The organism is Microcoleus sp. BROC3 (genome assembly GCF_036702515.1).
Classification (GTDB): Bacteria; Cyanobacteriota; Cyanobacteriia; order Cyanobacteriales; family Microcoleaceae; genus Microcoleus.
This window is the reverse complement of sequence record NZ_JAUBTQ010000041.1, coordinates 1-57,671: the sequence shown is the minus strand read 5'-3', so window position 1 is coordinate 57,671 and position 57,671 is coordinate 1. Positions and strand designations below refer to the sequence as shown.

General features: G+C 47.4%; 54 protein-coding genes and 4 pseudogenes (1 of these 58 running past the window's edge). 34 read left to right on the top strand and 24 right to left on the bottom strand.

The window, feature by feature from the left end; all coding sequences use genetic code 11:
- Positions 1-810: the 5' portion of an AEC family transporter gene (locus QUB30_RS23515; protein WP_333338235.1), read on the bottom strand. It extends 177 nt beyond the left edge of the window; only the first 810 of its 987 coding nucleotides appear in the window; it begins with the start codon at positions 808-810; its stop codon lies beyond the left edge, outside the window.
- Between the two features lie 212 nt (positions 811-1,022).
- Here QUB30_RS23515 and QUB30_RS23510 point away from each other — a divergent pair, with 212 nt between their 5' ends.
- A complete protein-coding gene (locus QUB30_RS23510; RefSeq protein WP_333338233.1) occupies positions 1,023-3,554 on the top strand; it encodes a VWA domain-containing protein in 2,532 nt (843 codons plus the stop codon).
- A gap of 185 nt (positions 3,555-3,739) precedes the next feature.
- On the opposite strand, the pseudogene QUB30_RS33950 reads toward QUB30_RS23510, so the two are convergent.
- Both QUB30_RS33950 and QUB30_RS23505 read right to left on the bottom strand, forming a co-directional pair.
- Positions 3,740-3,919: pseudogene (locus QUB30_RS33950) on the bottom strand (hypothetical protein); the annotation flags it as partial.
- 15 nt (positions 3,920-3,934) lie between these two features.
- Complete coding sequence (locus QUB30_RS23505) at positions 3,935-4,288, bottom strand: hypothetical protein (RefSeq protein WP_333338230.1); 354 nt, start codon at positions 4,286-4,288, stop codon at positions 3,935-3,937.
- On the opposite strand from QUB30_RS23505, the pseudogene QUB30_RS23500 reads away from it, so the two are divergent.
- From QUB30_RS23500 to QUB30_RS23490, 3 genes and pseudogenes are all read left to right on the top strand, one after another.
- Positions 4,274-5,101, top strand: a pseudogene (locus QUB30_RS23500) (IS5 family transposase). The gene QUB30_RS23505 and the pseudogene QUB30_RS23500 sit on opposite strands and share 15 nt — an antisense overlap.
- A gap of 351 nt (positions 5,102-5,452) precedes the next feature.
- Positions 5,453-6,739 carry an acyltransferase gene (locus QUB30_RS23495; RefSeq protein ID WP_333338226.1) on the top strand — a complete coding sequence of 429 codons (1,287 nt, stop codon included), beginning with the start codon at positions 5,453-5,455 and terminating at the stop codon, positions 6,737-6,739.
- 123 nt (positions 6,740-6,862) lie between these two features.
- Positions 6,863-7,709: pseudogene (locus QUB30_RS23490) on the top strand (IS5 family transposase).
- A gap of 131 nt (positions 7,710-7,840) precedes the next feature.
- Here the strand turns inward: QUB30_RS23490 and QUB30_RS23485 are convergent.
- The gene (locus QUB30_RS23485) at positions 7,841-8,824 is read right to left on the bottom strand and encodes an AraC family transcriptional regulator (RefSeq protein ID WP_333338224.1); all 984 of its coding nucleotides are present in this window, start codon (positions 8,822-8,824) and stop codon (positions 7,841-7,843) included.
- Positions 8,825-9,285: 461 nt separating this feature from the next.
- On the opposite strand from QUB30_RS23485, the gene QUB30_RS23480 reads away from it, so the two are divergent.
- From QUB30_RS23480 to sufU, 12 genes are all read left to right on the top strand, one after another.
- Positions 9,286-10,209, top strand: coding sequence for a macrolide 2'-phosphotransferase (locus QUB30_RS23480; protein ID WP_333338221.1), 924 nt, complete (start codon positions 9,286-9,288; stop codon positions 10,207-10,209).
- Positions 10,210-10,371: 162 nt separating this feature from the next.
- Positions 10,372-11,217, top strand: a complete 846-nt coding sequence (locus QUB30_RS23475; protein ID WP_333338218.1) for a 2Fe-2S iron-sulfur cluster-binding protein — start codon at positions 10,372-10,374, stop codon at positions 11,215-11,217.
- Positions 11,204-12,196 carry a xanthine dehydrogenase family protein subunit M gene (locus QUB30_RS23470; protein WP_333338215.1) on the top strand — a complete coding sequence of 331 codons (993 nt, stop codon included), beginning with the start codon at positions 11,204-11,206 and terminating at the stop codon, positions 12,194-12,196. The genes QUB30_RS23475 and QUB30_RS23470 overlap by 14 nt, the downstream gene beginning before the upstream one ends.
- An 18-nt stretch (positions 12,197-12,214) precedes the next feature.
- Positions 12,215-14,431 carry a xanthine dehydrogenase family protein molybdopterin-binding subunit gene (locus QUB30_RS23465; RefSeq protein WP_333338212.1) on the top strand — a complete coding sequence of 739 codons (2,217 nt, stop codon included), beginning with the start codon at positions 12,215-12,217 and terminating at the stop codon, positions 14,429-14,431.
- Between the two features lie 230 nt (positions 14,432-14,661).
- A complete protein-coding gene (locus tag QUB30_RS23460) occupies positions 14,662-15,138 on the top strand; it encodes a MarR family transcriptional regulator (protein WP_333338210.1) in 477 nt (158 codons plus the stop codon).
- Positions 15,139-15,160: 22 nt separating this feature from the next.
- Positions 15,161-15,889 carry a nitroreductase gene (locus QUB30_RS23455; RefSeq protein ID WP_190663286.1) on the top strand — a complete coding sequence of 243 codons (729 nt, stop codon included), beginning with the start codon at positions 15,161-15,163 and terminating at the stop codon, positions 15,887-15,889.
- Between the two features lie 167 nt (positions 15,890-16,056).
- The gene (locus QUB30_RS23450; protein ID WP_333338207.1) at positions 16,057-16,803 is read left to right on the top strand and encodes an NAD(P)-binding domain-containing protein; all 747 of its coding nucleotides are present in this window, start codon (positions 16,057-16,059) and stop codon (positions 16,801-16,803) included.
- Positions 16,804-16,958: 155 nt separating this feature from the next.
- A complete protein-coding gene (locus QUB30_RS23445) occupies positions 16,959-17,888 on the top strand; it encodes an NmrA family NAD(P)-binding protein (protein ID WP_333338203.1) in 930 nt (309 codons plus the stop codon).
- Between the two features lie 472 nt (positions 17,889-18,360).
- Complete coding sequence (locus QUB30_RS23440; protein WP_333338200.1) at positions 18,361-19,107, top strand: NAD(P)-binding domain-containing protein; 747 nt, start codon at positions 18,361-18,363, stop codon at positions 19,105-19,107.
- A gap of 203 nt (positions 19,108-19,310) precedes the next feature.
- The gene (locus QUB30_RS23435; RefSeq protein ID WP_333338197.1) at positions 19,311-20,453 is read left to right on the top strand and encodes an XdhC/CoxI family protein; all 1,143 of its coding nucleotides are present in this window, start codon (positions 19,311-19,313) and stop codon (positions 20,451-20,453) included.
- Positions 20,454-20,699: 246 nt separating this feature from the next.
- Complete coding sequence (locus tag QUB30_RS23430) at positions 20,700-21,305, top strand: nucleotidyltransferase family protein (protein ID WP_333338194.1); 606 nt, start codon at positions 20,700-20,702, stop codon at positions 21,303-21,305.
- Positions 21,306-21,312: 7 nt separating this feature from the next.
- On the top strand, positions 21,313-21,765 hold the full coding sequence (gene sufU, locus QUB30_RS23425; protein ID WP_333338191.1) for a Fe-S cluster assembly sulfur transfer protein SufU: 453 nt from the start codon (positions 21,313-21,315) through the stop codon (positions 21,763-21,765).
- Here sufU and QUB30_RS23420 read toward each other — a convergent pair.
- On the bottom strand, positions 21,746-22,102 hold the full coding sequence (locus QUB30_RS23420) for an AraC family transcriptional regulator (RefSeq protein ID WP_333338188.1): 357 nt from the start codon (positions 22,100-22,102) through the stop codon (positions 21,746-21,748). The genes sufU and QUB30_RS23420 overlap by 20 nt on opposite strands.
- 636 nt (positions 22,103-22,738) lie before the next feature.
- On the opposite strand from QUB30_RS23420, the gene QUB30_RS23415 reads away from it, so the two are divergent.
- From QUB30_RS23415 to QUB30_RS23380, 8 genes are all read left to right on the top strand, one after another.
- Positions 22,739-23,515 carry an SDR family oxidoreductase gene (locus QUB30_RS23415; RefSeq protein WP_333338185.1) on the top strand — a complete coding sequence of 259 codons (777 nt, stop codon included), beginning with the start codon at positions 22,739-22,741 and terminating at the stop codon, positions 23,513-23,515.
- A gap of 47 nt (positions 23,516-23,562) precedes the next feature.
- Positions 23,563-23,697: a hypothetical protein gene (locus tag QUB30_RS23410; protein ID WP_333338182.1), complete on the top strand. Its 135-nt coding sequence runs from the start codon at positions 23,563-23,565 to the stop codon at positions 23,695-23,697.
- Between the two features lie 12 nt (positions 23,698-23,709).
- Positions 23,710-24,771: an NAD(P)-dependent alcohol dehydrogenase gene (locus QUB30_RS23405; RefSeq protein WP_333338179.1), complete on the top strand. Its 1,062-nt coding sequence runs from the start codon at positions 23,710-23,712 to the stop codon at positions 24,769-24,771.
- Positions 24,772-24,798: 27 nt separating this feature from the next.
- The gene (locus QUB30_RS23400) at positions 24,799-25,806 is read left to right on the top strand and encodes an aldo/keto reductase (RefSeq protein ID WP_333338175.1); all 1,008 of its coding nucleotides are present in this window, start codon (positions 24,799-24,801) and stop codon (positions 25,804-25,806) included.
- A gap of 56 nt (positions 25,807-25,862) precedes the next feature.
- The gene (locus QUB30_RS23395) at positions 25,863-27,020 is read left to right on the top strand and encodes an aldo/keto reductase (protein ID WP_333338172.1); all 1,158 of its coding nucleotides are present in this window, start codon (positions 25,863-25,865) and stop codon (positions 27,018-27,020) included.
- 93 nt (positions 27,021-27,113) lie between these two features.
- Entirely contained in the window at positions 27,114-27,995 is an 882-nt protein-coding gene (locus tag QUB30_RS23390; protein ID WP_333338169.1) for an FAD:protein FMN transferase, read from the top strand.
- A 98-nt stretch (positions 27,996-28,093) separates the two neighbouring features.
- Positions 28,094-28,561 carry a hypothetical protein gene (locus QUB30_RS23385; RefSeq protein WP_333338166.1) on the top strand — a complete coding sequence of 156 codons (468 nt, stop codon included), beginning with the start codon at positions 28,094-28,096 and terminating at the stop codon, positions 28,559-28,561.
- A gap of 80 nt (positions 28,562-28,641) precedes the next feature.
- Positions 28,642-29,127 (top strand): aldo/keto reductase, encoded by a 486-nt coding sequence (locus QUB30_RS23380; RefSeq protein WP_333338164.1) that lies wholly within the window; start codon positions 28,642-28,644, stop codon positions 29,125-29,127.
- A 420-nt stretch (positions 29,128-29,547) separates the two neighbouring features.
- Here QUB30_RS23380 and QUB30_RS23375 read toward each other — a convergent pair whose 3' ends face one another.
- Positions 29,548-30,843: a ribonuclease D gene (locus tag QUB30_RS23375; protein ID WP_333338161.1), complete on the bottom strand. Its 1,296-nt coding sequence runs from the start codon at positions 30,841-30,843 to the stop codon at positions 29,548-29,550.
- A gap of 228 nt (positions 30,844-31,071) precedes the next feature.
- Positions 31,072-33,789, bottom strand: coding sequence for a DNA gyrase subunit A (gyrA, locus tag QUB30_RS23370; protein ID WP_333338157.1), 2,718 nt, complete (start codon positions 33,787-33,789; stop codon positions 31,072-31,074).
- Between the two features lie 396 nt (positions 33,790-34,185).
- On the opposite strand from gyrA, the gene QUB30_RS23365 reads away from it, so the two are divergent.
- The 3 genes from QUB30_RS23365 (at position 34,186) to QUB30_RS23355 (ending at position 37,272) form a co-directional block, all read left to right on the top strand.
- Entirely contained in the window at positions 34,186-35,109 is a 924-nt protein-coding gene (locus QUB30_RS23365) for a histone deacetylase (protein WP_333338154.1), read from the top strand.
- Positions 35,110-35,466: 357 nt separating this feature from the next.
- Complete coding sequence (locus QUB30_RS23360) at positions 35,467-35,655, top strand: hypothetical protein (RefSeq protein WP_015175516.1); 189 nt, start codon at positions 35,467-35,469, stop codon at positions 35,653-35,655.
- 594 nt (positions 35,656-36,249) lie between these two features.
- Entirely contained in the window at positions 36,250-37,272 is a 1,023-nt protein-coding gene (locus QUB30_RS23355; RefSeq protein WP_333338263.1) for an ABC transporter ATP-binding protein, read from the top strand.
- Between the two features lie 129 nt (positions 37,273-37,401).
- On the opposite strand, the gene QUB30_RS23350 is transcribed toward QUB30_RS23355, so the two are convergent.
- Positions 37,402-37,989, bottom strand: a complete 588-nt coding sequence (locus QUB30_RS23350) for a Uma2 family endonuclease (protein ID WP_333338151.1) — start codon at positions 37,987-37,989, stop codon at positions 37,402-37,404.
- 178 nt (positions 37,990-38,167) lie between these two features.
- Positions 38,168-39,574, bottom strand: coding sequence for an NB-ARC domain-containing protein (locus QUB30_RS23345; protein WP_333338148.1), 1,407 nt, complete (start codon positions 39,572-39,574; stop codon positions 38,168-38,170).
- Between the two features lie 419 nt (positions 39,575-39,993).
- Here QUB30_RS23345 and QUB30_RS23340 point away from each other — a divergent pair, with 419 nt between their 5' ends.
- Positions 39,994-40,494, top strand: coding sequence for a hypothetical protein (locus tag QUB30_RS23340; RefSeq protein ID WP_333338146.1), 501 nt, complete (start codon positions 39,994-39,996; stop codon positions 40,492-40,494).
- A gap of 33 nt (positions 40,495-40,527) precedes the next feature.
- A complete protein-coding gene (locus QUB30_RS23335; protein ID WP_333338143.1) occupies positions 40,528-41,055 on the top strand; it encodes a hypothetical protein in 528 nt (175 codons plus the stop codon).
- A gap of 15 nt (positions 41,056-41,070) precedes the next feature.
- Here the strand turns inward: QUB30_RS23335 and QUB30_RS23330 are convergent, their stop codons facing one another.
- The 5 genes from QUB30_RS23330 to QUB30_RS23310 all read right to left on the bottom strand — a co-directional run bounded on the left by QUB30_RS23330 (position 41,071) and on the right by QUB30_RS23310 (position 42,912).
- The gene (locus QUB30_RS23330; RefSeq protein WP_333338138.1) at positions 41,071-41,427 is read right to left on the bottom strand and encodes a hypothetical protein; all 357 of its coding nucleotides are present in this window, start codon (positions 41,425-41,427) and stop codon (positions 41,071-41,073) included.
- A gap of 53 nt (positions 41,428-41,480) precedes the next feature.
- Positions 41,481-41,816 carry a XisI protein gene (locus QUB30_RS23325; RefSeq protein WP_333338135.1) on the bottom strand — a complete coding sequence of 112 codons (336 nt, stop codon included), beginning with the start codon at positions 41,814-41,816 and terminating at the stop codon, positions 41,481-41,483.
- Positions 41,804-42,220, bottom strand: coding sequence for an element excision factor XisH family protein (locus tag QUB30_RS23320; protein WP_333338132.1), 417 nt, complete (start codon positions 42,218-42,220; stop codon positions 41,804-41,806). The genes QUB30_RS23325 and QUB30_RS23320 overlap by 13 nt, the downstream gene beginning before the upstream one ends.
- A 112-nt stretch (positions 42,221-42,332) precedes the next feature.
- Positions 42,333-42,590: a hypothetical protein gene (locus tag QUB30_RS23315; protein WP_333338128.1), complete on the bottom strand. Its 258-nt coding sequence runs from the start codon at positions 42,588-42,590 to the stop codon at positions 42,333-42,335.
- Positions 42,553-42,912, bottom strand: a complete 360-nt coding sequence (locus tag QUB30_RS23310; RefSeq protein ID WP_333338125.1) for a DUF6972 family protein — start codon at positions 42,910-42,912, stop codon at positions 42,553-42,555. The genes QUB30_RS23315 and QUB30_RS23310 overlap by 38 nt, the downstream gene beginning before the upstream one ends.
- A gap of 131 nt (positions 42,913-43,043) precedes the next feature.
- Here QUB30_RS23310 and QUB30_RS23305 point away from each other — a divergent pair, with 131 nt between their 5' ends.
- Positions 43,044-43,934, top strand: coding sequence for an ABC transporter permease (locus QUB30_RS23305; RefSeq protein WP_190740607.1), 891 nt, complete (start codon positions 43,044-43,046; stop codon positions 43,932-43,934).
- Positions 43,935-44,060: 126 nt separating this feature from the next.
- On the opposite strand, the pseudogene QUB30_RS23300 reads toward QUB30_RS23305, so the two are convergent.
- The 3 genes and pseudogenes from QUB30_RS23300 to petN all read right to left on the bottom strand — a co-directional run bounded on the left by QUB30_RS23300 (position 44,061) and on the right by petN (position 45,075).
- Positions 44,061-44,298, bottom strand: a pseudogene (locus QUB30_RS23300) (DUF167 domain-containing protein).
- Complete coding sequence (locus QUB30_RS23295; RefSeq protein WP_333338122.1) at positions 44,295-44,894, bottom strand: DJ-1/PfpI family protein; 600 nt, start codon at positions 44,892-44,894, stop codon at positions 44,295-44,297. The pseudogene QUB30_RS23300 and the gene QUB30_RS23295 overlap by 4 nt, the downstream one beginning before the upstream one ends.
- Before the next feature lie 91 nt (positions 44,895-44,985).
- Positions 44,986-45,075: a cytochrome b6-f complex subunit PetN gene (petN, locus tag QUB30_RS23290; protein ID WP_071883976.1), complete on the bottom strand. Its 90-nt coding sequence runs from the start codon at positions 45,073-45,075 to the stop codon at positions 44,986-44,988.
- Between the two features lie 82 nt (positions 45,076-45,157).
- On the opposite strand from petN, the gene QUB30_RS23285 reads away from it, so the two are divergent.
- Positions 45,158-45,637, top strand: coding sequence for a hypothetical protein (locus tag QUB30_RS23285; RefSeq protein ID WP_333129040.1), 480 nt, complete (start codon positions 45,158-45,160; stop codon positions 45,635-45,637).
- A 270-nt stretch (positions 45,638-45,907) separates the two neighbouring features.
- Here the strand turns inward: QUB30_RS23285 and QUB30_RS23280 are convergent, their stop codons facing one another.
- The 6 genes from QUB30_RS23280 to QUB30_RS23255 form a co-directional block, all read right to left on the bottom strand.
- Positions 45,908-46,582, bottom strand: a complete 675-nt coding sequence (locus QUB30_RS23280) for an SDR family oxidoreductase (RefSeq protein WP_333338118.1) — start codon at positions 46,580-46,582, stop codon at positions 45,908-45,910.
- A 171-nt stretch (positions 46,583-46,753) separates the two neighbouring features.
- Entirely contained in the window at positions 46,754-47,365 is a 612-nt protein-coding gene (locus QUB30_RS23275; protein ID WP_333338115.1) for a methyltransferase domain-containing protein, read from the bottom strand.
- Positions 47,366-47,586: 221 nt separating this feature from the next.
- On the bottom strand, positions 47,587-48,630 hold the full coding sequence (gene bioB, locus QUB30_RS23270) for a biotin synthase BioB (protein WP_333338112.1): 1,044 nt from the start codon (positions 48,628-48,630) through the stop codon (positions 47,587-47,589).
- Between the two features lie 17 nt (positions 48,631-48,647).
- On the bottom strand, positions 48,648-49,952 hold the full coding sequence (gene bioA, locus QUB30_RS23265) for an adenosylmethionine--8-amino-7-oxononanoate transaminase (RefSeq protein WP_333338109.1): 1,305 nt from the start codon (positions 49,950-49,952) through the stop codon (positions 48,648-48,650).
- Positions 49,953-50,190: 238 nt separating this feature from the next.
- A complete protein-coding gene (locus QUB30_RS23260) occupies positions 50,191-51,603 on the bottom strand; it encodes an adenylate/guanylate cyclase domain-containing protein (RefSeq protein ID WP_333338107.1) in 1,413 nt (470 codons plus the stop codon).
- A gap of 390 nt (positions 51,604-51,993) precedes the next feature.
- The gene (locus QUB30_RS23255; RefSeq protein ID WP_333338104.1) at positions 51,994-53,463 is read right to left on the bottom strand and encodes an adenylate/guanylate cyclase domain-containing protein; all 1,470 of its coding nucleotides are present in this window, start codon (positions 53,461-53,463) and stop codon (positions 51,994-51,996) included.
- A gap of 291 nt (positions 53,464-53,754) precedes the next feature.
- Here QUB30_RS23255 and QUB30_RS23250 point away from each other — a divergent pair, with 291 nt between their 5' ends.
- Entirely contained in the window at positions 53,755-54,504 is a 750-nt protein-coding gene (locus QUB30_RS23250; protein WP_333338101.1) for a class I SAM-dependent methyltransferase, read from the top strand.
- Between the two features lie 243 nt (positions 54,505-54,747).
- Positions 54,748-56,106 carry an FAD-binding oxidoreductase gene (locus QUB30_RS23245; protein ID WP_333338099.1) on the top strand — a complete coding sequence of 453 codons (1,359 nt, stop codon included), beginning with the start codon at positions 54,748-54,750 and terminating at the stop codon, positions 56,104-56,106.
- Between the two features lie 165 nt (positions 56,107-56,271).
- Here the strand turns inward: QUB30_RS23245 and QUB30_RS23240 are convergent, their stop codons facing one another.
- A complete protein-coding gene (locus QUB30_RS23240; protein WP_333338096.1) occupies positions 56,272-56,655 on the bottom strand; it encodes a hypothetical protein in 384 nt (127 codons plus the stop codon).
- Positions 56,656-57,190: 535 nt separating this feature from the next.
- On the opposite strand from QUB30_RS23240, the gene QUB30_RS23235 reads away from it, so the two are divergent.
- Positions 57,191-57,580: a hypothetical protein gene (locus tag QUB30_RS23235; RefSeq protein ID WP_333338094.1), complete on the top strand. Its 390-nt coding sequence runs from the start codon at positions 57,191-57,193 to the stop codon at positions 57,578-57,580.
- The last annotated feature ends 91 nt before the right edge of the window (positions 57,581-57,671 follow it).

Here is a 57,671-nt window from a genome sequence, read left to right as displayed (position 1 = left end):
GACCCCAAAAAACGTTAATCCCGCGCCAATTACCAAGGGAATAAACAGCATTTTAATCGCCAGACAAGCCAAAACTTGTTTGATGTTGTGCAAGGAATTCAACTTGCTCAACTGCATCCCGATCGTAATTAAAGCTAAAGTAATTACAGTCCAAGCGCCTGTTGTTAACAACTCTGCGATTTGTGCCGACAGCGGCAAGCTGCGCGAGACAAACCCTAGACCAAAAGCCCACAGTGCCGGATTCTGAAAAATTGCCCGCAGGGGACTTAACCAACTCTGACGCCGATCGCTTTTACCGCAGTGAGAAGCAATAGCAACTCCCAGTATATTGATTCCCATAGTAGTGCCTAGCAAGTCGTAAAACAACGCCCAGGCAAAGTGTTCCGCGCCTAATAAGGACAAGGTGACGGGAATGCCTAAAAAACCCGTATTACCCACCATCGTTGCCAATAAGAAGCTGCCTTGAGTGGGCAAACTCCAAGCGGTGGTGTGTTCCGGGCTATTTTGGGCGATCGGATTAAGAGTCTTGAAACGTTCCTCGCCGACACCGAAATTTATCAAAATCCAAGCGAGTCCTCCACCTGCTAGAATTGCCGCCCAAGCTATCAGCGGCGCCATCCAAATAGCGCCCGACAAATTGGCGCGGCGGATAAAAGCAACAATGCTCAATGGCGTGCCAAAGAAGAAAAGAAACTTGGCTAAATATGTAGAATAGCTTCTTGGTAGCAGGCGGCCGAGAATGAATCCGAACGCCACCCACCCGATCAGGTTTAGATAAAGTTTGAGCAGCGGATTTTCTAAATAAAGCATGATTGACTAAATATTTACTAAATACTTACGCATATCCACTACTTTTGCCAAAAAAGCCCACATTTACCCTACCGCCGCAGTTTTCCCTGGCACCGCAGCGCTAAATATTAATGCTTATTCCGCCTCGCAGATAATTTTCCATACAGGCCTTGACATCCACAGAAGCGCGTGTAATGATGAGGTTGAGGAATAAATCAACATAGGTTAAAACTATGGCACGGCAAGCAAAACAATCGTCTCAAGTCAAAAGTTCCAGCAGCCAAGCAGCCTCCAATACTCGCACCAAATTTACCCTCTACAATTTTGCCGGAAACGCAAAGGCATTCTATCTAGTCGATCGCATTAATTTAGAAAGAAAGCCCGGCGATATCCCAGAAAAATCCGTCGCTCACAGCATCATCATCATCGACCGTTCCGGCTCAATGTATTATGACTTAAAACCGCTGAAAGAAACCCTAATCAAGCTTTTGACCTTAGACGAGTACAACAATTACCAGCTAATTGTCAGCCTGATTTCCTATGCTGACAAGGGGGACGTAATTTGTCATTTCCAGCGAATTCCCATTCAAGAAGTGCTGAAGCTTGACTCTCCATACATCAAAGAAATTCAAAAAATCCACACGGCTGGCTGTACCTGCATATCGCAGTCGATGCAACTCGCTAAATCTCTGGTTAAAGCGGGAGAAATGACAGCGATCAATTTGCACACAGACGGCTATGCAAATGACCCCAGTGCCAATTCGGAAGCTGCAAAACTCGGGGAAATTTGCGAAGAACTCAAAGACATGGATGTGTTTGCCAACACGATATCCTATGCCTGTGCTGACTTCAAACTTCTCTCCAAAATCGCCAACACATTATCGGGAAATTGCATCCGCGCTGGCGAAGTCAAAACGGTTTACAATGCTCTTTACGACAGCACAAAACTGTTAGGCAGTTCCGTTGCGCCTGCGCTGGAAGAACCGTTAATTAAGGAATACGATTATCAAGTTTTTGTTTCCAAAAGCGGTAAGAAAATCAACGGTTCATCGAATACGCTGAAAATCTGCGGGCTGAAAGCAGAGGATCGGGGACTTTTTTACAAATATCAGAAAGTAGCCAAAGATGAGTATGACAAACTAGATGTTCCCGTTGCTCAAACTGATGAGTCGGTGTTTGCTTTTGCGAAAGCTAACCTCGCTGACGGCAATTTAAATACGGCTAAGTATGCGCTGGCGAGCACCTTCGATGCTACTTTGACCCAAAAACACGCTAAAGCTTTGACAAATGCCCAAATAGCCGAGTTTGCGGAAGATTTGGAACAGGCTGTTTTTGCGCCTGAGGTGTTGAAAAATCATGAAATTGGCGATCGGGTAAAAGTCAGCGAGAAAATTTCCCTGCTGGAGTTAATCAAGATATTGGAGGAAAACAGCAACAGCATCATCATCAACTTGAAACACTTGCAAAAAAATTATCAGCGAAAAGGTTTGAAGCGAATTGAGGGAAAGCGAGACGAAAACGGCAACCTTGTCAAGCCTTGGCTGAAAACTGAATTCTTAGATGGTGGCGAATACGTGCAAATGGGTTCATTTGCCATCAATCAAAATACCGCTACCATCAATATGCTGATTACCCGAAAAGCTAAGCTGGTAAAAGTTGAGGATGAAACTTTAATCGCAGAAGTGGCGGGGATTCTAGTTACAGACCTCAATACTTTCAACAATTATACCATTGTCAGCGACGGCGAAGTTAATATTAAGTCGCTGCGAACCAAAATCAGCAGCAAACCAGTGTTTGATTTGCTCAAAAAATGCGGTGTCCTTGAAAAAGACGGTTCGCCCGTGCAAGAATTTGACTTCCGTTCAGAGTACGATATTAAGTTAGAGACTTTGCCGCTAGTGCCTTTTGACGGGCGTTACGGCAGCCTTGACGGAGTGTTTGAGGAACTCGCAGAAATCAAAATTCTCTCTAGCATTCTCTCGGCTCATTTGAAAGAGGAATCCGAGGCTTACACAGCGGAACAATTGGAAGAATTGAAACAGCATTATCTGTCAAAAAGCCTTTACATCAACTTTCCGACGACGACAGAATACACGGAATTAAAAAGTGCGATCGCCAACGGTTCAGTAGATTCGCGAGTCAGCTACAAAATCGACATCGGCAGCAAAAACATCCTCAACTTCGGCAAATTGCACTCTGCCAACAAATTTCTCGATCGCCTTTATGAAGTTTACCACAAAAACACGGGCGAAAAGCTAGCAAAACCGACATTTGACATCACCTTAGATGAGCCTGTTGTCTTCGCACACAAAACGCTGTCATCCCGAACAAAAATTACCAAAGTTGACGACTTGATGAAACTAATTTTCGATGAGTTTTTGGGGTTGGAGGATAACGGAATTGTTAGCGCTACTTTAGCCAAAGTGGGTGCAGATAGTTTGCTGCGCCTTTTGCAAGCGAAATGGCAGGGAGAAGATGTCAAGCGAGACGAATTTGTCGTTGCTTTAGCTAATGCGAATGAGCGACTGGAAGCTTATGCTGAAAAAGTGTACAGGGAAAAAGTTTCACCGCTGGTTTTCTATATCGGTTCTACCGGACTTATCCCGGATGAAATGGAGGCAAAAGCGGCGACTGCTGAGGAAATTAATTCTAAATACGGCAACTTGCAATTTTCTAAAGATGAGCAAGAGGGGATGTTTTTTGAAGTGGGAGACTGCATTATTAGCGTGTATGCTAAGAATGAGTATTTCACGGTAGGGAAGTAGGAATTAGGGTGGGCATTATTTGCCCACCTTGCTCCAATATGGTTGATTGAAATTAACCGCAAAGGCGCAGCGGTGGCGACTAGGAAATAGGTAGATGGGACAAGTGTTAGGTTGCCAAGACGAAAGGAGCGATCGCAAATCTTCTATGATGGGAGTAGAACAAGAGTTTGAGTGTGTGCAATTGCTTAGCTTTTAGCTTTATGCCAAGTCATCACTAGATACTTACGATCGTGTTCAACCCCATAACCAGTAGATAAAAACTCGTGTTTATTATAGAAATCAACCGCTATTTTATTCTCCTCATAGACTGCTAAACTAATTGGAGATTTGCAGTTTTGTTTAACCTGCTTCATCAATTTAGTTCCGCAGCCTTTGCGTTTCTAATCTTTCAAAATATATAAACAATTTAATTTTGTCTTATCCTTATACTCACGAGCAAAGGCAAATCCAATTACTACATCACCATCCACTATAACCCATGCTTTAATAGACCATTTCTTAATCTTATTATCTTGACCTTTATCTTCACCTTTGCCATTCAATAAATTCTTTTCTAGAGCATCTAGTACTTCCTGTAAAGCATCATTAGGCACCAAGCCTAGTGATTTTTCTTCTGTTTTAAATATTTCTAAAACTTCAGTAAGATGAATTGATTTATTAGACCTCTTGCGAAAGTGCGATCGCTTTGGTAAAATAAAAGAAAAAATTAGCTTAATAATATGAATTACGAACAATTACAAAACTTAACCCCCAAAGGCTTTAAACGCTACTGTGGAGTACATCAAGAGACATTCAAAGAGATGGTAAAAATAGTCAAAGCGGAAAAAATATTTCAAAAAAAATTAGGAAGACCAAGTAAATTGTGCGTAGAAGACCAAATATTAATGACATTATCCTATTTGCGAGAATATCCTATTTTCATCTGGGAATTAAATTGGGTATTAATGAATCAAATGCTTATAGAATTGTAATTAGAACTGAAAAAGTTTTAATCAAATCAGGTTTATTTAATTTACCTGGTAAAAAAATCTTTGTCTAAGTCAAAATGAGATAGAAACTGTAGCGGTAGATGTGTCAGAGCATGAAATAGAGCGTCCCCAAAAAAAGCAAAAGAAATATTATAGTGGCAAGCAAAAATCTCATACAATAAAATCGCAAGTTTTAGCCAACAAAAAAATGGAGAAATAATATGTACAGCTTTTAGTAAAGGGAAAACGCATGATTTTAGTTTGTTTAAAAAAAGCAAAGTTCGGATGATAAAGAACTTGAATTTTTAGGTGATAAAGGTTATCAATGAATTAAAAAGATTCATACTAATAGTAGAACACCGCTCAAAAAAATCAAAAACCAAAAACTGAGTCCAGCCGAAAAACTTTTCAATCGGCAACTAGCAAAAGACAGAATTATTATTGAAAACATACATCGAACTTTAAATATATTTAGAATACTTTCCTCAAGGTCTCGGAATCGAAGAAAACGCTTCGGATTAAGATTTAATGTCGATCGCTGGTATTTATAATTATGAACTTTCTTGGAAGACAAACTAGCGATCTCCTAAGACTTTCGCAAGAGGTCTATTGTCCTGGTTGGAAGGTAGCGATCGCCCGTGTTTGGTTGACAACGTGCCAGCAGTTGTGCTAAATTTGGCAGGAGGCGAAGTTGGAACGAATTATAGATAGGGTTTGAGTAGCAATGGATACTGTGGGTGAAAGTATTACAAACAGACAAACAAAAGTGTTACAACTAAAAGCCTCAACTACAGATTGAAGGTTTGAGCCTTTTGTAATACGTGAAAATACAAATATGTATTACAGTCGCCAACAGTATCAGCGGCTACACAGGGTGGTTAATTTAATAATGATTCGATTCACTACTATTAGAGTTAATTAAGGAAGTTGATGCAACCGCCTAGTAATTTGCCCACTCCTAAGAAAATTATTTATCTAGACTATTTGCGCCTATTCGCTTGTTTAGGAGTTTTTGCCTGCCACTTGTGGGTAGGAGGAATTTTACCTAATGCAAGCAATGTTACTAAAAACCTGAGCAATCTAGCTGAGGAATGTCTAGGCATTAAAGGTGACTCTTTGTATCGATGTGGTTTTGACAGCCTTTTTCTGTTTCCTAGTAATAGCGGGGATCACCTCTTATTTAACTTTTTTAACTTTGTATTTGGACTAGGTTATCAAGCAGTTCATCTTTTTTTCATTCTAAGCGGTTTCGGATTAACCCTCTCCGCGCTTCTTGTGGAAAAGAAGACTGATCGCATCCGTTGGTTTGGTTTTATTAAGAAAAGATTCATCAGGTTATATCCATCATATTGGCTCATTTTAGCAATTTATCTTCTCCTAAACTTCTTTCAGTATTCCAGCTTTCTAGGATTACTTAAAACCTATGTAAAAGGTGCCATATTTCTTGATGTTATTCCTGCAACCTGGTACATCCCTATTCTTTTGCAACTTTACTTACTCTTTCCATTCCTCTTCTATTTTCTTAAAAAGCTATCTATAAAAAACTTTTTACTTCTTAGCCTACTGGTTAAAACAGTGAGCAGCGCAATTATTATCACTACATCGTTACTGGCGTTTGATAAAATTTTAGGGTTTGGCTATGGAGGACTTGCCCCTGGAGGAATTGCTTTAACTAGATTGTTTGAGTTTTGTTTTGGAATGGCGATCGCAAAACACTGGTTTACTCATGAACGTTCTGTTGATGCGTTTACCGTATTTCAAAAACCTAAGGCAATCATCTTGGGAATTTTCCTAGAATGTTTAGGCATTTTTCTTTCTTTGAAGTACACTGCAATACGCTTTATAGATCATGATATCCCTGTCGGTCTCTTTATCTCTGATGCCTTTATAGGCATTGGAATTTTTATTATTTCTCTAAACCTCGTATTTCTAGTTGATGGTTTGTTAAAGAGCAAGAGTAAGGCGTGGCTTGATTTAATCAGTAATGGAACTTACGAAGCATACCTAGTCCACAGCATAGTATTAAGCTATTTCCTAACTTTATTGATTAAGCCTTCACTGCAATTTTTAAGCTCCACCGCCAGCTATCTCATAGTCTGCCTTTTATATTTGATAATTCTTCTAATCTTTTCCTCCCTAACTTTGTCTCTAGGTTGTTGGCTATTTAACCTCAAATCATATCTACTTCAAAAGTGGTTTTTGCTATTTAATTCCTAGTTGTTGTAGACCGCAATCATAATCGTTTGGAACCACAGTCAAGTTTTTTTGAGACCACATTAGACCTCTTGCGAAAGTGCTCGCGTTCTAGGTAAAATAAAAGAAATAATTAGCTCCCATAAGATGAATTACGAACAAGTACAAAAGTTAAACCCCGCCGACTTTAAACGGTACTGTGGACTACATCAAGAGACATTCAAAGAGATGGTAAAAATAGTCAAAGCAGAAAAACTTTTTCAAAAAAAATCAGTCAGACCAAGTAAATTGTGCGTAGAAGACCAAATCTTAATGACATTATCCTATTTGCGGGAATATCCTACTTTTTTTCATCTGGGAATTAAATGGGGTATTAATGAATCAAATGCTTATCGAATTGTAATTAGAACTGAGAAAGCTTTAATAAATTCAGGTTTATTTAAATTACCTGGCAAAAAAAATCTTTATCAAAGTCAAAATGAGATAGAAACTGTAGCGGTGGATGTGTCAGAGCATGAAATAGAGCGTCCCAAAAAAAAGCAAAAGAAATATTATAGTGGCAAGCAAAAATATCATACAATAAAATCGCAAGTTTTAGCCACCACAAAAAGTACCGAAATAATATGTACAGCTTTTAGTAACGGAAAAACGCATGATTTTAGTTTGTTTAAAAAAAGCAAGATGGGGATGAATAAAGAACTTGAACTTTGAGGTGATAAAGGTTATCAAGGAATCAAAAAGATTCATAATAATAGTAGAACCCCTATCAAAAAAACCAAGAAGAAAGAACTGACTCAAGCAGAAAAAGTTTTAAATCGCCAACTGGCAAAAGAAAGAATTATTATTGAAAATATACATCGAAGTTTAAATATATTTAGAATACTTTCATCCAGATATCGGAATCGAAGAAGGCGCTTCGGATTAAGATTTAATGTCGATCGCTGGTATTTATAATTATGAACTTTCTTTAAAGACTAAATTAGATATCGCCTGAGACTTTCGCAAGAGGTCTATTATACTTTCTGATTTGTCCAACCATAGTTGATTTGTTCCCCAAATACAGTGAGCGCAATAAATGCCTAATGTTTTAGCGATTTCTGGCCTGATTAGGGCATCTTGAGGATGTCAAGTTGAACTCGCAATCTCCCTAGCAGCTTCTCGCAGCCGCTCCACATCGCGCATCGGTGGTATACCAAAGAGCCGCTTGTACTCTCGGTTGAAGTGCGAGGAATCGTCATAACCCACACGGTAGGCAGCACTGGTAGCGTCAAGGTTTTGCCCCAGCATCAGACGGCGAGCTTCCTGCAGTCGCAGTTGCTTCTGGAACTGCAAAGGACTCATGGCAGTGACAGACTTGAAGTGATGGTGGAAGCTCGATACACTCATTCCAAGCTCTCGTGCGATGCTTTCAATCCGCAGCGGCTGGTTAAAGTCTTTACGAAGTCGATCGACTGCTCTAGCAATTTGGTGGGTAGAGCCACCCAGAACAGCAATATGACGCAGCCGACTACCTTGCTCTCCCATCAGCAGTCGGTAAATGATTTCCCGCTTAATCAGTGGTGCCAGAACATTAGCTTCAGCAGGGGAATCTAGAAGCCTGACAAGCCGCACCACAGCGTCCAAAAGATTTGCATCCAACGGACTTACGTTAATCGCTTTCACATTGGCATCCCTTTGTGGTGAGGGATCGCCCGCCTCAACCATGACTGAACCAACAAGAGTGGGGTCGAGATCGAGGCGAAGGCCAAGGTACGGTAGCGCCTTAGACGCTTCCTGAATTTGGCTGGCAATCGGCAGTTCGACCGTAGCCAGCAAATAATGCAAAGGGTCGTACACATAGCGATCGTTGCCGAGAAGAACTTCTTTGCTGCCCTGAGCGATCGCACAAAAGGCAGGGATAGAGACACTATGAACGCATTCCGAAGGTGAGGAGGAGCGGTAGAAGTGCAATCCTTTCAGCGGCTCAATCGTCCCATCATGACGGATCGCCTGTGCAATCCGCTCAGTCAGTTCGTCTCTGTGGGCTTGCGCTCTGTCTGCAAAGCGCTTTGCCTGCTGGTCGTTCATTAACGACCTATCGGGCTTTTCACTCGGTTTGGCAGCGTTCATTTCTAAGTTTGCAGGATTGTACAACAATCTTAGACGATCGTTCTATTGCTTGCCCTTGAGGATTCTTAGAATGAAGCTAAAGCAATGAACAACCATTTCGGCTTCTTATAAGCATTCTGGATTTGTATACAAGAGTAAACTCAGTTTTGAAACGATGAACATCAAACGAAGTGGCGCACAGCCTTCTGCCAAGGGACCAGCCGAGTATTTTACCGGCACTGTCCAGGGCGTTCGGTCGCAAAAGGGTCTGTTTGCTGCTCACACTGAATCGAGAGGAAGAAAATGAAACTGCTCACCGCAACGGTCATATCGCTTTCTCTGCTCGCTTAATGTCGCCCTTGATTCCACATTCTAGCCCTTTGGTGTAGTGCGGCTAGATATTATTGATGTTACGTTGGGCTAATTTGAGGTGAACGCCTGATATAGATGTTAGCCAATGCTCATGAAGGAGCGAATTTAAAATGACTAAATCTGTTAGTGAAGACTACCAAATCAGGACAATACTTAGCATCGCCGACAAAAATGGCTTCATTTTGGACGCAGACAACTTAAATATTAACAAATCCGGAATGGACTTCATAACTACGTTTGCTACTGCCAAAGAAGATAATACCAAATGGGTATTGCGATTTCCCAGAAGACTTGATGTTCTTGAGCGTATGTATTATGAAAGAGAAGTTCTTGAACTGGTTAAAAGCCAAGTCGATGTGAGCGTTCCCGTCTGGAAAATTGTTTCGGATGAACTGGTTGCCTATCCGCTATTAAAGGGAATTCCTGCCGGAACCATAGATCCAGATATCGGCGATTATGTATGGTACATCGATCCGAAGTCCCCGCCTGCTGTATACATTTCTTCGGTGGCCAAAACACTGGCGCAACTCCACAGAACACACATTGAGGTAGTGAAACAATTCAGTATCCGAGTTCAAACAGTCGATCGAGTGCGGCAATCTATGGCAGAGAATATGGAGAAGACCAGAGAACTGCTTGGTGTTTCTGATACACGCTGGGCACGTTGGCAGGACTGGATTGCCAATGATGCCTTGTGGCCTCAGCATTCGGCTTTGATTCACGGAGACTTTCACCCTGGTCATACGCTTGTGGACAAAGACGGAAATTTGATGGGACTAATCGATTGGACAGAAGCCGCAGTAAGCGATCCTGCCAAGGATTTCGTCTGTTTGTATGCCATCTTCGGCGAGCAAGTTCTCCAGGATGTGCTTGAGCATTACCAAACTGCTGGTGGGATTGTATGGTCTTATATGAAGGAACACATCATAGAACTCTGGAATGCTAATCCCGTGGAATACGCCTTATTCGCCTTGCTAACTGGAAAGGAAGAACATATAGCCGGGGCTCGATCCTCTTTAGCTTGGAGTGGATGATATTGGTTCAATACGGGTGGCCGCCGAGATACCTGCAAATTGGGACAGGTTGTAAATAAATATTGCACAGAAGCGCCTTCGGTGGGTGCAGAGCGTTAGAAGAGTCGGCGCGAAAAACAAACACTTGTCCAGGGATTGTTTGAGAATTTTGCAAGGAGAATTATGGACGATAATCAAGAACCGACAGATTTCAGTTCAACCGAGAGCGATTCGCAGCTCAGCGCGGACGAAGAAACACTGCTCGACCAACTCGGTATTACCGGCGCTTCTCGCCGCAAATTCTTGGGGCAAAGCATGGCTGCCCTACTCGGCACCTTCGCCTTCCACCTGCTGGCTAAAGAGGAGGCCTTTGCCACGCTCGCCGCTGCGCCCGACGCCGTGTTCGCCCCGACCCCTGGGGTTGAAAACGCCGTTAAGGTTCTTTTAAAAATCAACGGCTCGACCCAACGCCTGGAAGTGGATTCGCGGACGGCGCTGCTCGACGCCCTGCGCGAAAGACTTGGATTGACCGGCACCAAAAAAGGATGCGATCAAGGACAGTGCGGCGCTTGTACGGTGATCGTTGACGGGCGCCGCGTGCTTTCTTGTCTGACACTTGCCGCTAGCTGCGAGGGGAAAGAGGTGACGACCATCGAAGGGCTCGCTGACGGCGACAATCTTCATCCGATGCAGGCGGCGTTTATCAAACACGACGGCTTCCAGTGCGGCTACTGCACGCCCGGGCAGATATGTTCGGCGGTGGCGCTTCTGCAGGAAGCCAAAAACGGCGACGCGAGTCACGTCACTAACAATTTGCGGACGAGCACGCAGAATTTAAGTCTCTCTGATGAAGAAATCAGAGAACGCATGAGCGGCAACATTTGCCGTTGTGGTGCGTATCCGGGAATCGTTGCGGCAATCAGAGAAGTTCATTCCGGGCGCGAAACAGCCCAGGCTTGGCATTTCGCGACCGATGAAGAAATTGCCGTTGCATTGAATGAGGGGGGCAAAGCCGATGAAATCGTTTAAATATTCAAGTGCAACTGACGCGGCAAGCGCCGTTCGCACCGTTTCCGCCAATCAAACGGCAAAGTTTCTCGCAGGCGGGACAAATTTGGTTGATTTGATGAAAGAATACGTCGAGCGTCCCAGCGAACTTGTTGACATCTCAGGTTTGAATCTGGCGGAAATTCGATCGACCTCGAACGGAATTTCGATCGGCGCGTTAGCCAAAAATACCGACACGGCTAACCATCCGCTCATCAGGCAAAATTACCCGCTTCTGTCAATGGCGATTTTAGCCGGCGCCTCCGCGCAGCTTCGCAATATGGCGACCAACGGGGGAAATTTAATGCAGCGCACCCGTTGCCAGTATTTTTACGACATCGCTATGCCCTGCAACAAACGCGAACCCGGCAGCGGATGCGGAGCGCTTCAGGGGCTCAATCGAATTCATGCCATTTTTGGCTACAGCGACAAATGCGTGGCGACTTACCCGGGGGATATGGCGAATGCGCTTTATGCGCTTGACGCGGTAGTGAGGATTCGCGGCACGAACGGGCAAGAACGCACAATCGCGCTCCAGGATTTTCATCGCTTGCCCGGTAACACCCCTGAAAAAGATAACAATCTTCAGCATGGGGAATTGATCGTCGCGATCGAAATGCCGAAGAATAACTTCGCCAACAAGTCTTATTACCTAAAAGTTCGCGATCGCGCTTCCTATGCTTTTGCACTGCTTGCCGTGGCTGCTGCTTTAGAAACAAGCGGCAACACCATCAAACAGGCACGCGTTGTTTTGGGCAGCGTCGCGCATAAACCTTGGCGTTCGCCCGAAGCCGAAAGAGTTCTGATCGGAAAACCTGCGACGGAAAAAACTTTTGAGGCTGCTGCCGAAGCGGCTCTCAAAGATGCGAAACCGCTTGAACATAACGGTTATAAAGTCGAACTCGGAAAACGCGCCATTGTTCTGGCTTTGCAGCAAGCGATGACCAGCGGTGCGGCGTAATTAGGGAGGATAAAAGAAATGGCAAGATACATCGGAAAAGAAATGAGCCGCGTGGACGGCGTTGCAAAAGTTACGGGCAAGGCTAAATACGCTGCGGAATTCAAGGTTCCCAATCTCGCCTACGGTTTTATCGTGACGAGCACGATCGCCAAAGGCACGATCAGATCGATCGATACGGCGGAAGCGAGCCGTGCGCCGGGAGTGATTCACATCCTCACCCACGAAAATTACCCGAAGCCTGCGCCGCCGGCTGCTCCGGAACTCAAGCCGGAGATCAACACAGATGTGCCTGATAAATCGTTTCGCGCCCTGCAATCGAATCAGATTTTCTTCAATATGCAGCCGATCGCGCTCGTGCTGGCTGAGACATTCGAGCAGGCGCGTAATGCCGCGCGCCTGGTAAAGGCGACTTACAACGAAGAAAAGTCGATGACCGATCTGGAGAGTTCCTTGGACAAGGCTTTTCTTCCAACTCCCGAAAGCGCCGTAAAACAGCGAGGCAATCCTGTCGAAGCTTTAAAATCTGCGCCCGTGAAAATCGAAGCCGAATATACGATTCCGATCGAGCATCACAACCCGATGGAGCCGCACGCCGCGATCGCTTTCTGGGAAAACGATAAGCTGACGATCTTCGATAAAACCCAGGGCGTTTATGTGGTTCGCGAGCATTTGGCGACGAGCTTTAACATTCCCGCAGAAAACGTTCACGTGATTTCCCCGTTCGTCGGCGGAGCGTTCGGTGCTTCTCTGAGACCGAATTATTATCCGGCGCTGACGGCAATGGCGGCGCGCGTTATCAAGCGTCCTGTGAAAGTGGTTTATACCAGGCAGCAAATGTTTACCGGACACGGGTATCGTTCGCACACCTGGCAGAAAGTTTCGCTCGGGGCCGAAAGAAACGGCAAGTTGACGGCGATCGTTCATGACTCCAGGAATAACTCGTCAACTTACCAAGAATGGGTGGAAAATACGACGACTTTTTCGCGCCCGCTGTATGCTTGCCCTAACGTAGATACAAAGCAGCAAATCGTTAGAACCGACTTGGCGACTCCTACCTCAATGCGTGCTCCGGGCGCCGTGTCCGGAATGTTTGCGATCGAATCCGCGATGGACGAACTGGCTTACGCGCTGAAAATCGACCCGCTCGAATTAAGGCTGATAAATTTCACCGATGTCGATCTAGATAGCGGGAAACCTTACTCAAGCAAGGCTTTGCGCGAGTGTTACCGGCTCGGCGCCGAAAAGTTCGGCTGGAAAAATCGCAATTCTGAGCCGCGTTCCATGCGGGATGGACGGCTTCTGGTCGGTTGGGGAATGGCGACCGGAATTTGGGGCGCGTTTCAGCGACCGGCATCGGCAAAAATCACTTTGAAGTCCGACGGCACCGCGCACGTCGCGAGCGCCACGGCGGACATCGGGCCGGGAACGTACACGGTGATGACTTCGATCGCCGCCGAATACCTCGGTTTGCCCGCCGAAAAGGTCAAGTTTGAACTTGGGGACACTAATTTTCCGCCAGCTCCGGTGCAGGGTGGTTCATTTACCACAGCGAGCGTCGGCTCGGCGATTTATGAATCGGCACAAAACATTAGACGGAAACTGTTGGATTTGGCTAATAAAGATGCGGCTTCGCCTTTTTTGACGGCGAAAATCGAAGATGTCGAGATGCTTGACGGAAAGCTGCAAATCAAAAACAATTCGTCGCAATCGATAAATATTTCCGAGTTAATGCGACGGAACAATCTGACCGAGCTTGTTGACATCCACGAAGCCAAACCCTCGCCGGAAAGAGAAAAATACGCAACCGGCGCGCATGGCGCGCAGTTCATTGAAGTGAAGGTTGACCCGGATGTCGGGACTGTCCAGGTCACGCGCGCAATTGAAGTGACCGCCTGCGGCAAGATCATGAATCCGAAAACTTCGCACAGCCAGGAAATCGGCGGCGTTGTGTGGGGCATTGGTATGGCGCTGCAAGAGGCGACTGAAATCGACCATCGTTACGGGCGGATCATGAATCCGAATTTGCAGCACTATCACGTGCCGGTTAATGCCGATATCTTGGAGATCGAAACGATATTCGTTGAGGAGGACGATAAAGTCGTCAATCCGCTCGGTGTCAAGGGCATGGGCGAACTCGGCATGGTCGGCATCCCGGCGGCGATCGCCAACGCTGTTTTTCATGCCACGGGCAAACGCATCAGGGACCTGCCGATTACGCCGGACAAGCTGCTGTGAGTTAGGTCATTTGTTGAATGAAGTGCCAGCGCTAGTCGCAGCGATCGCCTCCGCGAACCTCAGGGGGCACGGTGCGCGCTGGCAACGGTGGGGAGTGTGGAAGAATCTTCGTACCGTCGCCTTGGTGCAACGCATGGGAAGGGGTGCAAGACTGGTCCAGAAAAAAGTGAATTATAGATATTGAACTATTATGTAGTGTGCTATATAATAGTAGTTGACTGGATTTTTAAATGGATAACAACTCGAACATCAACCAACGGCGACAGGTGGGGAGGCAGCTTTCGTTTGCCCTCTATAGTGCGTCGAACCGCGTCATTCGGCTTCATCGGCCCTTTCTTGAGCCTTTGGGCCTGACCTATCCTCAGTTTCTGGTCATGCTCGCTCTCTACGAGGGCACCCCGCGCACTGTTGGGGAAGTAGGGCAAGAACTCGGTATGGATAACGGAACCTTGACGCCCCTCTTAAAGCGCCTTGAGAGCGCGGGGTTGGTGACGCGCACCCGTGACCTGCAGGACGAACGCCGCGTTCTTATCGATCTGACAGAAGCGGGCGAGGCACTCCGCGAGGCAGCGTGCTCGATCCCTGAAAAGATCGAGACGGCCTGCCGTCTCTCCGATGAAGACCTTGCCGAGCTTCGCGACACCTTGAACGGGCTGGCAATACCCCGTTCAGCCAAGGCTCTCGACCACGAACCACCTTCCAACTGACACCATCTTTTGAGGTTTCACGATGTCAAACGCAACACACCTTTCAAACGGTCTCATTGAATTAGAAAATGAACCATCACAAACGCTCTCTTTTGAAGAGACAGTTCGAGCGCGCCGCTCATTCCGCTCATTTTTACCAACACCCGTCCCTAACGCTCAAATAAAGCAAGTCTTGGAAGATGCACAATATTCTCCATCGAATTGCAACACGCAGCCGTGGAACACACACATCGTTTCGGGCGAAAAGATCAAAGAATTGGGCCGCATTCTAACCGAGCAAAACGAAGCGGAGAATTTCACGCCGGATTTTAGCTTCGATATGGAGTGCTTTTATGGCGCCTATAGTGAACGCCGAATTGAACACGGCAAAACCTTTTATGAGGCGATGGGTGTGGCGCGGGGCGACAAGATCGCGCGTCATAAAGCCGCTGCAAAAAATTACACCTTCTACGGTGCACCTCATGTCGCTCTGCTCTTCATGCCTTCCTTTGGAGATAATGTGCGCGTTGGCGGTGACATTGGAATGTATGGCCAGACGTTTTTGTTGTCTCTGACGGCGCGCGGTTTAGGAGGTATTCCGCAGACCGCCATTGGCTTTTTTGCACAGACCATCCGCGAATATTTGGGTATCTCCGATGAACTCAAGCTGATGTTTGCCATTGCGTTTGGCTATCCAGACTTCACAGCACCAGTCAACAGTGTTCGGATGGGGCGCGTTCCCGTCTCAGAGAGCGTGACCTTTCACCATTAAAAAATGTTCGGATGGGGATGATTGGTCATTTAACAGATGTAACCCACAGACCAGAAGTAAAAGCCGCGCTTGTGCCCTACAATCCGGCACTTGGCTGACTAAAGCAACCCCACTTAAAAGGATTACGCGCATCATTTATCGATAGCGCCACAGGAGGAAAAGTGAACATGAACATCGGAATCTTAGGCACTGGCCATATCGGGAAGACTTTGGCACGCAAACTCAGTGCGGCCGGACACGACGTGAAGGTCGCCAATTCGCGCGGTCCCGAGACAATCGACGTCGACATCCTCAAGAACGGTGCCCGTGCGGTCACCTCCGCGGAGGCGGTCACACGGGTTGATGTGGTGATCGTGTCCACGCCGCTTGGCGCCATCCCCCGGATCGCACCACTGTTCGCAGACGTGCCCGCCGAAACGGTGGTCATCGACACGTCCAACTATTATCCCAAGCGTGACGGCGAAATTGCGGCGATCGAAGGCGGGCAGGCCGAGAGCGAGTGGGTCGCCAGGCAGATCGGTCGCCCAATTGCCAAGGCGTGGAACGCGATCGCATCCGCATCCTTCGCCAACAAGGGCGCGCCTGCAGGGGCAGCGGGTCGCATCGCAATCCCCGTCGCCGCCGATGGCGACCGGGAGCGCGACGTGGCGATGACGCTGGTCGACGAAACCGGTCTCGACGCGGTCTATTCAGGCACGCTTGCCGAGTCCTGGCGCCAGCAGCCCGGATCGCCCTGTTACTGCACAGACCTCAGCCGCGAGGAGATGCCTGCCGCGCTCGCCTCGGCGGAACGTGAGCGCTTGCCCAGGCGCCGCGAGCTTGCGATCGAGGCGATCGTGGAGCGGGTGGGTGATAGCACTACCAACCCTGATTCTGACTATGCCGTGCGCCTGACCCGCGCGCTGTTCATGTGAAGGCGGTCATGGGCTGGAGAACAACTTCCCCGCCCGTCACGCCGATCGTCCCGACCGACCACAACAGTGAGACGTGACATGGCTCGTCACACGATCGTCGAGCCGCGCCACGCCTCTTCCCGTTCGACATCCACACAAACAAGCGGAGAGCAATCATGGCGACCGACAACAGCCCACTCATCTTCCTTATGGGCGTCACCGGCCAGACCGGCCGCTTCATTTTGGAGGATTTCGACCGAAACCCGAGCAACGCACGCATCCGTATCGGGGTGCGCAAGCAGGAGGATCTGGAGCGGTTTCGCAATGAAGGTCGCGACGCGGTGCTGTTCGACCTCGACGATCCGCGCACATTCGGGCCTGCGCTCTGCGGTGTCGATCGGCTCAATATCCTGACCGGCTACACGATCGCCATGACGCACCAGACCAAGACGCTGGTCGACGCCGCCAAGAAGGCGGGGGTGAAGCACATCGTCAATCAGGGCGTCTTTGCCAACGACGACTGCACCGACTCGAAATTCTCCTGGTTCGCGCTGGTCGAGTGCTACATCGAGGCCAGTGGCATACCCTGGACGCATCTGCACCCCAATATGTTCATGGATGGAATGTTGAACGTGTCGCCGCCGACGGGCGGTTCGTTCCCGGTGTTCTGGGGAGAGCAGCGGGTCGGCTACATCGCCGTTACAGATATTGCGGCGGTCACGGCCAAGGTCTTGCGCGACGGACCCGACAACCACGCCTCGAAGAACTATTATCTCAGCACCGAGACGATGACGGGGCCCGAACTCGCCATCATGTTGAGCGAGGTCATGGGCCGCACGATCACCTGCGACGTGCGCCATCCAGCGGACATGGAAGCCTTGTTCAAGGCGGGCGGGTTGAAGGTCGAGGACTGGTACGCCAAGAGCTCGATAGAATTCTGCACACAACTGGCCGACGGGCGGCTGGGCTATTTCGGCACGGTGCGCGACGACATCCCATATCTGCTGGGTCGGCCCGGAACCAGTTTCCGTGCTTGGGCGACAGCACACCGGGCCGAACTGCTCGATCTGGTCGATCGGCGCGCCGACGAAACTCCCACGGAATAACCCTCTTTTATCACTAGCGCGGGAGTATAATTCACTCGGGGTAAGACCGGCCCAATTGACATCCACCCCGACCTGAAGGTACGGGGATTCCCAAACCTCACGATTTGAATTTCTGCTTCTTCGCAACTGCCTCCACCCTAAAAGAGATTTGGTCTTATGTTCGCTCCACAGACTAACCCCGCAAGCCCTGCGGTTTTTACGTATCGAATACCAAACGGAATTCTTAGTAGTTTTGATTCTAGGGATGTTTACCATTGCCCTATCCTCTTTTCCCGGTCTACCGATTTTGCTTCGCCGCCAGCCCAAGGCTGAACTTCGCTCGTATAGGCTGTTTGATCCATCGTCTCGGGTGGGTCGTTGACCAATTACATTCTAATATAAAGCCGTCCTAAAAGGACGAGGTTTCTACCCAATTTTCTGATGATGTACAGCAGTGGAATGAGACTCTTACCCAGTACAAGGAAATCGTTTTATGAAGATAGGCATTCTTGGCACTGGCCATATCGGGAAGACTTTGGCACGCAAACTCAGTGCAGCCGGACATGACGTGAAGGTGGCCAACTCTCGCGGCCCTGAGACGATCGAGGCCGATGTGCTGGCTTTCGGCGCACGCGCGGTCTCGACGGTCCAAGCGGTGGAGGACGTTGACGCGGTGATCCTCTCGATCCCTCTCAACCGCATTCCCACAATCGCGCCGCTAATCGCTAACCTACCAGCCGAGACAGTCGTCATCGACACGTCGAATTACTATCCCCACCGCGACGAAAAGATCGATGCTATCGAGGCCGGGCAGGTTGAGAGCCTTTGGGTGGCCCAACAGCTAGGCCGGCCGATCGCCAAGGCGTGGAACGCGATCGGGTCCGGCTCCTTCGCCACCAAGGGCAAGCCTGCTGGAAGTCCTGACCGTATCGCCCTCCCTGTGGCTGCTGACCGCGAGAACGATCGCTCCGTGGCGATGGCCCTCGTCGAAGACACCGGGCTTGATGCTTTTGACGCGGGCACGCTCGCCGATTCGTGGCGTCAGCAACCCGGCACGCCCTGCTATTGCACCGATCTCACGCGCGAACAGATGGCGGCAGCGCTGGCATCTGCCGACGCATCACGATCGCCAAAGCGCCGGGACTTAGCAGTTGCAGTGATACAAGAGCGACTTGGTGACGCTACGACAAATCCGGATGCCGATTTCGGGGTTCGCCTGAACCGTGCGATTTTTATGTAACGTGAGTTCGGGATAAGAAAGGGACAAGAAAGTAAGCTAAAAGTCATCACACCAAAGCTTTACAGGCTTGTCCCATGATTAGTTTAGAAGAAGAATTTTGCAGGATTGTACAATAACTTGCAAGTATCGTTATATCGTGCCCTATGCTGAAGTCCTTATAATCAAACTTAAACAGTGAGATACAAAAATTTTTAGGCTGAGCAATGAAAGAAATACACGATATTATGGCTGCTTTAGAGCAAGTAAAAGATACCACGAAAAAGCTAGCATTGGCAACTTTAGTTAAAGTGGAAGGTTCAACTTATCGCCGTCCTGGTGCGCGAATGTTGATGAGTGCAGATGGCTTGATAGTAGGTGCAATTAGCGGTGGCTGTTTGGAAAGTGATGTATTTGAGAAAGCACAGCAGGTAATGAACACTGGTAGTCCTTGTGTGGTTAAGTATGACTCGACCTCCGAGGAAGATTTAATTTGGGGGTTGGGGCTTGGCTGTCAAGGCATTGCTTATGTTTTGATTGAATCGTTGCCAGTAAACGAGCCGAACCAAATTAGTTTTGTCCACAAATGCCTTGATGGTCGGTTTGAGAGCGCTATTGCAACTGTATTTAATATAGAGGGTGAAAGCAAATCTCAAATAGGCGATCGCTTGCTACTAAATTCAGATATCATCAACCACATCAGCGATGAGGAATTAGCAGCAGCGGTTTTAAGGGATACACAAGCAGCACTTCAACACAAAACCTCGGTAGGGAAACAATATCAGTTAATAGGCGGGAAAGTTGAAGTTTTTATTCAAGTCATTCAGCCGCCGCTGTCGCTGGTAATTTTGGGTGCTGGGTATGACGTTCTTCCCGTTGTTCGCTTTGGCAAACAGTTAGGATGGCATATTACTGTAGTCGATCACCGCCAACGGGAAGCAAGCCGAAAGCGTTTTCAAGAAGCCGATCGAGTTGAATTTTGTTCTCCTCAGGATGTATTAAAAAAAATCGATATAGATGAGCGTACTGTTGCTGTAGTTATGACTCATAATTATTTAGACGACCTGGAATTGCTGAGAGTGTTATTGCCTTCAGGCTTAAAATACTTAGGCGTACTCGGCCCTAAGAAAAGAACAGCCCGATTATTGCAAGAACTACAACAAGAAGGAGTTATCCCCACTCCACAACAGCAACAAAATTTATATAGTCCGGTGGGACTCGACATTGGGGCAGATAATTCTGAAGAGATTGCTCTGGCGATTATCGCCGAAATTCAAGCAGTAACAGCAAAGCATCAAGGTGGTTTTTTAAGAAATCGCACTCTACCAATTCATGATTCTATCAATATAGCAATTCTAAATGAGCCGTAAATTTTTCACCCCACCCCAGCCCTCCCCTTACTAAGGGGAGGGAGTAAGAAATTCACAAATGATGCGAGGATCGCTATAGCAATTCTGAATGAGCCGTAATTTTTTTACCCCACCCCAACCCTCCCCGAACCCGCGGGGAGGGAGTAAGAGATTCACAAATGATGCGAGGATTGCTATAGTCAATAATCAAAAAGTTAATGGCTAATACGAGTATGTTCTTAATAATCAAAAATTCACAACTTGGGTATGGTATTTAAAATTGGTCTAATTATTCTCGCTGCTGGAGCTGCAACCCGCATGGGAAGACCAAAACAATTGCTTTCTTATCAAGGACGCAGCCTGATACTTCATGCGGTTGAAGTTGCCTTAGCTTCTCTGTGCCAACCTATCATAGTAGTCCTGGGAGCTTATGTAGAACAAATTAAACCGGAACTAATGCCAAAGGCAGTGCAAGTTGTAGAGAACTCCCAATGGCAAGAGGGAATGTCTTCTTCTATTCGCGCTGGTATTAGTATGCTACTGAAAACTAACTCTAAACTTGATGCAGTTATCATCTCACTTGCAGATCAGCCGCTAGTTTCTCCCCAGATTTTCAATCTATTGATTCAGTCTTATCAAGAAACGCAAAAAGTAATTATTGCCTCAAAGTATAACGAAACTACAGGTGTACCTGCCCTGTTTAGCAATGCCTTATTTCCAGAACTGATGGAGCTTGAAGGAGATAAAGGTGCAAAAGAATTAATACAAAAATATATAGATACAGGAGTGATTTTGCTAATACCAGAAGCTGCGATTGATATTGATACCCCGGACGATTACAAGCAGTTGCTATTAAAGAATTTTAAAGAGTGAATAGATTATGAAAACTAACGATCGCCAAATTTACCAACAAGTAATTTTGACACACGCCAGAAAACCGCAAAACAAAGGAAAAACTAACCCAGTACATCGTCAACACCGAGGAGAAAATCCCTATTGCGGTGATGTGGTTGATTTAACGCTGGTACTAGATGAAGGAGAAAGTAAAATTGCAGACATTAAATTTGAAGGTGCAGGTTGTGCTTTGTGCCTTGCTTCTGCTGACTTAATGGCGATCGCTATCAAAGGTAAAACTATTTCACAGGTGCTTTTAATGGTAGAACAGTTCCGCGAGATGGTAATGGGAAATACTCAGTTTGAGGCTCCGTTGCAGAAACTCAATATCATGCAAGGTGTTTCCCGATATCCGATGCGGGTTAAGTGTGCAACTTTGGCTTGGCATACCCTCAAAGCGGCGCTGAGTTCGGTTGAAACTAGGAATGAACAGGTATAGTGACATCCAACAGAGGCACATCCAATAAACTCACGTCTATCGCTTTTACATTGGCACCCCTTTGTTGTGAGGGATCGCCCGCCTCAACCATGACTGAACCGACAAGTGTGGGGTCGAGATCGAGGCGAAGGCTAAGGTACGGTTGCGCTTTGGACGCTTCAAGAATTTGGCTGACACTCGGCAGTTCGATCGTAGCCAGCAAATAATGCAAAGGGTCGTATTGATAGCGATCGCTGCCGAGAAGAACTTCTTTGCTGCCCTGAGCGATCGCACAAAAGGCAGGGATAGAGACACTGTGAACGCATTCTGAAGGTGAGGAGGAGCGGTTGAAGTGCAATCCTTTCAGTCAGTGGCTCAATCGTCCCATCCTGACGAATAGCCTGTGCGATCCGCTGGGTCAGTTCGTCTCTGTGGGCTTGTGCTCTGTCTGCAAAGCGCTTTGCCGGCTGGTCGTTCATTAACTCCATAGCAGGCTTTTCACTCGTTTTGCCAGCGTTAATTTCTAAGTTTGCAGGATTGTACAACAATCTTAGACGATCGTTCTATTGCTTGCCCTTGAGGATTCTTAGAATGAAGCTAAAGCAATGAAAAACGATTCCGGCGAATTGCAAACGTCTGGATTTTTATACAAGAGAAAACTCAGTTTTGATTGGGCAAGAAACCTGCTGAGTGACAACCCAAATACCATCAAAGCTAACCTTGCTTCTTAAAAAATCCATCCCTATTGATAGAGAAGCGATAAGTGCTCAATTTCTACGATTGGGACAGCCACCGAAATGGCATCAAGTGAAGGAATTAAGAAATGGACATTAAACGAAGTGGCTCACAGCCTTCCGCCAAAGAACCTGCTGAGTATTTTACCGGCACTGTCCGCATTGACCCCCTGTTCGAGGCACACGATCGAGCACGCACACTTGGTGCCAGTGTCACGTTTAAAGACTTCCCTAATGGGCAACATGAAAAGGAGTAAAAGATGACAACGAACGAGAATGGAAGCTACATAGGAAAGGTTGCGTTTGTGACCGGAGCAGCGAGCGGCATCGGTCGAGCTACGGCGCTGGCGTTTGCCCGTGAAGGTGCCAGCGTGGTGGTCGCTGACATCTCAGAACAGGGCAATCAAGAAACAGCTCACACGATCGAAGAACTGGGTGGTCGGGCGATCGCCGTCAAGTGCGACGTGACGCGAACCGAGGATGTGAAGGCGGCTCTGGACAAGACCGTTGAGGCTTTCGGGCGACTGGACTTTGCCTTCAACAACGCGGGCATCGCGCCGAGGAATGCTGCTCCGACCGCGGAGTACGAGGAGGAGGAGTGGAACCGGATTATCGACATCAACCTCCGCGGCGTTTTCCTGTGCATGAAGCACGAGATCCCGCTGATCCTCAAGCAGGGACGCGGCGCGATCGTCAACACCTCCTCGGGCGCAGGAATCATCGGCATCAAGGGCAGCCCCGCGTACACCGCCGCAAAACATGGCGTGATCGGACTGACCAAGGCAGCAGCCCTCGACTACGCCGCGCAGAACATCCGCGTCAACGCCGTCTGTCCCGGCTACATCGACACCCCGATGATCGGTCGCTCCATCGGCGCCACGGACGAAGGGCGCGCCAAAGTGGTTGCCCAGGAGCCGATCGGACGGATGGGCAAGCCCGAGGAGATCGCGGAGGCTGTCCTCTGGCTGTGCTCCGACGCGGCTGCCTTCGTCGTTGGGCACGCCATGGTCATCGATGGCGGCTACACAGTGCAGTGATGTTCGCCGCCAACCCGATCGAACCCTAAACGCACGACAACAAAGCATTGTCGCCATCGCCACCTTCACCGCCAACGGCGATGACTCATATCGCCACTCAGGAGGTACTCGACGGCAAGCCCGCGGACTGGCTGGAAAAAGTCAGCGACGAACAGTACCAGGCACCAAAAGTAAACAAATAGGAGCATCAATTTATGTACAACGCCAAAGCTTACTCTGCAGTCAGTGCGACCGCACCGCTCGCTTCCGACACGATCGCACGGCGCGATCCAACCGAACACGACGTACAGATCGAAATCCTCTTCTGCGGCATCTGCCACTCCGATGTCCATGCGGTGCGTAATGAGTGGAGCGACTTCCTGTCTACTACCTACCCGATCGTCCCCGGTCATGAGATTGTCGGACGTGTCACCAAGGTCGGCTCGGCAGTTACCAAGTATAAGCCCGGCGACCTAGCCGGGGTCGGCTGCCTTGTAGATTCGGACCGTACTTGCCCGCATTGCAAAACAGGTCTGGAGCAGTTCTGCCCAAACCAGACCCTCACCTACAACGCCCCAGACAAGCACAAGACTGCTCCAGTCACCTATGGTGGCTACTCTGATAGCGTCGTCGTCGATGAACGCTTCGTTCTGCGCGTTCCAGAGAACCTCGATCTCGCCGGGGTTGCGCCGCTCCTCTGCGCCGGGATCACAACCTACTCGCCTATGCGCCACTGGGGTGTCACCAAGGGCAAGAAGGTAGGCGTGGTTGGTATCGGCGGGCTGGGCCACATGGGTGTGAAGTTCGCCCGTGCATTCGGAGCCCACGTCGTCGTTTTCACCACCTCGCCCGACAAAAAGGAAGACGCGCTCCGCCTCGGTGCTGACGAAGTGGTCGTCTCCCGCAATGCCGACGAGATGCAGCAGCACGCTGGCAGCTTCGATTTCATTCTCGATACCGTCTCCGCCAATCACGACATCAACGCCTATCTCAACCTGCTTCGCCTCGACGGCAACATCACCCTTGTCGGTTTACCTGAGAAGCCCCTGGAGGTCGCGGCATTCAGCCTGATCGTGGCCCGCCGCAGTCTCTCCGGCTCTAGCATCGGCGGCATCGCCGAAACCCAGGAGATGCTCGACTTCTGCTGCGAACATAACATCACCGCCGATGTTGAAGTCATCCCCATCCAAAAAGTCAACGAAGCTTACGAAAGACTGCTCAAGTCCGATGTGAAATACCGCTTCTGTATTGATATGGCTTCTCTGAAATCTGAATAACCGAGGTGGAACCTCGAAGGAGTCATCATGGAAACGCGCAAACTTGGCAACAGCAACCTAGAAGTTTCGGCGATCGGGCTCGGCTGCATGGGAATGAGCTTTGGCTACGGTTCGCCCAAAGACAAACAGGAGATGACCGCTCTTCTGGGGGCTGCGGTCGATCGCGGCATAACATTCTTTGACACTGCCGAAGTCTACGGCCCGTACTTAAACGAAGAGTTGGTGGGTGAAGCCCTCGCTCCCTTCCGCGACCAAGTGGCGATCGCCACCAAATTTGGGTTCGACATCAGTCCGAATTCCGATCCCGGTGGCATGAAGGGTTCACCCGGACTCAATAGCCTACCGGAGCACATCAAGGAAGCCGTGGAGGGTTCGCTCAAGCGGCTCAAGGTGGAGGCGATCGACCTCCTCTATCAGCACCGGGTTGACCCGAACGTGCCGATCGAAGATGTGGCGGGAGCAGTGAAGGAACTGATTCAGGAAGGTAAAGTGAAGCACTTCGGACTTTCTGAAGCGGGAGTGCAAACAATTCGCCGCGCCCATGCCGTTGTGCCAGTCACGGCTCTTCAGAGCGAATACTCCCTGTGGTGGAGAAAGCCTGAAGCGGAGGTGATACCGACCCTTGAGGAACTTGGCATCGGACTTGTCCCCTACAGTCCGTTGGGCAAGGGCTTTCTCACAGGCAAGATCAACGAAAACGCAACTTTTGACAGCTCTGATTTCCGCAGCACTCTGCCTCGCTTCACACCAGAGGCACTCAAGGCAAATCAAGCCCTGATTGATCTGCTTGGTAGTATTGCAGAACAGAAGCAGGCGACCCCGGCTCAGATCGCACTTGCCTGGCTGTTAGCTCAAAAGCCGTGGATTGTTCCGATTCCAGGCACTACGAAGCTGCATCGCCTGGATGAAAATATTGGAGCTATCTCCATTGAACTTACATCTGACGATTTGCGTGACATTGATAACGCTGCCTCCAAGATCACAGTGCAAGGCGATCGATATCCCGAAAGGCTGGAGCAGATGACGGGTCGCTAAGCGGCGAAACCTGTGTTCTGTGTGCAAAACGAAAACCTATCGAAAGGAAATCCTGTATGAGCCACGCACCGATTAATCGAAGTGGAAAGAACAGTGGTTTTGGATTTGATCGCCGCGAGTTTATCCTGGCAGGACTGGCGATCGCCGCGACAACGATGTTTCCGCGCAATAGTGCCAGTGCTCAGACAACACAACCGATGATGAGCGATCGCCGTAGGCTCGGCTCGCTAGAAGTCTCAAGCCTCGGACTCGGCGTCCAAAACATGAGCCGCACCTATCAACAGACCATCCCCACCCGGTCTGAGATGTTCAACATCATTCGGACAGCCTTTGACCGGGGCGTCACCTTTTACGACGCAGCCGAGGCTTACGGGCCGCATGAGGTGGAACGAATCTTGGGCGAAGGCGTGGCTCCGTTCCGAGATCGGGTCGCGATCGCAACCAAGTTCGGCTGGAACATCGATCAGGAAACCGGCGAGCGCCGTCCGGGACTCAACAGCCGCCCGGAACACATCAAGCGGGTAGTCGAGGGTATGCTCAAGCGCCTCCGCACCGATCGCATCGATCTTCTCTACCAGCACCGAGTTGACCCACAGGTTCCGATTGAAGATGTCGCTGGCGCAATCAAGGAGTTGATGGCGCAAGGCAAGGTTCTGCACTGGGGTCTGTCCGAGATGGGGCCGAACACGTTGCGCCGCGCTCATGCCGAGTTACCCGTGAGCGCCGTTCAGAACGAATATTCGATGCTGTGGCGTGGGCCGGAAGAAGTAGTAATCCCTCTGTGCCAGGAACTGGGCATCGGCTTTGTTCCGTGGAGTCCGCTTGGCGTGGGTTTCTTGACTGGTGCCATTGACGCCCAGACGCGGTTTGCTCCCGGTGACATTCGCGGCGTTGAGTCCCGGTTCTCGCCCGAAAATCTGCCGCACAACCTGGCGATCGTGGATTTAGTCAAAAGCTGGGCCGTGCGGAAACAAGCCACTCCTGCCCAAATCGCGCTGGCGTGGCTCTTGGCACAGAAGCCGTGGATCGTACCCATTCCCGGCACGACACAGATGCCGCACATGATCGAGAACATCGGCGCGGCAGCCGTTCGATTCACGCCTGCCGAACTCGCCGAACTGAACCGGTCTGTTTCGGCGATCCAGGTTCGTGGGGCACGTCTGCCAGACGCAGTGCTGGTCTTTTCGGGCACAGAAGCACCCCCGAAGCCCTGAACGTTCCAAAGCTACTTTGCGAACATGAAACCATCCATCACAACCGCTCTGTGAAGTGCCTGAATGAAGTAGCGACGGAGTAATGGTGCCAGTATGTTCACGTTCTCGTTCAAGGCGATTGGAACCCAATGGGAGATCGAGACCTACGAGCCGTTAGTCCGTCGGCAGCAGCAGCGGATTCTAAGGCGGATCGAAGAGTTCGACACCACATACTCGCGGTTCCGCCCAGACTCCCTCGTATCTCGGATCGCCGCAGCTCCTGATGGTGGCTGCTTCGACTTCCCCGACGACTCGCTTGCCCTCTTCGATCTCTATGACCTGCTCCATAGGGCTACCGCAGGTGCCGTTGACCCGCTTGTCGGACGGGATCTCGAACTTCTCGGCTACGACCGGACGTACTCGCTCACACCCGCGCCCAATCTCGTCCGCGAGGAGTACGCTCGGGGGAGAGCGAGCTGGTCGAAGGACATTATCCGGGATGGCACCTCGCTCGTCACACGGCGTCCACTCGCGATCGATGTCGGCGCGGCGGGGAAGGGCTATCTCGTGGACATCGTTTCTGATATCTTGCGCGAAGCCGGATTCAATCAGTTCGTTGTCGATGGTAGCGGAGACCTGCGCCATTCGGGTGAGTCCAGCATCCGGGTCGGGCTTGAGCACCCGTTCGACCCCCAGTTGGCGATCGGTGTGGCCAACCTGCAAGATTGTGCCCTATGTGCATCTGCGATCACCAGACGCGCCTGGGGCGACGGGCTACACCACGTGCTCGATGCCCGGACGGGTGTGCCGGTTCGGAATGTGGTCGCAACGTGGGTTGTCGCCGATGAAACCGCGATCGCCGATGGACTGGCGACGGCGCTCTTCTTCACAAGGGCAGACCATCTGGCGGAGGTCTTCAGGTTCTCATACGTGCGGATGTTTGCCGATGGCCGCGCTGAGATCTCACAGAACTTCGACGGCAAGCTCTTCTCATAAGAGTGCACCCCTCAGTAGACCCCATGCCTATAAACACAGCCGACAGGGTGCCGACTGAGCAGGCCACACAACTCACAAAGCAAAGGAAAGGAGAAGGTATGACTAGCCTGAGCAAGAAGATGAAAGTCACGATGGCAGGGATCTCCGTTGCTCTTGTCATAGCCGGATGCTCGACTACGGATATGGAAGCCGTGCGCCCAATGTCAACCCCGAATACTATTGTCGCCCGTTCAAGATCGGCATCGAGTAAAGACTCCTCGTACGCAGATGGCGTCTACACCGCGATCGGTCAATACGGCAGCCTCCCCTCGTCCATCACCGTGACCGTCACCTTGGTCAACGACGTCATCACTGCTGTCGAAGTCACTCCTCATGCAACGAACCCGACATCCCTCGACTTGCAGCGCCGCTTCGCTGCCGCGATCCCGACGGTCGTCGTCGGAAAGCGCATCGACGAGGTGAAAGTGGATCGCCTCGCAGGTTCCAGCAATACCCCTGACGGGTTCAAGGCTGCGCTCCAACGGATTAAAGAGCAGGCCCGGATAGGGGCGACGACCTCGAAGTGACGCTTCACAGGCACCAGCCGGATCTGGTGGACGACGCGGATGCGTGCCAACTGGTAACACCTCAAAGGAGTAACAAAATAATGCAAAAGCGCAAACTTGGTAGTGGCAATAGCAACTTAGAAGTCTCAGCGATTGGGCTGGGCTGCCCGACCCTTGAGGAACTTGGCATCGGACTTGTCCCGTACAGCCCGCTGGGCAAAGGCTTCCTCACGGGCAAGATCGACGAAAACACGACCTTTGACAGCTCCGACTTTCGCAGCACTCTGCCTCGCTTCACACCAGAGGCACTCAAGGCAAATCAAGCCCTGATTGATCTGCTTGGTAGTATTGCACAACAGAAGCAGGTGACGCCCGCTCAGATCGCACTTGCCTGGCTGCTAGCTCAAAAGCCGTGGATTGTTCCGATTCCAGGCACCACAAAGCTGCATCGTTTGGACGAAAACATCGGGGCAGTCTCCGTCGAACTCACGCCCGACGATCTACGTGACATCGATGATGCCGCCGCCAAAATCACAGTCCAAGGGGCTCGGTACCCCGAAAAGCTGGAGCTTTTGACCGATCGCTGAGCGGCGAAGAATACGTTCTCTCGTTGACATTACGGTCCCCGTAGCAGACTACATAGGCGAGACAAACGACTGCTGTGGCAATACCGACGAGTAGATGGAAAAGGTCAGTGATGAACAAGACCTGATTAAGCAGAACGCCTCCCAAAGCGGGGAAGTTCCGCCTAAAGAACAAAGCAAAAAATACCGCAGACGGAGTACCTTTGGTGTTGGCGCAAGATGGAGAGCAGTGGGTGAATTATTTGGATAAATATTCTGAATCTGTACAATAGTTAATGAATTTAACTCGTAATAAACATCGCTTTTATCAACAGGGTATACAGGCTGCAACCCCCTTATTCGGCATTGTTTATAGACCTCTTTCTCACGCTCGCAGACCCGTGATAACACATAAAAATGAGAGGAAACGTGATATTTTAGTAGTTAAAAAGGGATTTCATCATCATCTTCATCTTCCACCGTCTTAGCCCTCATCCGCCAACTCGTAATATACTCAATTTGCACATCAATTTTGTTAATCGCTTCCCCTAACCGCTTTTGGATGTATTGAGTCAGCGTCACCATAAAATCTAACTCAACTCCAACAGATAGCGCAAGTTTAGCCAATTTAGCAAAATCTACCTTCAAAATCGAGGAACTGGATAACTTAAAATGGGGAGTATTTTCCTGATTTTGCACCAACATTGCTTTTTTAATTCGCTCTTTCAGATGCTCAACTTCTGAATCCAGCAACTTCCATTCAGGCAAAATTTCTTTGTACCTTTCCCCCAATGCTGTTAAATCCTCACTCTCCGGTTCCGGCGCAATTTTCTTAGTAGATTTTCGCCGCAGTTGTAGGTGGGAATTCAACCGCAAACTAGCAATCTCCTCAACTTCCAAAGATGGATCATTGATGAGTTTGCCTAATTGTTTTTGAATTTCTTTTGTCAGCGTTACCGGAAAATTTAACTCAATTCCCTCAGTTTGCGTCAGTCTTGCCAGCGTGAGAAAATCTACTTTCATCGTTATCGAACTGGAAAGCTCAAAATAAGAACTGTCTTTGAGCTTTTGGGTTAGCATCCCTGCTTTAATCCGTTCTTTCAGTTCAGCGATTTCTGAATCTAGCGGCTTCCACTGAGATTCTATTTCCTGATATTTTTCGCCCAATGCTGTCAAGTTTTCCGTTGCGGGTTCGGGGTAACATTGGGCCAGGATTTCTAGCAGGCGACGATGCACTCCAGCTAAATAAACCGCGTCCATCTTGGCATATTCTAGCTGCTTCTGGGTTAGGGGACGCTTTGCCCAATCGCCGCTTTGTTCTGTTTTATCTAGATAAGCAATGCCGCAAAGTGTTTCTATTAAAGTTTTGAGTTGTCGGTTGGGTAATGGCAGAATGTAAGTGGGAATCTTTCTCGCCATTTTCAATGTGCAAGTGACATTTTGAGCGTCGTCATTGCCCAGAAATCTGATGTCATAGCTGGCGTTGTGCAAGACTTTTTCAATATCTGGATTTACCATGATTTGGTTTACGAAATCTTTTGCCAATTCAGGTTGATCCAAGACATCAAGTAGAAAAGTGGCATCTCCCGTCGAATCTGTGGAGTCAGCTAAAACCTGAATCAGAGATAATCTGGGGTTGGATTTATAGTCTGCTATTTCTGTGTCAACCCACAGGATTTTTGCTTGGGAAAATTTAGCTATGAGTGCTGTGATGTCGTTTGCTGCTGTTAAATAAGGCATTTTTACCGACTTTTGCTATTAACTTTTTGATTCTATTATGCTATAGCAATTATCGTATCGATTGTCAACGATCGCATTAAGGACACGGCAATGCCGTGTCCCTACAGATATTTTTTCACAATTAGTATTAAATCTTGACCGGTCTTGGAGGCAGAAACGGGGAATAGACGATCGCATTTTTACCATTCAGCAGTAAGGTACGCAGCGCGCACCTTACAAACTCTTAACCTATGACTCTTCTGCCACTTCCTCAGATTCCGATTCTTCGGCCGATTCTTCACCCGCAGGCGGCACTAAAGCCACAGCTACGATCGAATCATCCTCATCTAACCGCTGCACCCGCACACCCGTTGCTGTGCGCGATTGAGTAGAAATTGCACTCACAGCCTGACGGATAATAATACCTCGGTTGGTAATGATCATCAATTCGTCATCTTCGTTGACAATTCGCAGCGCAGCTACCTGATCCTTACCCTTTTTCGACTTAAATTTAGTAGCCGTCAATCCCTTGCCCGCCCGTCTTTGTAGGCGGAATTGAGAAACTGGAACCCGCTTGCCATAGCCGTTAGTGGTGATTACCAACACCGAAGGAACGTCGCTGCTACTTTTGGTAATTCCTTCGGCTTCTTCGCCTTCAATTTCCTCGGATTGCAGTTCTAATTCTTCATCTTCCAATTCCGCATCTTCAGTTTCTAGGTCAGTAATTTCTGCTACTTCAAATTCCGAATCTTCAGTTTCTAACTGAGCAATATTAACTCCCTCGAATTCCGAATCTTCAGTTTCCAATTCAGCAATCTCGGCAACAATTGAACTGGGCAATATGTCCATGCTGATCAACTCATCGCCCGATCGCAATTTCATCGATTTTACACCCCGCGTCGCGCGGCCGACAGGGCGCAACTGTTCGTGATTAGTGCGGAAATGAATTGCCATCCCTTGGCGCGTACCAATGATGATGCTGTCGCCAACTTTTGCTCTCCGTACCCAGCGCAGTTGGTCGCCTTCTTCTAGAGAAATCGCGATTAATCCATTAGTACGGATGTTGCCAAAAGCGGAAAGTGCGGTTTTCTTGATGTAGCCGCCGCGAGTCAACATTACCAAGTATTCTTCGCTGGTGAATTCTGTCACTGACACCATAGAAGTGATTTTTTCTTCTATAGGAATCGGCAGCAGTTGCACCACAGGAGTGCCGCGGGCCGTCCGGGAACAGACGGGGATTTGATAAGCTTTGACAGAGTAAACTACGCCCCTGTCGCTGAAGAACAAAACGCTATCGTGATCGCAGCAGGAAAGGAAATGTTCTACTCCGTCGTCTTCTTTCATTTTCGCGCCTGCTTTGCCGCGAGTAGCGCGACTTTGGGCCTCGAAAGTGCTGACAGGCATCCGCTTGATGTAGCCTTGCTCTGTAATCAGAATAATTGCTTGTTCGTTGGCAATTAAATCTCTTTCATCGATTTCTCCTTCGGCGTGTTCGATGACGCTGCGTCTAGGAGTGGCGATTTTAGTTTGGATTTCGACTGCTTCAAATTCGGCGATTTCTAAGATGCGTTCCCGGCGCGCTAAGATATCTTCCAAATCTGCGATTTTAGCTCGCAGTTCTTCGTGTTCTTGCTGAATTTTTTGCGCTTCTAATGCTGTCAAACGCCGGAGCTGCATTTGCAGAATTGCGTCTGATTGCTGTTCTGAAAGACCGTAATTATCCATCAATTCTTGTTTCGCTGCGGCGGAGTCGGCAGCGGCGCGAATTAGGTGAATAATTGCATCTAAGTTGTCTAGGGCAATTAATAAGCCTTGCAGAAGGTGGTCGCGTTCTTCTGCTTTGCGGAGCTCATATTGAGTCCGGCGAGTAATTGTCTCAATGCGGAAGTCTAGGAAGACATTGAGGAATTGGGAGAGCGTAAGTAGTTGGGGTTCCCCATTTACTAGCGCTAACATATTGGCTCCAAAGTTGGCTTGGAGGGGTGTTTGTTTATAGAGGTTGTTGAGGACGACGCGCGGATAGGCGTCGCGCTTGAGTTCGATCACGATCCGCATTCCGTCTCTATCGCTTTCGTCGCGAATGTCGGAAATTCCATCTAATCTTTTGTCGTTGACAAGTTCGGCAATTTTCTCAATTAGCGCTGCCTTGTTTGTTTGGTAAGGCAATTCGGTGATAATAATTGCTTCTTTGTCGGGGCGACCAGGATGTTCGATGGTTTCAATGCCGGCGACTCCGCGCATTGTAATCGAACCGCGACCGGTGGTGTAAGCATCGCGAATGCCGCCTCTGCCCAGAATTTGCCCTCCGGTGGGAAAGTCCGGGCCGGGGATGTACTGCATCAATTCCAGGTCAGTAATTGCTGGATTGTGAATTAGTGCTACTAAACCGTCAATTATTTCGCCTAAATTATGCGGCGGAATGTTGGTGGCCATCCCTACAGCAATCCCGGAGGAACCATTGAGCAAAATTTGGGGGATGCGTGCCGGGAGTACGAGGGGTTCTTGCTGGGAACCGTCGAAGTTGTCGCCGAAATCAACTGTTTCCGAGTCGATGTCGCGCAGCATGGAGTCGCTAGTCAAAGCTGTGAGGCGACATTCGGTGTACCGCATGGCAGCGGGCGGGTCGTTGTCAACGGAGCCGAAGTTGCCGTGGCCGTTGATCAGGCGTTCCCGCATGGAAAAATCCTGAGCCATCCGCACCAGGGCGTCATAAACCGCTGTATCTCCGTGCGGGTGATACTTGCCCAGCACCTCCCCCACGACGCGGGCGCATTTGCGGAAAGGTCGATCGGGAGTCAAGCCCAATTCGTTCATGGCGTAGAGAATGCGTCGGTGAACGGGCTTGAGACCGTCCCTGGCATCTGGTAGCGCCCGACCGACTATTACGCTCATGGCGTATTCCAAGTACGATCGGGACATCTCATTACCCAGATCCGTCGGGATTATCCGCGACTCAGAGGTGCTCATAGGTTGAAAAACTCCGTTAAAAATTTAAATTTGACCGCTATAAATCTCAAAAATGCGATAAAATCGGTTTGGATTCAGTAGAGCTGCCAAATATTGCCAATTACTCCTGAAATTATATCACAATTTGCCTTGGACTTTATGGGAAAGTTGCCAGAAAAATTAAGGGACGAAACAAGCACAATTGATAATTTGTCAGTTGGTAATTTTGTCAGCAGTTGGCAAAAGCTAAAAAGGTTTTTTTAGGCGATCGGCTTTCATGCTTTCGTGAGTTTTTTTGACGACCATATAAGAAATTAAAATGGTTACTCGATCGCAATTTTAATTTCACAAAACCGAAGGCATTCTTAAAGCCAACTAAAAATCTAAAATCTAAAATCTAAAATCTAAAATCAGCCGATGCTACCCGTCATCTACTCCCAAGATTTCTTGCTGCACAAGACTGGAATGCTTCACCCAGAGCGACCAGAACGTTTAACGGCGATCGTCAACGCTCTGAAAGCTGCTCCTTGGGCAGCTCAAATTGAGTGGCAACTGCCCACCCCAGTGGCGCAGCGCGAACAAGAACTGTTCGGGGCTATCAAAAAAGTTCACGCCCAAAGATACATCAAAGAAGTCGAACATTTGGCTCATCGGGGAGGCGGCTATCTCGACGGCGACACGCCGATTTCTGCTGAAAGTTACGACGTAGCGCTGCTGGCGGCGAGTGCTTGGCTCGATGGGGTCGATCGAGTGGTGGCTGCGGGGGAACCGGCTTTTGTGCTGGCCCGGCCACCGGGACACCACGCCGAAAACGCCCGCGCGATGGGTTTTTGCTTGTTTTCCAATGCTGCGATCGCTGCTCACTACGCCCTGGAACAGCCGGGAATCAACCGCGTCGCTGTCCTCGACTGGGACGTGCACCACGGCAACGGCACTCAATCTTTGGTGGAAAACTGCCGGCAAATTGCCTACTGTTCCCTGCATCAATCTCCGTGCTATCCGGGAACAGGAGATGCCGAGGAGCGCGGTGCTTACGACAACGTGCTGAACATTCCCCTGTATCCGGGCGGTGGCATAGCTGAATACCTGAGCGCCTTTGAATCTCTTGTCGTGCCTTTTTTGTCCAAATTTGAACCGGATTTGTTGATTGTCAGCGCTGGTTATGACGCTATTGCGTCCGATCCGCTGGCTAGCATGACTCTGATGCCGTCAGATTTCGGTACTTTCACCGGATACTGCCTGCAAATCACCCGTCGCATCGCCTTTGGTTTGGAGGGGGGTTACGCGCTGAAAGAGTTGGCCGAGTCGGTTGTGGCGACTATTGACCGATGCCTCAATTAGCTGGAAAATTGGCATAGGGAAAAATAAGGTTGAGAAGCGGTGAGGACGGGATGGAGAGTTGTTGAGGGCGATCGGCGAAGCTGAGATTTGGCGATCGTGCTTGATGGTCTTTTTCCCTCTTCCTTCTGCCTTCTTCCCTCTTCCTTCTGAGTTCTTCCTCGTGACTTCAGTGACAAGCATCACAAATTTAAGAGATCCAAGTCACTTGGCATCAAAGTCTTGGTCACAGATTTTTAACAAAAAAATCACACTGTGTCAATGTTTTCGATCGCCTGTGAAGTCGCTCCCAGAGTGCATAATACAAATACAACAAGCCTGTTAAAATTTTATCTGTCTCAATCAACTAGGAGGTTTATCATGTCAGTATCCCAAATGACACTCGAAGAGTTATTTGGTCAGGTCATGTTCTCCAGCGTCGTGACTCGCCACGACCGGAGACAGCTCAGATCTGCACTCTTAGAAAGAACACTGAATGAAGATGAGTATGCCATCATCAACCGACTGCTGTACAACGTGCGTCGCGGTTGGGTAAAAATTGTCGATTAAAGAGGTGGCAGCCACTCCCTATAGGGAAGTTAAGACCATTTTCGATTTTCGATTAAAGAATTGGTAATTACTGATAACTATCGGGATTGAGATCACGGACATACTGTTACATTTTTTGTGGAACTCATTACAAGCATAACTTGCCACTTCGGGAAGTTTTTTGCGTTTAAGACTTGGCTCCAAAGTGTGATGTGTTTGACCAGAGTGTTAATTATCATCAACATCTAGCTACACATCAGCCTATAGGTAGAGATAATTATAAAATAACAGGTTTCGGGTGCATCTCTACTTGTTGAACAATTGTGAGTTTTGAGTTACTAACTGAAAAGTTATAATTAACTCAAAACTCATAATTTTTTGGATTTGAGAGGGGAGATTGGAGAGTGGGAAAACTGATGAATATCAGGGTTGAAAACCGCTCTCAAGTGAATATTTTTTAAACTGATATTAAGAATCAAAACTATAAGCAGTTTCCGGTTGAGGAGGAGTGTGCGATCGTTACCAGCACAGCCAGTCGCATTAGTCGATCGACCATTCCGGCAATTTGAGCCCGGAAGTGTCAAAATATTAACAACCAGTTCATCCCCAAAATATATGGCTCCCGCCGTTTTAATTGAAAATCTTCAGAAACGCTACGGCACTGTAGAAGCCGTTAAAGATGTTTCCTTCAAGGTAGAACCGGGGGAAATATTTGGTTTGCTAGGCCCCAACGGTGCAGGCAAAACCACAACCCTGCGGGTACTTTGTACTTTGAGTGCGCCCGATAGCGGACGCATTGAAGTGTCTGGCATTTCTGCTGTCAGCCAGCCGAGAATTGCCAGACAAAAACTCGGCTACGTCGCCCAAGAAGTTGCTCTCGATAAGGTGCTGACGGGGCGGGAACTCCTGCAACTGCAAGCAGCGCTTTACCATTTGCCGCGCAATACGATTAAAGGGCGGATTGACGAAATGGTGAAACTCCTCGGTTTGGAGGAGTGGCAACATAAAAAGACGGGTACTTATTCCGGCGGTATCCGCAAACGCCTCGACTTAGCTGCTGGGTTGCTTCACCAGCCGGATGTTTTGGTGTTAGACGAACCGACTGTCGGGCTGGATATTGAAAGCCGGGTGGTAGTGTGGGATTTCCTGCGTCGCTTGCGGGAGGAAGGTACGACGGTTTTGATTACGAGTCACTATCTCGAAGAAGTTGACGCTTTGGCCGATCGCGTGGCGATTATTGACAAGGGTACGGTGATTGCACAGGGCACGCCGGAGGAGTTGAAAAATCGGGTTGGGGGCGATCGGGTGACTCTGCGGATTCGGGAGTTTTCGCCGATCGAAGAAGCCGAACAAGCTAAAAATCTGATGCAATCTCTGCCTTTTGTGCAGGAAGTAATTGTCAACGCGGCTCAAGGAAATTCTCTCAATTTAGTAGTAACACCGCAAAGCGATGCGCTGGTGACTATTCAGCAAGCTTTAAAAAATGCGGGATTGCCTACTTTTGGGATTGCTCAATCTCGGCCGAGTTTGGATGATGTGTATTTGGCTGCGACTGGTAAGACGCTGTTGGATGCGGAGTTGGCTGCTGCTAGCAACCGCGATTTGAAGGCTGAGCAAAAACAGGCGATGCGATCGTAGTTTGAGGGAAGGGAAAAGTTCGTCAGAAACAGGCAAGATGCCTGTTCCACAAAGAGTGAATTTTCTTGTGGAACAGGCATCTTGCCTGTTCATAAACGAGATAAACCGATATTTAAGCTGAATTTGATATCATACATCCAAAACTTGCTCTGCTGTCAATGCTAATTCTGGGAAAGTGCGGGATATAATGCGATCGCTCCCTCGGTAAGCAGTCATTTGATAAACCCCATTTTCATCGAGCAGATAAACAAAAACAGTCGGTTCTTTCGGGTTGCCCAAATAGTTTCTACTGCCCAAAGCTAAATAATCGACAATCCAATATTCAGGAATTCCCAGCCGCTGATATTCATCCAGCTTGTCGATATAATCATCTTCCCAATTTGTTGAGACAACTTCTACAACTAATTGTGGTGGTTCAGTTAGTGCTGAATAGACGAATGGCTGCGATTTCCAGAGGGTTTTGTCTACTACTGTAACATCAGGATGGCGGCCTTGTTCTTTACCATTCGGGGTTAATGTCCTGACTACAATTCTGCCAGATATTCTGTAATTCAGGTTGATGCGTTTCACCTCGTCGTGAAACGTATTTTCAATAAAATCTGCTACATTTTCGTGCAGTCTTATTGTTGGTAAGATTTTGACAATTTCTCCCTTAACCAGTTCATAGCGTCCGTCTTCATCTGGAAGTTGCTTGATGAATCGATCGAAAGTGAGCATTTGTTTAGGTTGGGTAGGAGTTACGATCGTGGTTTGCTCTCATTTAGCTAGATACAGGAATGACGCACTCCGACTCCTAGAAACCGGGTTTTTTGCTAAATCTGTGGCTGTAACTAAGTATTTTCGTAAAAAACCAGGTTTCTGAACCTTAATGCGTAAGTCCTATAGATATTTAAGACTATTCTGCAATCATTTTAACATACTGTTTTAACACAGGTGGAATCGTGAAAACGGTTTCTGTTTCACAGCTCAATTTTTCGATCATTCCCCGTCTGGATAAAGATTGAATTGCTTTACATAATTCGCCTTGTGACCCTTGACATTTTGCCATCCATTGGGTAAACGAAACAGGCTCAATTTCATGGCTGATTAGGCATATCGCCTGTTTTTCTATTTCCGACAACCGCTGATAGTGCTGCTGCAATATCGGTGTCAATTCGTCACCTAAAAATACTGGTTGATAACTCAAATAGTGAGAGACTCTACCGCCAAATAAGTTGTTAATGGTTTGAGCGACTAATTTTAACCAGAGGGGATTACCTTGATAAAGGTTAATCAATTCTGGCCAGGTTTCTTCATCCAATAAACCTTTTTCTCTAAGCAGTTCGGTTGCCGCTTCACCTAAACCAGTTAACTGTAATAAACATACTGCTGAATTATCGTCGGTGAATGTGATGATGTCTGAGGGAGGTTCCCAACTATTGAGGATTAAGCAGCTATTGTGGGGAATTTCGCCGATGAGTTTAAATAGGGTTCCGTAATTTTCATATCCGGGTTTATAATTTCCTGCAAGTTGCCCGCTGCTGAGAATTTGCTGCACGTCATCTAGGATGATCAGACAGCGATTGTCGCGCAAAGTTTCTATTAGGATTGACAACTGAGCATCGATGTTGGTGGAAAAGTTAATATCTGTTCGATCGCAGAGAAATTGAATAATATTTTTGAGGGTTGTTTCTAGGGGTGGGGAGGTGCGGAGACTGAGCCAGATGATGCGATCGAATTGAGTTTGAATTTGGGGGATGAGGTGACGGGCGATCGCACTTTTGCCGGTGCCTGCCATGCCTGTGATGGTGAGGAGGCGGCAGTTTTGGCGGGCGATCGAGTTTTCGAGGGCGGTGAGAGGTGAGTTGGGGCGATCGTAGAAGGTTTTGAGCTCCGGTGCATCTCTTAAATCGAGTCGGGGTTTCTGTTGGGTGTTGTCTTCATTTGAGGTTTGTGTAGGGGGTGAGTGTTGTGGAGCTTTTGGAGGGTGTGAGGTTTCTGTGCAAACGTTGATGTTACCTTTGTTTTGTACAAAATTAAAATCACCAAAATTTGAAACTTTAGAAAATTCATACCTCTCCATTGTGGAGCGCAAATTTGATTTCATTACATCTTCATCTAATATTTCTGAAAGAGTTTGCCATAACTTTGAGGCAATATTTCTGACATGGCGTTCAGTACAATGAACCTCTTTAGAAATTTCGGAGTATCTTTTACCTTGCCACGTTCCCCGTACTACTGCCTGTTGCAGATCGTCCAATCGTTTGCCGGTCTTAGCGAACACCAAGCCATCGGCCAACCTTAAGAGTTCTTGAACATCCATTTATTGGGTAAATGTAGGAGGTTTTATCTATTGTATCAGACTTTTTCTGACGTTTTATGGCTAAGAAGGACAAAATATGACTTTTAACGGCTAGCTAATTTTATTAACTCCTGGCAAATTGTGACATTCTCCTACTTTCCAATACATAAAAATTAAATTAAACTTTAATCACGGGCTTTAAAACAATCTTAGGCAACCTAAAAGATTTTAACAATGTAAATCTGACTGGCGCAACTATGCCAGATAGCACCGTCCATCCCTAACGGTTAAAAAAGTTGCTCAAAATGTGGCTGCATCCGCTACTCCAGCGGTTAAAGAAGTTGCTCGCAATGTTGCTGCATCGGTGAGCAATGTCTAGGGGATTTTCGCCTCGTGAAATGTTCGTAAAAATTTGGTAAATTCCAACAGGATAAAAAAATATGTCTAGTGCATTATCCCTACCGCAAGCTAATTTAAAAATGGCTCTCTGGCAAGTCGATGCTGATGCAATGAGTAGCAGCGACTTGTATGTGTGGTTAAATGATATGGGCTTGCCGCATGAAGTCTCGATGCGGCTGCATGAACTTGCCACATACACGAAAAAAGCTGCTAACAAAGTTTTACTGATCGGCAAAATTCTCCTCATTAAAATCATAGAATTTGTCAAATCCCATCCCCATTTAGCGATAGGGGTTGCTGTTGGTGTCGCTGTAAAAATTTTGGCAAGTTCGATACCATTTGTCGGCCCGTTATTAGAACCTTTGGCAACAGCGCTGGGTATCCCAATTGGTGCAATAGCAGGCCACCGACTCGATCGAGGCAAAGAGGTGTCTGATGGAATTATTGGAATTGTTCAAGAGATTATTGAGATTGCCAAAGAATTTTTTCAATTACTGATAGACGTTTTCAATACAATTTTCTGCAACGTCATCACTGCCTAATTGCCCAAATTAGCAAAAAGATTGAGGTCTAATATGTCTGCAAATAAAACGCCAACCAAAGAGCAAATTCTTAAGTCAATAGAGCAACTGGAAAAAAACCCACACGATAAATTAGGGATTTTAGCCGATATTGGCATTGGTGTGGTGGGGGCTGCCGGTGCTGGTGCGGCGGTGGCAGCTTTCGGTGGTATACCACTTCTATTTGGGTTAATAACCGTTGCACCTCCCGTAGGATTAGTTGTTGGCGGTGCAGCTTTAGGTGCTGCTGCTCTTGTAGGGGTAAAACGAATATTTGATGGCAATTTTGACGAGGGAAAACAAGCAGAAATACTTAAAAACTTAAAAGATCAGCTAAAAGATATTGAATCCGAAGAAAGAGCCTCTAACCTGGAAGACAGCGATAAAACTAAATTTATTGTTTCCTTGAAAGAACCCGTCAGGCTCAATTTAATTAGCCCGAAAGACGCTCAGGATTTAATTAGCGCCGTAGAAAGCGGTAAAATTGCAATCAAAGAGGCGATTAAAATGGTTGAGGATGTGGTTAAAGCTGCTAAACTATAACTGCCTTCTGACTCCCTAACTTTCTTCCTGGTAATGTTGCAACATTACCTCAGCTTGTTTTGCTAGAATGCTTCCCCTCTCATCTAATGGCAATTGCATAAATTCTCGGCGACAGGGATAGTCGGCTAGTGTTGGTATTTCTAAAGCTATATCAATATCTAATGGCTGTGCTTTTCCTGCGGAAATTTCCTGTTTAGCGCGCTGTGCAGCCCTAATCAGCGATTGTTGTGTGTTCTGAAAAGATAAATTCCACTGCTCTTCATCCCTTAAGTCTTCAAGATATTCTCGCAAATGTTCAACCACTTTGTCTTGAAGAGTTTCTGGCAAAGATTCCATAATCTCGACCCAAGTGGCGATCGCACTTGATGACATAGCTTATCCTCCATTGTTTATACGGCTAATTAAAGTACCCATATCTGCGATATTTAATTTACAGCAAATCCCGTGTACTGCCGAATATTAGGAGAACGAAATCCCAAAACAATCTGTTCTTTTGGGATTCCCCCCGCTACTAACTCATTGGCAATTCCCTCTTCAGTCCCATCTCTTTGAATCCAAATTTTTCCATCAATAATATCAACATGAACTAAACATCCGTGAACCCTAATATCGTTTTCACGGCCCAATATTATTAGCAAATAACGGTCTGAATTGCTATCAAAGACCGTTTGAATCTGAATGTCCCCATAAGCATAAGGTATTTGAGCATATTCAGTCAGAATGTTTTGGATAATGCGACGATAATGTTCTAAGGTTCCCATTGTAATATCTCCTCATTTTTTTCCGCAAAAACGATTAAACATACTTGATAATCGGCTCTAATAATTTGACCAAGCGGTTCAGACAATAATTCGCTAAAAACTGATTGTGTAATAGCTAGATAGAGCTTTCGATCTGGTTCAGTTCTAGCGATCACAGAACGGTAAACTAAGTATTGACCCAGCGCATTCTCCAGGTCATTCATGTCTGATGCGCCCACAAAACTTTTGACTTCTACAGCTATCTTCTGTCCAGCCTTCTCAGCACTTAAAATCCGCTCTGCGCCCAAATCGACGTACATATCTTTAATTCCCCATTTTAATCTCAAGGGATCGTGGGTAATTCTCCATCCGTCTTTGATGAGGGCATTTTTGACAACATTGTGATACAGGTCTTTGGCTGGCATATTGGAAGAAGTCAATTTTTAATCAATACGATTATATCCTAAAATTCCGATGATTATCAAGTTTCGATAAGGCCGCTTGGCTTAATTTTAGCACGATATCCCTCTGAAAAACTCAAAGAATTTCTTCCGCTAAAAGCCGACCATCACAGCGCTCATACTCATCTTCCAAAAGCCATGAATGAGCCTCATCATAGCTAGAACTTAAAAAGAGAGACTTATAGTTTGCTGATGGGTCATAAATACAAAAACCTCCATTCTTTCCACTCACTAACATCACAATACGAGGGGGAAAAACAATCGGATCTACCCACAACTCGATAAATTCCCAATCATTAATTTGTTCGGCGAGGTCTGGTGCGTGGGATAACATGATATGTATCTGTTCCTTTGATAATTTTTATTTCAGCATAATAAAGAGGAATGCGACTACCATCTGGTCTAATTTGATAGCCGATCGCATCGTCAAAGTAGAGTCCATAACGTTCGTAGTCATCGGTTTCATCCTCAACTCCTGTCAAATATCCTCTCTCTATAATAGCCTCGGTCACTGCATCTAGTGTAGCTCTGTCATTGAAAACATGAGCTTTTCCCTGTTTCCTTAGCAGTCGTTCTACCTGTGACGTACCGGGAAGATGTTTGTCAAATAAATTACTTCTAACGTCTGGTGTTAGTTCGCGGTTAATACCACTCATCAACTAATTAGACAGGTAACAGGACATTCAGTTTACCAAAACCCTACACAAAGACCGATCGCCCGCCCAACACCACCAATACCTCCAGACTTGCTACTGTAAAGATAGTGAGATTTAATCAACAAGCAATTATGAGCGGTACTGTTACATCCCCCAACAACCTCAACCAGCAGCGGCCACTCTCCACAGCATCCGCTGACACTTCCAGTTCCCTGCTGGGCGACTTCATCCAAGAAACACTCGCCTTAACCAAGCGCCTGTTTATTCAATTGCAGCGCCGCCCCTCGACGCTAGTTGCAGGCATTATTCAGCCGCTGATGTGGTTGGTTTTGTTCGGAGCTCTGTTTGAAAATGCACCCGCCGGCTTGTTCGGCGAAAGCCAGAATTACGGACAATTTCTCGGCGCTGGCGTGATCGTTTTTACTGCATTTGCCGGGGCGCTGAATGCTGGTTTGCCGATTATGTTCGATCGCGAGTTCGGATTTCTCAACCGCTTGTTAGTCGCGCCGCTGGCTTCCCGATTTTCGATCGTCCTGGCTTCCGCTATTTTTATCGTCACCCTCAGCTTTATCCAAACCGGCACAATCGTTACAGCGGGGGCGTTTTTGGGCGCAGGATTCCCCGGAATTGCCGGACTGGGGGCGATCGCCCTGATCGTGCTGCTGTTAGTTTTGGGCGTCACCGGCTTGAGTCTGGGTTTAGCCTTCGCTCTCCCCGGTCACGTAGAATTAATTGCGGTAATTTTTGTTACTAACTTGCCGCTGTTATTTGCCAGCACAGCCCTCGCGCCGCTGTCATTTATGCCAGAGTGGCTGCAAGTTGTGGTGACTCTCAATCCTCTGAGTTACGCGATCGAACCCATCCGCTATTTGTACCTGCACAGCGATTGGTCGCTAGCGAGTGTCGTGATGCACGCTCCTTGGGGTAATGTTACCTTTGGAGGAGCGCTGTTAGTATTGCTAGCCTTTGATTTGGTGGCGCTGCTGAGCATTCAACCGCTGCTGAGACGCCGGTTTGCTTAGGGCCGCGGCAAATCTGCGGGCGATAGTTTAACCTGCACTGTCAATTGTAGGGACACGGCCATGCCGATATGTGTCCCTACAGATATTGCCTCAAATCTCTCTTTCTCACTACTTTTCAGAATTACTCTAAGTTCCAGGTTCGATTGGAACTTCCACAAGTTTATTTCTAGAATAAAAACCGGATTTAATGCCGATCGCAGATTTCGGCACTTTAAACTTTTTCGCCAACAGCATGATTAATTCTTGGTTTGCTTGTGCGATCGACTGGCGGCGACTTGAGATGTATTGTGAGGCTGCCGTCTGGTTGCTCTTCGATGCTTTGCTGTTTGGAATTCGGTTTAACTTTGACTGTGAAAATAGTCACACTTCGACTTTCTCTGCATGTTCGATCTTCGTTCCCAAAACTTTCAGGAATTCAGCCAGCCAGTTAGGATGTGCCGGCCACGCGGGGGCGGTGACTAAATTGCCATCGACTACGGCTTCGGTAACGGGAACTTCTGTATATTTGCCGCCGGCCCGGAGTACGTCGGGGCTGCAAGCGGGGTATGCGGTGCAGCGTTTGCCTTCGAGTACGCCTGCTGCCGTTAGAACCTGTAAGCCGTGACAAATAGATGCGATCGGCTTTTTGCTGTTGGCAAAGTAGCGGGTAATTTGCAACACTTGTTCGTTGAGGCGGATGTATTCTGGGGCGCGTCCTCCGGGGATAATCAAAGCGTCGTAGTCTGCCGGGTTGATTTCGTCAAAAGTCGCGTTTAAAGTGAAGTTGTGACCGGGTTTTTCGCTGTAGGTTTGATCGCCTTCAAAGTCGTGAATAGCGGTGCGAATCGTTTGGCCTGCGGCTTTGTCGGGGCAGACGGCGTGGACGGTGTGACCTACCATTTGCAGTGCTTGGAAGGGAACCATTACTTCGTAGTCTTCTACAAAGTCGCCGACTAACATTAAGATTTTTTTGGCTGTCATGTTGACAACTCCTGTTATTTTGATTGGGTTAAATAGGATTATAAAAAATGCGGGGCCGTTAAAAAGCCTGCCCCGCAAGCTATTTTGGAATCTAGAAACCGTTGCGTCCCCAAATGACCATTGAAATTGAGAAGGAGAACAGAACTAGCACCGAAACCCAACCGAGTGACAAAATATCCATAGCTATTTATTGAACAAACTGTACAAAGTGACTCCAAACCTTATGATAAGTCAATTTGAGCCATTTTAAGAATGAGGGCGCCGTGAAGGACTCGTCAAATTTTAGTGCCGCTGAACGGGTAGAATCTTTGAAGGCAGGGAGTGTTGCTGCTTTGTCTTGTTTGCTGGGTTTTGGGGCGATCGCCCTTGGTAATAGCTTAATTCTAGCGGATAGGTTAGATTCTCTGGCGAGTTTGCAGGTAAGGGAAATTGACCTAAATTTTGCCGCCCGAGGGGCGATCGCACTTTTGGGCGGTTTTTTGTTCGGCGTGACTTACCGCTATGCGATTCGCCGAGATGTTAACCCGCAGCTTAAATCTGGTGCGGTGTTGGCTTTTGGCTTGGTGCGGGCTTTTGGACAATTGGATGCTGGATTGTTTTTTGAACCCGGGAAGATGCCCGCCCTACAGGAGTTATTGCCGTTTGCTGTTCGCGGTGCCGAGAGTGTAGTATTGTTTGCGATCGCGGGTTTGGTTTTGGATTGGGCGATCGGGCGATCGTGGATTAAGCCATTTGATTCTTGAGTACCAAATCTTGCAGCATTTTTATGAACAGGCAAGATGCCTGTTCCACAAAAGTTCAATTTTCCTGTCGGGCGGGCGCAGGATTTTTATGAACAGGCAAGATGCCTGTTCCACAAAAGTTCAATTTTCTTGTGGGGTGGGCGCAGGATTTTTATGAACAGGCAAGATGCCTGTTCCACAAAAGTTCAATTTTCTTGTGGGGTGGGCTTCTAGCCCGCCCCAAAAATACAATTTAGATGCCAGACAGCTTATTTTGCGCTAAACCCGCCCCTAAAGATGTAATACTTCAAATTCTGGATTGCCGTAAAGCATTTGCCTGTCTACCGCCGACAAAACTTTATTGTTAGCAGCATCAGACACTAAACACTGACAAACTAGCTGCGCTACATCCGCCCGGTGAATAGTTCCAGCAACTCGAAAATCTTCTGTTAAAATACCGTTGCCTGTTGCAGGTTCCGATTTGAGTCCGCCGGGACGAATCACTGTATAAATCATCCCGCTTTCTATCAAATGATTTTCGGCTTTTTCTTTCTCAATTAATACCGGACCCAAAGTTTCCAAAACCTGCGGTTGCAAAGCAGCGGCACTCTTACCGCTACCGATGGATGAAACTAAAATAAATTTTTGCACGCCTGCTTTGAGGGCCGCATCAATCAAGTTTTTGTTGCCCAAATAATCGGCTCTTTCTCCATCTTTGGGCAAGCCGCCAATTGTGCTGATTACGGCATGAATTGGCTCACCGCCAGCCATCGCAGCTTCCACAGCGGCTGCATCCAAAGCATCGCCAGTCACGACTTTGATTCCCATTGCTTCTAATTCGGTGCTGGTTGCGGGCGATCGCAAAAGTGCTGTTACTTGCATCTTTTGTGCTGCCAGACATTTCGCGATTTCTAAGCCGAGGTTTCGGCTAGCACCAGCTAAAAAAATGTGGAATTTCTCTGTCATATTAATTGGGTTTTAAGTTGTGCAGAAATTGGTTTATTTGACTGTGGAACAGTATACAACAATCCTCTGTAATTTTTTGAATTAGTTTTTTTTTACCGCAGAGGGCGCAGAGGGCGCAGAGGAAGAGAGGGGAAGGATTCGCAATTACCTATTCCCAATTTCCAATTTACGTTAGATTTTTTTGCCCACCATTACTACCCAAGATTGAGCTTCGCGGGGTAAGCCGGGGGGACGATAGTAGTGATTGACAATTGCAAATCCCGCTTGTTCTAAACAAGGCGCTAAAGTATGATATTCCCATCCGGCAGTATAGCGTTTTCCCGTTGGCCGCTCGTCGTATCCCTCCCAGTTTCCCCGGCACATTGACATGACAATTGCACCGCCAACAACTAAGGCTTTGTGCAAATCTTGCAGCACTTTAACCATCTCGTCGCTGGGAACGTGAATCAGGGAAGCATTGGCAAAAATACCGTCAAATTCTGCTTTTGGCAAGTCGAGATTCAGAAAAGATTGCTGCCAAACTTCGCATCCCGATAACTTCTTAGCTATTTCTACAAAAGCTGGAGTTGCATCTAAGCCTACAACTGTGTGTCCTTGGCTCTTGAACGCTACTAAATCTCGTCCCGGGCCGCATCCTATATCGAGAATTTTACCGGGATTGCGGGGCATAGCAGCCGTCAGTGCGTTGCGATTTTGGGATACGTCGTGATGCCAAGTTCCTTCTCGGAAAGATTCGGCAGTTAGCTGGTATTCTGCGATCGTAATTTCTTCGCGTTTGTCCACAATTTGCCCCCCTTGTATGATTTTAGATTTTAGATTTTAGATTTTAGATTGAAGAATGTCAACCTTAGAATAAGGGTTCCTGGCTACAATTTAAGAACTTACGGCTGAGGCATTTGCTACCTCAGAAACCCGGTTTCTCTCCGTCCATGCGTAAGCGTGAAGTAGAGATATTGGGTAGGGACACGGCACTGCCGTGTCCTACTCTATTTCTGGTATAAGAGTTAAACAACCAGGGTTTTTTGTTCGGATTTGGTAACTGCTGAATCAACTTCTAAGAGAGAACCTTCGGGGGATTCGATCGCAAATCCCGCATCTCGAATCATATCCCAATCTTGATGGGCAGCTTGTCCGGGAGTTGTCAGATAATCGCCAACAAAAATAGAATTAGCGGGGTAGAGTCCGAGAGGTTGCAGCGATCGCAAATGCACCTCGCGTCCCCCAGCAATCCGAATTTCTTGGCTGGGAAGCAAAAAGCGGAACAAACAGAGAATTCGCAAACATTGGCGGGGAGTTAACCTGTTCACATCTGCAAATGGCGTGCCGGGAATCGGAATAAAAAAGTTGACAGGCACGCTAGTAACGCCCAAATTGCGAAGCGAAAGCGCTAAATCGATCGCATCATCATCCGATTCGCCCATCCCCAAAATTCCGCCGGAACAAGTTGTGATTCCCGCTGCTTTTACGTGTTCGACAGTTTCAACCCGATCGCCAAAAGTGTGAGTGGTGCAAATGTCCGTGTGATATGATTCGGAAGTATTGAGATTGTGATTTACCCGATCGACTCCAGCTTTAGCCAGCCGGTGAGTTTGCTCCTGGCTCAACAATCCCAAACAAGCGCAAATTTTCAGGTTATAATTTGCCTTCACAGTCTCGACAGCATCCAAAACGCGATCGAAAGTAGATGCGCTAGGTTGGCGGCCCGAAATCACCAAACAAAACGTACCAGCTTTTAACTCTGCTGCGCGTTGGGCGGCATCGAGAATTTTCTCCTTAGCTAAAAGCGGATATTTCTCAATTTCCGCAGTCGAAATTTTTGACTGAGAACAATAATGGCAATCTTCAGGACAAAGGCCGCTTTGAGCATTTAACAAATAGTGCAGCCTAACTCGGTTTCCCCAGTAGTGGCGGCGCACCCGATATGCTGCGTTTAGTTGTTCCAGCAAAACCTCATCCGGCGCGCGCAATACGGCTAAAGATTGCTCGCGAGAGATACATTTGCCCGCCAGCGCGTCGTCAGCCAAATCGTTCCAATTGGGTAAATTCATTACTAAAATTAAAGGGTTTACAGAGTATCCAAAACCTGACGAATCACCCGATAAATCGATTCTAGTTCATCAGGAGAAATGCAGTAGGGAGGCATCAAGTAAAGCGTATTTCCCAATGGGCGGAGCAAAAACCCCGCTTCGAGAAATCTGGCTTTCAATACAGGAGCGATGTCATTAAAATAACCGGAAACGCTTTCGGTTTTCACATCCATTGCTGCGATGGTGCCACAAGTCCGAATCCGTTCGAGTTTAGGATGATTTCTCAGCCATTGATTCAGGTATTGGCGGTGCAGTTTTTCCATCCCTTGATAAACATTTGGGTTTTGCTCCAAAAGCTCCAAGGATGCTACACTCACCGCACAAGCTAAGGGATTTCCGGTGTAAGAATGACTGTGAAAAAAAGCTTTGTCCGGTTCATCTCGCCAGAAAGCTTGATAAATATCCTCCGATGCCATTGTGACAGCAATGGGCAAACAGCCGCCAGACAATCCTTTAGACAAACACAGGATATCCGGCTTCGTTGCAGATTTAACAGAGGCAAACAGTTCGCCCGTGCGGCCAAAACCCGTCATTACTTCATCGTAAATCAACAATACATTAAACTGGCCCGCAAGTTGTGCGATCGCCTGCAAAAACTCAGGGCGACACATTCGCATTCCCCCGGCACCTTGCACCAAAGGTTCGATAAAAATTCCCGCATAGCCGCCCTGCTTTAACAAAAACTCCAATTTCTCCAAACTCGCCGCCTCCTTGCTTTCCACCTCCTCATCGCCATCAAAAGTCGCCGGAAAAGGAACAACATCCCCAGCAAACATTAAAGGTGCAAAAGATTCCCACCACAGCGAACTTCTGCCAGCAGACATCGCGCCCACAGTATCGCCATGATAACCTCCCTCAAAACTAATAAAGCTAGTACGGTTAGTTTCTCCGAGATTGCGCCAATATTGAAATGCCATTTTCAGAGCCACTTCAACAGCAGTCGAGCCGTTATCAGAAAAGAAAATCCGCGTTAAAGAAACAGGCGTATGAGTTAGCAATTTACTCGCAAGTTTCTGGGCAGGTTCGTGAGTAAATCCCGCAAAGATTACGTGTTCTAACTTTTGGGCTTGCTCGTAAAGAGCCTCGGCGAGAATCGGATGGCTGTGCCCGTGAACAGTCACCCACCAACTAGAAATGCAGTCGAGAATTTGCCGCCCGTCTGCCAATTCCAGCACCGATCCCTTGCCGCGAATTACCTTCAGCGGCGGGGCAGCCGTTTTCATTTGCGTGAAGGGCTGCCAAATCGGTGAATTTGAATAATTAGGTTCCTGATTCGCAGTCATTTTTGCCCCGTTCACTAATATTAACCTGCATTTTAATATAGCAATAATAACTCCCCTGTGAACTTTTTATATTGTCTTCTTTCTTCTTCTCTTCCTACCCTTCGGGAACGGCTTCGCCGAACGTGTCCTTCGCGTCTTCGCGGTTCGTTTAAAAAAATCTAGTTTGGTGTTGGGAGTGGCTGCGCTGCAACATCTGCCGCCATATCAGGTATTCCCGGGCGATGGTTAAAATTGTCAGTTACAATTTTCTGCCTTTGAGCAAATAAGTCGTCATAGATCCTTTGCCTTTAACATTAATTTTACCGCGCTTTTCCAACAAATACTTATCGCACAGCAACTCATAAGTTGAGTTGCTAACTTGAATTTTACCCGGAAGTCCCTGAGATTCCATGCGACTTGCTGTATTCACAGCATCTCCCCACAAATCGTAAATAAACTTTTTAGTACCGATGACACCTGCTACAACAGGCCCAGTATTAATGCCAATGCGGATATTCAGAGGTTTACCGCATTCGTCGCGGAATTTCATAATCTCTTGCTGCATTTCCAGGGCCATTTCGGCAATAGATTCGGCGTGATTTGTACAGGGAAGCGGTAAACCGCCTGCTACCATATAATTGTCACCTATCGTCTTAATTTTTTCTAAGCCATATTGCTCGCTCAAGCTATCGAAAGATGAAAATATTTTGTTAAGTAACTTGACTAATTCTTCAGGAGACGTGCGCGAAGATATTTCGGTAAAGCCCACAATATCAGCAAACAAAACCGTAACCTCTGCAAATCCATCCGCAATATTTATCTGACCTTTTTTTAGGCGATCGGCAATCATTGCAGGTAAGATATTTAGTAATAAACGTTCCGACTTTTCTTGTTCAGCGCGCAATACTTCCTCAGCTTGTTTCCGCTGTGCGATTTCCTTGTATACTCGGTGAAACATTTGATTGAATGCGACCATGAGTTCTCCCAACTCGTCATCCCGCTTGACAGACAGAGAGTAGAAATCAGGTTGTTCTCGATCTTTGCTCAAAGCGTCTCCAGCAGCGATCAAGTCATCGCGCAATCTCAAGATAGGTGCAATTACTGTCACCCCTAAAAAGAACATAGTCACCGAAGTGACAAAGGCTGATATAATGATTACTAGAACCGCAATCCGCCCGATAAATGCGTAGAGTTCCGGTTGAACGGTAGAAGCATCGTGGCGAACAATTAAGATGTAATCGCCTCCCAAATGTCGCTCCGTCCAAGCAATATCGTACCGCTGGTCATCGAAATTGTGATTGTGAACTATACGAGTTCTTTTTAGTTGCTTTAAACTGATTTCTGGGGGTTCGCCAAGTGTATATATTAGCTCACCGTTAGCTTGGTAAATAGATAGTCCTAAAACTACTTGAGAATCCTTAGTAATATTTTTTACTTCTTCTTGCAAGAAAGTGCGATCGGAAATATCTTGTTGGAGCAAAAACTCTAGGGAATCAACAGTCGCCCGAGATACCTGTTCTAATTGACTTAAAAGTTCATTTTCTCGCCTAAAATAAGAGGGAACTAAAATAATTCCCTCTATGACAAGAATGCTAGCAAATATCCACAAAGCTATTTGCCTAGACAAGCGAGATTTGAAAAAACCCAAGAATGATAAAATCCGCAAGGACATAAAATTTACTATTTGGCAAATGGCTAGTTTAAGGAATAGGAAAATCAACCGGGTTTTTCGTAATAAATTTGGGTTGGTCAACGAAGCAACGGCGCAGAAACCGGGTTCCTCGCCTCGCCCGTGCAATTTCTGTAATTGTCAGCAGCCAGCAGCCAGCAGCCATTAAGCGTTACTTCTGGGCTAAGCACTAACGGCTAATGACTGATTACCCACCCAAAAACGGATACCAGCCCCCGACTTAACTCGTGGAGATATAAAAATTTTAAACCCTAGTTCAAGTTCCTAGATTCACCTGTGCAGTAAATCTAAAATCTAAAATCTAAAATCTAAAATCTAAAATTGACTGACTTCGGACTAACTAGCAGACCCCTTAATAATATAATAAACAAATTAAACGGAAAGTGCGCTGGCTAACCTACCTGCAAGCAGATAAGTATTCATATCGCCCTTGCCTTTGACGTGGATAATTCCTCTGTCTTTAAACAGATACTTATTTCGCAAGATATCGTAAGTTGATGGTGTGACTTGAATCGCGCCGGCAATCCCGTGGGATTCCATGCGGGCTGCTGTATTAACGGCATCGCCCCAGAGGTCATAAATGAATTTTTTAGTGCCGATTACCCCCGCAATTGCAGGCCCGGTATTGATGCCGATGCGAATGTTAATTCCTGCATGATGTTTGGCATTAAATTTTGCTAATTCCTCCTGCATATCTAAGGCCATTTCTGCAATGCTTTCAGCGTGGTTGGTGCTGGGATTTGGCAAACCTCCGACTACCATGTAAGCATCTCCAATTGTTTTGATTTTTTCCAACCCATACTTTTCCGTTAAACCATCGAAGGCAGAAAAAATTTCGTTGAGAAACTCGAGCAATTCTTCGGGAGATATTTGTGCTGACAGCAAGGTAAAGCCTACGATATCTGCAAACAAAATCGTGACTTCTGCGAAGCCGTCAGCAATACTGCTTTGACCATCTTTTAGCTTGGCAGCAATGGACTCGGGTAAAATATTGAGCAGCAGGCGATCGCACTTTTCCTGTTCTTTTACCAATTCTACATTAGTTTCTTGCAATTGTGCCGTCCGTTCCCTGACGCGCTGTTCTAATTGTTTAGCATTTTGGCGCAACCTGCTGATAGCTAAACTTAATCCTGAGACACCTAAAACTGAAAGTCCGGCTAACAAGAAAAACAAGTTTTTTAGTCCGCTGCGAGTTTTTTGAGTGATAGTGTCGAGAGGTTGAGTAATTTCTAATATCCCCCGCACATCTCCTACTTTCCAGTCTGTTTTAGGACTGTAGGGGTTAGTATTGTGGCAATTAACGCAGCTAGCCGTCAAAATGTCTGCTTCTGCATATCGAAATGCTGGCTTACCGCGAAATTCCTCACTACGGAAAAATTTCTGTGTAGGATTTTGCGTCAAATAGCTGAGGGCTTCTAGTTCAAAATTGTCTCTAGCCCCACCTTCTTTTTGCCGCCAAGGAAACGGGTAGTTGCTGTACAAACGAACTGACAATTCAGAATTTTTTTGGCTGATCTGTTTACCGAGTTCTACCAAAAAGGTTGCTGGTACGGGAACTGTTACTTTTGTCGGCTTGTAGTCGTGGGTAAAGTTAATTGTTTTAGCGGTGTTAAGAGGATTGACAACATCCGAACTGTAAAGGGTGCGGGCTTCTTTAATAGCTTGGGCATAGAGGGTGGCATTTTGGAGGGCTTGCGATTCAATTAGGGTGGAGGAAAGACGAGACATATTTGCCATCGCTACTCCTACACCTACACAAAATAAAATTGTCACCGCAAGAATAATTCGCTTGTAAATTAATTGGCTGATGGCAGCCCGACTGCGAGAAATTAACTGGCGCATGGTATCCTCAAATGTGAGGTTGAATCTTTAAGTGATTTTACGCACTACTAACATAACACTGCTTTTTCAGGTCGCTTTGTCGGCGTCGGGCTAAACCCAGACGGCGTAGTGCAAGGGATTGTTTATTGTTATTTACAGCGAGTGTTGGGGTTCTCCGTAAAAGTACGCATAACTTTATAACGGTTTTCAGTTGAGATATCGGGTAGGGACACGGCACTGCGGTGTCCCTACTTCACGCACTTATTGCTGTATCTCGGTTAGGATAGCAATTGTAGTCTATGGTTAGCGATCGTGAATTCTAACTCTACTGTCTCACCTACGAACAACGAAATTTTTCCGGGAGAAGTTTTCGTCAATACTGCCGATTTCGATCCCGGCATTCGGCGACTTTTACCTAAATATGACGAAATGCTGGATGTATTAGTAGGCTGCATTGCTAACGCAAACCACCGCATTTTAGAACTCGGCTGCGGTACGGGGGAACTCACTTTAAAAGTTCTCCAACGCTACCCGTCTGCGGAAATAGTTGCTGTCGATTACTCGCCGCGAATGCTTGATTTTGCCCGCGCCAAAATAGAGTCGGCAGGATACGCAGCCCGGTGGACTGGCATAGAAATGGATTTTGGAGAATGGGCGAACAATCCAAATTTCTCTGGCTTGGGCGATAAATTCAATGCTTGCATTTCCTCTCTGGCAATTCATCATCTTGAGGATGAGATGAAGTTGAAATTGTTTGAACGCATTCGCGAAAGTTTAAATGCTGGTGGCTGTTTTTGGAATGCCGATCCTCTTTTAGCAGAATCAGCAGCAATGAAAGATATTTATCAAGCGGCGCGAGAAGATTGGGCGCTAAATCAGGGGGAAACCTTAGCACAAATTCGCGCAAATGTGGGGAAGAGTGTCTCTTACGGGTATTCTAATCCCGATCGCCTAGCTACACTTTCGGCACAGTTGGAAATGCTAGCAAACGCTGGATTTGAGACTGTTGCAGTTCCTTGGAAATACTACGGTATGGCGGTATTTGGGGGATTTGTTAATTGAAAAAAGCAGTCCGGGAGGCAGAACTTCTATGTGTAGGGTGCGCGAATAAGCACCTTACTGCTTAAAGAAAGATTGCAGTTAGTATTTTATGTTACTAAGTTCTGGTTGAGAAAATATATAATATGAATTCCGGTTGCATTGGAATGATTAAACCGCAGAGAACGCAGAGGAAGAGAACAGAGAGATGAATAATTCCGATGAAGAGTGGATTTGATATAATATTGCGAGCATAAAGGAAAAAAAATGACTGCAACTGCGATTCAAAGTATTGACTGGGATGCTTTCTCGTCGGAACTCTCGGGAATCGAAATAATTAGCGATCGCGCGCAAGTTGTCAAGCTATCTCAAGATTATTATCACTTCAGTCCTGTTTTGCAACCTATCTTAAGTGATAAAACAGGAGATTTAGTAGTTCGTCCCGCCAGCGAAGCGGAAGTTTTGCGGATTGCAGCAGCCTGCGTCAAATCCAAAATTCCGCTAACTGTTAGAGGTGCAGGAACGGGCAATTACGGGCAGTGCATCCCCCTCAACGGCGGCGTCATTTTAGATACCACCAAAATGCACAATATCCGCTGGATAAAACCGGGTTTAGCTTGCGTAGAACCGGGGGTAAAAATGTCGGTTTTCGACAAACAAGCGCGAGAAACCGGTTGGGAATTGCGGATGGTTCCCTCAACCTATCGCACCGCAACGATTGGGGGATTTATTGGCGGCGGTAGCGGGGGAATTGGTTCGATAACTTACGGGCAATTGCGCGATCGGGGAAATCTTCATGCCGTTCGAGTCGTTACAATGGAAGACGAGCCCCGCGTCATCGAATTGCGTGGCGATGAAGTGCAAAAAGTCAATCACGCTTACGGCACAAATGGGATTATTACTGAGTTAGAAATTCCCCTCGCCCCTGCTTATCCTTGGGCGGAAATCATTGTCGCTTTTGACGATTTTATGACAGCGGCAAACTTCGGTCAAGCTTTGGGCGATGCTGACGGAATTATCAAAAAACTAATTTGTGTTTGTGCTTGGCCGATTCCTGCTTATTTTGCTGCTTTCCGCGATGCAATTCCTGAAGGTAAGCACTGCGCTTTGTTAATGGTAGCTGAATCTTGTCTGGAACCGCTGCAAGATTTGGTGCGCGAATATGGCGGCACAATTTGCTATCAAAAAAACGCGCAAGCAGCGAGCAAAGGTGCAGCAATTGCTGAATTTACTTGGAATCATACAACTCTGCACGCTCGCAGCGCTGACCCGTCTCTGACTTATTTGCAGACGCTTTTTCCCCCAGATAAAGGTTTGAAATTGATTGAGGAACTGTATAATTATTATGGCGATGAGGTGATGATGCACTTGGAGTTTTTGCGGATGAACGGCTGGGCGATCGCCGCAGCTTTGCAAATAGTTCGCTACACTACGGAATCACGGCTCAATGAAATTATTCGCTATCACGAAGAGCAAGGCGCACTGATTGCTAATCCTCACACTTATATATTGGAAGATGGAGGCATGAAAATCATTAATGTGGAACAGTTGCAGTTTAAAGAGTTGGTCGATCCTTACGGTTTGCTGAATCCGGGTAAAATGCGGGCGTGGTTGGAACGGGATTAAGGGCGATGGTTTTTAGATAAGATTCGGATCTTGAAATCGCTGCTAGACAAACGAAGAGATTCGGCGATTGAAATTGCTTCAACACAAACTTTCGTCTGTGGCTCGATCCTCGCTTCGCCGAACGTCCTTCGCAGACTCAGAAATGAGCAAACAGCAGTGATAAATTTAAGGGACGGGGGCGGTAATTTCTGCTGGTGCGATCGCCCCTTCAGAAGGTACAGCTTGCTTTTCCAGTAGTAGGCGCTGTTTGTTCCGATATTCTGCGGCAGCATCGTTCAAATTTTGGCGCTGTTCGGTATTAAATTCTTCCATGCTGCGGCCGTTTCCCAATCTCGATCTGTGAATTAAATCAAATATTCCGCTGCCGCTGCTGCGGCCGGAAAATGGGTCGGTATTGTCTTGAGTTTGAAAGTCTTGCAGCGGTTGGGCATTATTTACACCGCTGGCTTGAGCGAAGCTTGCTTGAGGCGAGAACATAGCACAGGATGCGATCGCGCTTGCAGCAATCCCCCTCATCAGTTTGCCCGATTTAGAAGTTTTGGTGTTCATAATTTATTAGTTGAACCTTCAAAAAAACAATTCTATCTAAACAATATTCTGACTTGCGACTAAATATTATATTACTTCGCTGGGGCTAAGGACACGGCAGCGTCCACAGGTGTCAACTTAAGGACGATCGTGGGATGACCATTGCTATTTTAAGACAGATCTCACCCTCGCTCGATCTTACCTCTGCCACGCAATATCGAGCACAGATCACGCCCCGCGATCGGAGTTAAAATCCGAAAAAGTATGAGATGGTGCGGAATCGGCACTGCATTTTATGAGCCAAAAACGTCCGGCGGGCGTCAGCTAATCCATACCTGCGTCGAGCCTGGGAAGTACCAGGCCCACCCATAGAAGAAATACAAGCCAAGTTCTTGTGTTGGCTGACTCCTGAAAGCTTTAAGCCGTTACGCTTAACCCTGGATCGCAAAAACTGCGCGATGGCCTCGGGCCCGGCAAGCTACGACTGTTGACATTACCAGTGATGATGGCAGTAGTCTTGAGCTTGGTATACCGTAGGATTTCACGGTTAAGTGAAGTGATACGGGTATTAGAGTCAGAAGGGTTGCTGTGGGTAGAGCCATTTAAAGTCAGTAAACAAGCCTTATCCAAACGACTTGCCTGTTTACCCCCAGACTTATTTGCACAAGTATTTGAGCCAGTCATAGCAAAAGTCCAGTCCCGAGCCGATAAATTGCCTATTCCTACTGGTTGGGAATCGGTGTACCAAAATTTTAGTGCCATCAGGATTGCCGAGGGTTCAACTCTCGAAGCTGTGAGAATGAAACTCAAAGCCAATGGAGACTCAACAACGGGAGTGGGGGGTCGAATCATGATTTTAGAGGGATTTCACCACCCGCTCGTCGCCACTCGGTACACAAAAAATAGCACGGTTCACGCTTCTATGCCACTTGGATATTTTATGTAGTTATCAATGATTTATATAGCGAGCGCAAATGATTTGTAAATCATCGAGCGTGTATAATGAGAGATGTAAATCTAAGTAGAAGTTGAGATGT

Coding starts and splice junctions, on each gene's coding strand:
- QUB30_RS23465 (WP_333338212.1), top strand. CDS start 12,215: ATGGCAAGATACATCGGAAAAGAAATGAGCCGCGTGGACGGCGTTGCA.
- QUB30_RS23365 (WP_333338154.1), top strand. CDS start 34,186: ATGCTACCCGTCATCTACTCCCAAGATTTCTTGCTGCACAAGACTGGA.
- QUB30_RS23260 (WP_333338107.1), bottom strand. CDS start 51,603: ATGTCCTTGCGGATTTTATCATTCTTGGGTTTTTTCAAATCTCGCTTG.
- QUB30_RS23350 (WP_333338151.1), bottom strand. CDS start 37,989: ATGCTCACTTTCGATCGATTCATCAAGCAACTTCCAGATGAAGACGGA.
- QUB30_RS23485 (WP_333338224.1), bottom strand. CDS start 8,824: ATGAACGCTGCCAAACCGAGTGAAAAGCCCGATAGGTCGTTAATGAAC.
- QUB30_RS23320 (WP_333338132.1), bottom strand. CDS start 42,220: ATGCCAGCCAAAGACCTGTATCACAATGTTGTCAAAAATGCCCTCATC.
- QUB30_RS23440 (WP_333338200.1), top strand. CDS start 18,361: ATGAAGATAGGCATTCTTGGCACTGGCCATATCGGGAAGACTTTGGCA.
- QUB30_RS23305 (WP_190740607.1), top strand. CDS start 43,044: ATGAGCGGTACTGTTACATCCCCCAACAACCTCAACCAGCAGCGGCCA.
- gyrA (WP_333338157.1), bottom strand. CDS start 33,789: ATGAGCACCTCTGAGTCGCGGATAATCCCGACGGATCTGGGTAATGAG.
- QUB30_RS23375 (WP_333338161.1), bottom strand. CDS start 30,843: ATGCCTTATTTAACAGCAGCAAACGACATCACAGCACTCATAGCTAAA.
- sufU (WP_333338191.1), top strand. CDS start 21,313: ATGAAAACTAACGATCGCCAAATTTACCAACAAGTAATTTTGACACAC.
- QUB30_RS23390 (WP_333338169.1), top strand. CDS start 27,114: ATGTTCACGTTCTCGTTCAAGGCGATTGGAACCCAATGGGAGATCGAG.
- bioB (WP_333338112.1), bottom strand. CDS start 48,630: ATGAATTTACCCAATTGGAACGATTTGGCTGACGACGCGCTGGCGGGC.
- QUB30_RS23380 (WP_333338164.1), top strand. CDS start 28,642: ATGCAAAAGCGCAAACTTGGTAGTGGCAATAGCAACTTAGAAGTCTCA.
- QUB30_RS23405 (WP_333338179.1), top strand. CDS start 23,710: ATGTACAACGCCAAAGCTTACTCTGCAGTCAGTGCGACCGCACCGCTC.
- QUB30_RS23400 (WP_333338175.1), top strand. CDS start 24,799: ATGGAAACGCGCAAACTTGGCAACAGCAACCTAGAAGTTTCGGCGATC.
- QUB30_RS23340 (WP_333338146.1), top strand. CDS start 39,994: ATGTCTAGTGCATTATCCCTACCGCAAGCTAATTTAAAAATGGCTCTC.
- QUB30_RS23395 (WP_333338172.1), top strand. CDS start 25,863: ATGAGCCACGCACCGATTAATCGAAGTGGAAAGAACAGTGGTTTTGGA.
- QUB30_RS23240 (WP_333338096.1), bottom strand. CDS start 56,655: ATGAACACCAAAACTTCTAAATCGGGCAAACTGATGAGGGGGATTGCT.
- QUB30_RS23255 (WP_333338104.1), bottom strand. CDS start 53,463: ATGCGCCAGTTAATTTCTCGCAGTCGGGCTGCCATCAGCCAATTAATT.
- QUB30_RS23295 (WP_333338122.1), bottom strand. CDS start 44,894: ATGACAGCCAAAAAAATCTTAATGTTAGTCGGCGACTTTGTAGAAGAC.
- QUB30_RS23330 (WP_333338138.1), bottom strand. CDS start 41,427: ATGTCATCAAGTGCGATCGCCACTTGGGTCGAGATTATGGAATCTTTG.
- QUB30_RS23510 (WP_333338233.1), top strand. CDS start 1,023: ATGGCACGGCAAGCAAAACAATCGTCTCAAGTCAAAAGTTCCAGCAGC.
- QUB30_RS23450 (WP_333338207.1), top strand. CDS start 16,057: ATGAACATCGGAATCTTAGGCACTGGCCATATCGGGAAGACTTTGGCA.
- QUB30_RS23245 (WP_333338099.1), top strand. CDS start 54,748: ATGACTGCAACTGCGATTCAAAGTATTGACTGGGATGCTTTCTCGTCG.
- QUB30_RS23435 (WP_333338197.1), top strand. CDS start 19,311: ATGAAAGAAATACACGATATTATGGCTGCTTTAGAGCAAGTAAAAGAT.
- QUB30_RS23335 (WP_333338143.1), top strand. CDS start 40,528: ATGTCTGCAAATAAAACGCCAACCAAAGAGCAAATTCTTAAGTCAATA.
- petN (WP_071883976.1), bottom strand. CDS start 45,075: ATGGATATTTTGTCACTCGGTTGGGTTTCGGTGCTAGTTCTGTTCTCC.
- QUB30_RS23495 (WP_333338226.1), top strand. CDS start 5,453: ATGCAACCGCCTAGTAATTTGCCCACTCCTAAGAAAATTATTTATCTA.
- QUB30_RS23345 (WP_333338148.1), bottom strand. CDS start 39,574: ATGGATGTTCAAGAACTCTTAAGGTTGGCCGATGGCTTGGTGTTCGCT.
- QUB30_RS23455 (WP_190663286.1), top strand. CDS start 15,161: ATGTCAAACGCAACACACCTTTCAAACGGTCTCATTGAATTAGAAAAT.
- QUB30_RS23360 (WP_015175516.1), top strand. CDS start 35,467: ATGTCAGTATCCCAAATGACACTCGAAGAGTTATTTGGTCAGGTCATG.
- QUB30_RS23310 (WP_333338125.1), bottom strand. CDS start 42,912: ATGAGTGGTATTAACCGCGAACTAACACCAGACGTTAGAAGTAATTTA.
- QUB30_RS23385 (WP_333338166.1), top strand. CDS start 28,094: ATGACTAGCCTGAGCAAGAAGATGAAAGTCACGATGGCAGGGATCTCC.
- QUB30_RS23280 (WP_333338118.1), bottom strand. CDS start 46,582: ATGACAGAGAAATTCCACATTTTTTTAGCTGGTGCTAGCCGAAACCTC.
- QUB30_RS23480 (WP_333338221.1), top strand. CDS start 9,286: ATGACTAAATCTGTTAGTGAAGACTACCAAATCAGGACAATACTTAGC.
- QUB30_RS23325 (WP_333338135.1), bottom strand. CDS start 41,816: ATGGGAACCTTAGAACATTATCGTCGCATTATCCAAAACATTCTGACT.
- QUB30_RS23415 (WP_333338185.1), top strand. CDS start 22,739: ATGACAACGAACGAGAATGGAAGCTACATAGGAAAGGTTGCGTTTGTG.
- QUB30_RS23470 (WP_333338215.1), top strand. CDS start 11,204: ATGAAATCGTTTAAATATTCAAGTGCAACTGACGCGGCAAGCGCCGTT.
- QUB30_RS23355 (WP_333338263.1), top strand. CDS start 36,250: ATGGCTCCCGCCGTTTTAATTGAAAATCTTCAGAAACGCTACGGCACT.
- QUB30_RS23475 (WP_333338218.1), top strand. CDS start 10,372: ATGGACGATAATCAAGAACCGACAGATTTCAGTTCAACCGAGAGCGAT.
- QUB30_RS23315 (WP_333338128.1), bottom strand. CDS start 42,590: ATGTTATCCCACGCACCAGACCTCGCCGAACAAATTAATGATTGGGAA.
- QUB30_RS23445 (WP_333338203.1), top strand. CDS start 16,959: ATGGCGACCGACAACAGCCCACTCATCTTCCTTATGGGCGTCACCGGC.
- QUB30_RS23430 (WP_333338194.1), top strand. CDS start 20,700: ATGGTATTTAAAATTGGTCTAATTATTCTCGCTGCTGGAGCTGCAACC.
- QUB30_RS23460 (WP_333338210.1), top strand. CDS start 14,662: ATGGATAACAACTCGAACATCAACCAACGGCGACAGGTGGGGAGGCAG.
- bioA (WP_333338109.1), bottom strand. CDS start 49,952: ATGACTGCGAATCAGGAACCTAATTATTCAAATTCACCGATTTGGCAG.